This window comes from Limnobacter sp. MED105 (assembly GCF_000170915.1).
Lineage (GTDB): Bacteria > Pseudomonadota > Gammaproteobacteria > Burkholderiales > Burkholderiaceae_B > Limnobacter.
In genome coordinates this window covers 1-57,671 of record NZ_ABCT01000002.1, presented here as the reverse complement: position 1 = coordinate 57,671, position 57,671 = coordinate 1, and the positions used below count along the sequence as shown (strand labels likewise).

The 57,671-nt window shown below is 53.3% G+C and carries 52 protein-coding genes and 4 tRNA genes (1 of these 56 running past the window's edge); 37 read left to right on the top strand and 19 right to left on the bottom strand.

What is annotated here, in order from left to right; genetic code table 11:
* Nucleotides 1-2,137, top strand: partial view of a response regulator gene (locus LMED105_RS16080; protein WP_008248090.1) — the 3' portion only. It extends 944 nt beyond the left edge of the window; the window shows 2,137 of its 3,081 coding nt (coding positions 945-3,081); its start codon lies beyond the left edge, outside the window; its stop codon occupies nt 2,135-2,137.
* Between the two features lie 10 nt (nt 2,138-2,147).
* Here LMED105_RS16080 and LMED105_RS03125 read toward each other — a convergent pair whose 3' ends face one another.
* Nucleotides 2,148-3,020, bottom strand: a complete 873-nt coding sequence (locus LMED105_RS03125; RefSeq protein ID WP_008248089.1) for a MerR family transcriptional regulator — start codon at nt 3,018-3,020, stop codon at nt 2,148-2,150.
* Nucleotides 3,021-3,081: 61 nt separating this feature from the next.
* Here LMED105_RS03125 and LMED105_RS03120 point away from each other — a divergent pair, with 61 nt between their 5' ends.
* Both LMED105_RS03120 and LMED105_RS03115 read left to right on the top strand, forming a co-directional pair.
* A complete protein-coding gene (locus LMED105_RS03120) occupies nt 3,082-4,170 on the top strand; it encodes a phospholipase A (protein ID WP_198006785.1) in 1,089 nt (362 codons plus the stop codon).
* Nucleotides 4,167-5,036 (top strand): hypothetical protein, encoded by an 870-nt coding sequence (locus LMED105_RS03115; protein ID WP_008248087.1) that lies wholly within the window; start codon nt 4,167-4,169, stop codon nt 5,034-5,036. Before LMED105_RS03120 ends, LMED105_RS03115 begins: the two co-directional genes overlap by 4 nt.
* Here the strand turns inward: LMED105_RS03115 and LMED105_RS03110 are convergent.
* The 7 genes from LMED105_RS03110 to LMED105_RS03080 form a co-directional block, all read right to left on the bottom strand.
* Nucleotides 5,033-6,937, bottom strand: a complete 1,905-nt coding sequence (locus LMED105_RS03110; RefSeq protein WP_008248086.1) for an ATP-binding cassette domain-containing protein — start codon at nt 6,935-6,937, stop codon at nt 5,033-5,035. The genes LMED105_RS03115 and LMED105_RS03110 overlap by 4 nt on opposite strands.
* Nucleotides 6,938-6,954: 17 nt before the next feature.
* On the bottom strand, nt 6,955-7,800 hold the full coding sequence (locus LMED105_RS16075) for an NUDIX domain-containing protein (protein WP_008248085.1): 846 nt from the start codon (nt 7,798-7,800) through the stop codon (nt 6,955-6,957).
* A gap of 10 nt (nt 7,801-7,810) precedes the next feature.
* On the bottom strand, nt 7,811-8,935 hold the full coding sequence (rodA, locus tag LMED105_RS03100) for a rod shape-determining protein RodA (protein ID WP_008248084.1): 1,125 nt from the start codon (nt 8,933-8,935) through the stop codon (nt 7,811-7,813).
* A complete protein-coding gene (mrdA, locus tag LMED105_RS03095) occupies nt 8,932-10,866 on the bottom strand; it encodes a penicillin-binding protein 2 (RefSeq protein ID WP_008248083.1) in 1,935 nt (644 codons plus the stop codon). The genes rodA and mrdA overlap by 4 nt, the downstream gene beginning before the upstream one ends.
* Nucleotides 10,863-11,387 (bottom strand): rod shape-determining protein MreD, encoded by a 525-nt coding sequence (gene mreD / locus LMED105_RS03090; protein ID WP_008248082.1) that lies wholly within the window; start codon nt 11,385-11,387, stop codon nt 10,863-10,865. Before mreD ends, mrdA begins: the two co-directional genes overlap by 4 nt.
* Entirely contained in the window at nt 11,377-12,372 is a 996-nt protein-coding gene (gene mreC, locus LMED105_RS03085; protein WP_008248081.1) for a rod shape-determining protein MreC, read from the bottom strand. The genes mreD and mreC overlap by 11 nt, the downstream gene beginning before the upstream one ends.
* A gap of 64 nt (nt 12,373-12,436) precedes the next feature.
* Nucleotides 12,437-13,480 (bottom strand): rod shape-determining protein, encoded by a 1,044-nt coding sequence (locus LMED105_RS03080; protein WP_008248080.1) that lies wholly within the window; start codon nt 13,478-13,480, stop codon nt 12,437-12,439.
* Between the two features lie 233 nt (nt 13,481-13,713).
* Here LMED105_RS03080 and gatC point away from each other — a divergent pair, with 233 nt between their 5' ends.
* From gatC to gatB, 3 genes are all read left to right on the top strand, one after another.
* Nucleotides 13,714-14,013 carry an Asp-tRNA(Asn)/Glu-tRNA(Gln) amidotransferase subunit GatC gene (gatC, locus tag LMED105_RS03075; protein ID WP_008248079.1) on the top strand — a complete coding sequence of 100 codons (300 nt, stop codon included), beginning with the start codon at nt 13,714-13,716 and terminating at the stop codon, nt 14,011-14,013.
* Nucleotides 14,014-14,076: 63 nt separating this feature from the next.
* Complete coding sequence (gene gatA / locus LMED105_RS03070; protein WP_008248078.1) at nt 14,077-15,573, top strand: Asp-tRNA(Asn)/Glu-tRNA(Gln) amidotransferase subunit GatA; 1,497 nt, start codon at nt 14,077-14,079, stop codon at nt 15,571-15,573.
* A 12-nt stretch (nt 15,574-15,585) separates the two neighbouring features.
* Complete coding sequence (gene gatB / locus LMED105_RS03065) at nt 15,586-17,025, top strand: Asp-tRNA(Asn)/Glu-tRNA(Gln) amidotransferase subunit GatB (RefSeq protein ID WP_008248077.1); 1,440 nt, start codon at nt 15,586-15,588, stop codon at nt 17,023-17,025.
* Nucleotides 17,026-17,084: 59 nt separating this feature from the next.
* Here gatB and LMED105_RS03060 read toward each other — a convergent pair whose 3' ends face one another.
* Nucleotides 17,085-17,867, bottom strand: coding sequence for an exodeoxyribonuclease III (locus LMED105_RS03060; RefSeq protein WP_008248076.1), 783 nt, complete (start codon nt 17,865-17,867; stop codon nt 17,085-17,087).
* Nucleotides 17,868-17,891: 24 nt separating this feature from the next.
* On the opposite strand from LMED105_RS03060, the gene pyrE reads away from it, so the two are divergent.
* A complete protein-coding gene (gene pyrE, locus LMED105_RS03055) occupies nt 17,892-18,596 on the top strand; it encodes an orotate phosphoribosyltransferase (protein WP_008248074.1) in 705 nt (234 codons plus the stop codon).
* 65 nt (nt 18,597-18,661) lie between these two features.
* On the opposite strand, the gene LMED105_RS03050 is transcribed toward pyrE, so the two are convergent.
* The 5 genes from LMED105_RS03050 to LMED105_RS03030 are packed head-to-tail and all read right to left on the bottom strand — an operon-like array spanning nt 18,662 to nt 22,322.
* Complete coding sequence (locus LMED105_RS03050) at nt 18,662-18,946, bottom strand: YbeD family protein (RefSeq protein WP_008248072.1); 285 nt, start codon at nt 18,944-18,946, stop codon at nt 18,662-18,664.
* Nucleotides 18,947-18,949: 3 nt separating this feature from the next.
* Nucleotides 18,950-20,143, bottom strand: a complete 1,194-nt coding sequence (locus LMED105_RS03045; RefSeq protein WP_008248070.1) for a D-alanyl-D-alanine carboxypeptidase family protein — start codon at nt 20,141-20,143, stop codon at nt 18,950-18,952.
* A gap of 46 nt (nt 20,144-20,189) precedes the next feature.
* The gene (locus LMED105_RS03040; RefSeq protein ID WP_008248068.1) at nt 20,190-20,828 is read right to left on the bottom strand and encodes an alpha/beta hydrolase; all 639 of its coding nucleotides are present in this window, start codon (nt 20,826-20,828) and stop codon (nt 20,190-20,192) included.
* Nucleotides 20,825-21,136 carry a ferredoxin gene (locus LMED105_RS03035; RefSeq protein WP_008248065.1) on the bottom strand — a complete coding sequence of 104 codons (312 nt, stop codon included), beginning with the start codon at nt 21,134-21,136 and terminating at the stop codon, nt 20,825-20,827. The genes LMED105_RS03040 and LMED105_RS03035 overlap by 4 nt, the downstream gene beginning before the upstream one ends.
* 40 nt (nt 21,137-21,176) lie before the next feature.
* Entirely contained in the window at nt 21,177-22,322 is a 1,146-nt protein-coding gene (locus tag LMED105_RS03030) for a VanZ family protein (protein ID WP_083797078.1), read from the bottom strand.
* Nucleotides 22,323-22,368: 46 nt separating this feature from the next.
* On the opposite strand from LMED105_RS03030, the gene LMED105_RS03025 reads away from it, so the two are divergent.
* From LMED105_RS03025 to LMED105_RS03015, 3 genes are read left to right on the top strand one after another with little or no spacing between them, the layout of a single operon-like run.
* Entirely contained in the window at nt 22,369-23,163 is a 795-nt protein-coding gene (locus LMED105_RS03025) for a biotin--[acetyl-CoA-carboxylase] ligase (protein ID WP_008248062.1), read from the top strand.
* Nucleotides 23,160-23,978, top strand: coding sequence for a type III pantothenate kinase (locus LMED105_RS03020; protein WP_008248061.1), 819 nt, complete (start codon nt 23,160-23,162; stop codon nt 23,976-23,978). Before LMED105_RS03025 ends, LMED105_RS03020 begins: the two co-directional genes overlap by 4 nt.
* Nucleotides 23,975-24,706 carry a hypothetical protein gene (locus LMED105_RS03015; RefSeq protein ID WP_008248059.1) on the top strand — a complete coding sequence of 244 codons (732 nt, stop codon included), beginning with the start codon at nt 23,975-23,977 and terminating at the stop codon, nt 24,704-24,706. Before LMED105_RS03020 ends, LMED105_RS03015 begins: the two co-directional genes overlap by 4 nt.
* A 1-nt stretch (nt 24,707) precedes the next feature.
* Here LMED105_RS03015 and LMED105_RS03010 read toward each other — a convergent pair whose 3' ends face one another.
* Nucleotides 24,708-25,805, bottom strand: a complete 1,098-nt coding sequence (locus tag LMED105_RS03010; protein ID WP_008248057.1) for a class I SAM-dependent methyltransferase — start codon at nt 25,803-25,805, stop codon at nt 24,708-24,710.
* Between the two features lie 122 nt (nt 25,806-25,927).
* On the opposite strand from LMED105_RS03010, the gene LMED105_RS03005 reads away from it, so the two are divergent.
* Genes LMED105_RS03005 through ttcA form a run of 3 tightly spaced genes read left to right on the top strand, consistent with a single transcriptional unit; the run spans nt 25,928 to nt 27,969 of the window.
* The gene (locus tag LMED105_RS03005) at nt 25,928-26,692 is read left to right on the top strand and encodes an SDR family oxidoreductase (RefSeq protein ID WP_008248055.1); all 765 of its coding nucleotides are present in this window, start codon (nt 25,928-25,930) and stop codon (nt 26,690-26,692) included.
* Nucleotides 26,689-27,081, top strand: coding sequence for a dihydroneopterin aldolase (locus LMED105_RS03000; protein ID WP_008248053.1), 393 nt, complete (start codon nt 26,689-26,691; stop codon nt 27,079-27,081). Before LMED105_RS03005 ends, LMED105_RS03000 begins: the two co-directional genes overlap by 4 nt.
* 15 nt (nt 27,082-27,096) lie before the next feature.
* Nucleotides 27,097-27,969: a tRNA 2-thiocytidine(32) synthetase TtcA gene (gene ttcA / locus LMED105_RS02995; protein ID WP_008248047.1), complete on the top strand. Its 873-nt coding sequence runs from the start codon at nt 27,097-27,099 to the stop codon at nt 27,967-27,969.
* A gap of 47 nt (nt 27,970-28,016) precedes the next feature.
* Here ttcA and ilvA read toward each other — a convergent pair whose 3' ends face one another.
* Complete coding sequence (ilvA, locus tag LMED105_RS02990; RefSeq protein WP_008248045.1) at nt 28,017-29,537, bottom strand: threonine ammonia-lyase, biosynthetic; 1,521 nt, start codon at nt 29,535-29,537, stop codon at nt 28,017-28,019.
* A 174-nt stretch (nt 29,538-29,711) separates the two neighbouring features.
* On the opposite strand from ilvA, the gene LMED105_RS02985 reads away from it, so the two are divergent.
* The 10 genes from LMED105_RS02985 (at nt 29,712) to glmS (ending at nt 40,104) form a co-directional block, all read left to right on the top strand.
* Nucleotides 29,712-30,290 (top strand): SPOR domain-containing protein, encoded by a 579-nt coding sequence (locus LMED105_RS02985; RefSeq protein WP_040512258.1) that lies wholly within the window; start codon nt 29,712-29,714, stop codon nt 30,288-30,290.
* A gap of 4 nt (nt 30,291-30,294) precedes the next feature.
* Entirely contained in the window at nt 30,295-30,936 is a 642-nt protein-coding gene (locus tag LMED105_RS02980) for a thiol:disulfide interchange protein DsbA/DsbL (RefSeq protein ID WP_008248039.1), read from the top strand.
* 15 nt (nt 30,937-30,951) lie between these two features.
* Nucleotides 30,952-31,950, top strand: coding sequence for a septal ring lytic transglycosylase RlpA family protein (locus tag LMED105_RS02975; protein WP_008248038.1), 999 nt, complete (start codon nt 30,952-30,954; stop codon nt 31,948-31,950).
* A gap of 57 nt (nt 31,951-32,007) precedes the next feature.
* Nucleotides 32,008-32,571 carry an ATP-dependent protease subunit HslV gene (hslV, locus tag LMED105_RS02970; protein ID WP_008248037.1) on the top strand — a complete coding sequence of 188 codons (564 nt, stop codon included), beginning with the start codon at nt 32,008-32,010 and terminating at the stop codon, nt 32,569-32,571.
* Between the two features lie 4 nt (nt 32,572-32,575).
* Nucleotides 32,576-33,907, top strand: coding sequence for an ATP-dependent protease ATPase subunit HslU (hslU, locus tag LMED105_RS02965; RefSeq protein ID WP_008248036.1), 1,332 nt, complete (start codon nt 32,576-32,578; stop codon nt 33,905-33,907).
* 87 nt (nt 33,908-33,994) lie between these two features.
* Complete coding sequence (gene argB, locus LMED105_RS02960) at nt 33,995-34,882, top strand: acetylglutamate kinase (RefSeq protein ID WP_008248035.1); 888 nt, start codon at nt 33,995-33,997, stop codon at nt 34,880-34,882.
* Nucleotides 34,883-34,938: 56 nt separating this feature from the next.
* Nucleotides 34,939-35,592 carry a PhaM family polyhydroxyalkanoate granule multifunctional regulatory protein gene (locus tag LMED105_RS02955; RefSeq protein ID WP_008248034.1) on the top strand — a complete coding sequence of 218 codons (654 nt, stop codon included), beginning with the start codon at nt 34,939-34,941 and terminating at the stop codon, nt 35,590-35,592.
* Nucleotides 35,593-36,864 (top strand): FIST N-terminal domain-containing protein, encoded by a 1,272-nt coding sequence (locus LMED105_RS02950; RefSeq protein ID WP_008248032.1) that lies wholly within the window; start codon nt 35,593-35,595, stop codon nt 36,862-36,864.
* Between the two features lie 14 nt (nt 36,865-36,878).
* Nucleotides 36,879-38,246 (top strand): bifunctional UDP-N-acetylglucosamine diphosphorylase/glucosamine-1-phosphate N-acetyltransferase GlmU, encoded by a 1,368-nt coding sequence (gene glmU / locus LMED105_RS02945; protein ID WP_008248030.1) that lies wholly within the window; start codon nt 36,879-36,881, stop codon nt 38,244-38,246.
* Between the two features lie 16 nt (nt 38,247-38,262).
* Complete coding sequence (glmS, locus tag LMED105_RS02940; protein ID WP_008248028.1) at nt 38,263-40,104, top strand: glutamine--fructose-6-phosphate transaminase (isomerizing); 1,842 nt, start codon at nt 38,263-38,265, stop codon at nt 40,102-40,104.
* On the opposite strand, the gene LMED105_RS02935 is transcribed toward glmS, so the two are convergent.
* Complete coding sequence (locus tag LMED105_RS02935) at nt 40,091-40,912, bottom strand: SDR family NAD(P)-dependent oxidoreductase (RefSeq protein WP_156799512.1); 822 nt, start codon at nt 40,910-40,912, stop codon at nt 40,091-40,093. The genes glmS and LMED105_RS02935 overlap by 14 nt on opposite strands.
* Before the next feature lie 20 nt (nt 40,913-40,932).
* Nucleotides 40,933-41,829: an alpha/beta fold hydrolase gene (locus LMED105_RS02930; RefSeq protein ID WP_156799511.1), complete on the bottom strand. Its 897-nt coding sequence runs from the start codon at nt 41,827-41,829 to the stop codon at nt 40,933-40,935.
* A gap of 108 nt (nt 41,830-41,937) precedes the next feature.
* Here LMED105_RS02930 and LMED105_RS02925 point away from each other — a divergent pair, with 108 nt between their 5' ends.
* Complete coding sequence (locus LMED105_RS02925) at nt 41,938-42,960, top strand: AraC family transcriptional regulator (RefSeq protein ID WP_008248022.1); 1,023 nt, start codon at nt 41,938-41,940, stop codon at nt 42,958-42,960.
* Here the strand turns inward: LMED105_RS02925 and LMED105_RS02920 are convergent.
* Nucleotides 42,910-44,133, bottom strand: coding sequence for an MFS transporter (locus tag LMED105_RS02920; protein ID WP_050771130.1), 1,224 nt, complete (start codon nt 44,131-44,133; stop codon nt 42,910-42,912). The genes LMED105_RS02925 and LMED105_RS02920 overlap by 51 nt on opposite strands.
* A gap of 50 nt (nt 44,134-44,183) precedes the next feature.
* Between LMED105_RS02920 and LMED105_RS02915 the strand changes: the two genes are divergently transcribed.
* The 13 genes from LMED105_RS02915 to rpoC all read left to right on the top strand — a co-directional run.
* A tRNA-Tyr gene (locus LMED105_RS02915) sits at nt 44,184-44,269 on the top strand.
* Nucleotides 44,270-44,322: 53 nt separating this feature from the next.
* Nucleotides 44,323-44,396, top strand: a tRNA-Gly gene (locus LMED105_RS02910).
* Nucleotides 44,397-44,413: 17 nt separating this feature from the next.
* Nucleotides 44,414-44,488: transfer RNA gene (locus LMED105_RS02905), tRNA-Thr, on the top strand.
* Between the two features lie 48 nt (nt 44,489-44,536).
* Entirely contained in the window at nt 44,537-45,730 is a 1,194-nt protein-coding gene (gene tuf, locus LMED105_RS02900) for an elongation factor Tu (protein ID WP_008248018.1), read from the top strand.
* Between the two features lie 14 nt (nt 45,731-45,744).
* Nucleotides 45,745-45,820: transfer RNA gene (locus LMED105_RS02895), tRNA-Trp, on the top strand.
* Nucleotides 45,821-45,877: 57 nt separating this feature from the next.
* Nucleotides 45,878-46,261 carry a preprotein translocase subunit SecE gene (gene secE / locus LMED105_RS02890; protein ID WP_040512271.1) on the top strand — a complete coding sequence of 128 codons (384 nt, stop codon included), beginning with the start codon at nt 45,878-45,880 and terminating at the stop codon, nt 46,259-46,261.
* Nucleotides 46,261-46,794: a transcription termination/antitermination protein NusG gene (gene nusG, locus LMED105_RS02885; RefSeq protein WP_008248014.1), complete on the top strand. Its 534-nt coding sequence runs from the start codon at nt 46,261-46,263 to the stop codon at nt 46,792-46,794. Before secE ends, nusG begins: the two co-directional genes overlap by 1 nt.
* Nucleotides 46,795-46,909: 115 nt before the next feature.
* Nucleotides 46,910-47,341 carry a 50S ribosomal protein L11 gene (rplK, locus tag LMED105_RS02880; protein WP_008248012.1) on the top strand — a complete coding sequence of 144 codons (432 nt, stop codon included), beginning with the start codon at nt 46,910-46,912 and terminating at the stop codon, nt 47,339-47,341.
* On the top strand, nt 47,342-48,040 hold the full coding sequence (gene rplA / locus LMED105_RS02875) for a 50S ribosomal protein L1 (protein WP_008248010.1): 699 nt from the start codon (nt 47,342-47,344) through the stop codon (nt 48,038-48,040).
* 207 nt (nt 48,041-48,247) lie between these two features.
* A complete protein-coding gene (gene rplJ, locus LMED105_RS02870; protein WP_008248008.1) occupies nt 48,248-48,778 on the top strand; it encodes a 50S ribosomal protein L10 in 531 nt (176 codons plus the stop codon).
* Nucleotides 48,779-48,825: 47 nt separating this feature from the next.
* The gene (rplL, locus tag LMED105_RS02865) at nt 48,826-49,203 is read left to right on the top strand and encodes a 50S ribosomal protein L7/L12 (protein WP_008248006.1); all 378 of its coding nucleotides are present in this window, start codon (nt 48,826-48,828) and stop codon (nt 49,201-49,203) included.
* Between the two features lie 138 nt (nt 49,204-49,341).
* Nucleotides 49,342-53,451 carry a DNA-directed RNA polymerase subunit beta gene (rpoB, locus tag LMED105_RS02860; RefSeq protein ID WP_008248005.1) on the top strand — a complete coding sequence of 1,370 codons (4,110 nt, stop codon included), beginning with the start codon at nt 49,342-49,344 and terminating at the stop codon, nt 53,449-53,451.
* Nucleotides 53,452-53,474: 23 nt separating this feature from the next.
* Nucleotides 53,475-57,671: DNA-directed RNA polymerase subunit beta' (rpoC, locus tag LMED105_RS02855; RefSeq protein ID WP_008248004.1), on the top strand; the 4,197-nt coding region annotated here is incomplete at its 3' end.

Below are 57,671 nucleotides of genomic sequence, written 5' to 3'. Positions count from 1 at the left end.
CCCTGTCGGATTGTTTGACTTTGATGACTTCGAAGACATTGAGCTGACGCTGGGTGATGACGACTCCCTGATTCTGTATTCCGATGGTGTGACCGAAGTGTTGTCTGCCAGCTCCGAGGCGTTTGGTGAAGAACGCCTGCTTGAGTTTGTCAATCAGCAAAGCACTCAGGGCCGCTGGTCCGATTTGCCCGAACGTATTCAAATGCGTGTTCAGCATTGGGGTGGCTCGGTCATTGCGCAAAAAGGTTTCGAGGATGATGTATCTATCCTGATGCTCGCCCCACGCCCTGGTGTTCTGGATCAATGCGATGTGGTGGATACCGATCGGCAGGTGCCCGAACTGGTGTTTCGACTTCAGGAAATTCAGGAACGTCGGCCTGCATCGCGGCCGGAACAGGTGGGAAAATCGATTGTCATCGTCGACGATTCTCGCAGCTTTTTGAGAATTTTCGAGGCCATGTTGCACAGTTGGGGTTACACCGTGCATTCCGCCAAGAATGGCCATGAAGCGCTGGCTCTGATTGAAAAACACCAGCCCGACTTTGTGCTGACCGATTGGGACATGCCTGGCATGAGCGGCATTGAATTGTGTGAGCAAGTGCGCGCCCAAAAGCAAAATGCCTACACTTACATCATCATGATCACGGGCTACGCCAGTCGCGACGACCTTTTGAACAGCTTGCGTGTGGGCGCAGACGACTTCATGACCAAGCCAGTCAACCCTGGCGAGTTGAAAGTGCGCCTGAAAACTGCCGAGCGAATTGCAGATTTGCACATGGGGCTCGAGCGCAGGCACACTGAACTTAGCCAGCTGTATGAAGCCTTGCAACGCGACATGCGTGAGGTGTCCCGCATCCAGCGGGCCTTGTTGCCCAAAAGCAAACAAGATCCCTGGCCGTTCGCGATTCAAACCATTTATCAGCCGCAAGGCTATGTATGCGGCAAACAAATGGGCTTGCTTGAAACCCAAGCCAACGAGCATGGTTTTTTCATGTTGAACATGGCCGGCCAGGACACGGCCACAGCCTTGCAAACCATGGCATTGGCTCGGTGGTTCTCAATGGCGCGGGCCACACGAGTGCTGTTTCCCGTGGAAGAAACCAGTTCAAAAATTCGGCGTTATCTGGCCAGCCCCGAGCAGGTATTGGCCCAACTCTCAAGCATTTCGCCGTCTCTGAAAGACGAGCCACCACAATTTGATTTGTTGTACGGTTTGATCAATCTGGACCAAGGCACCCTGCTGGTCGCGGGCATTGGCGAGTGGGCGATGGTCATGGCGCAGCCCGGCTTGGCCCCTGCGTTTTTGGGTACACAGGGCGAACCAGCGCAAGCTTCCGGGGCGGGGCACGTTATTTACCAAGGTGTGATCGTGCCTGGCAGTCGTCTTTATTTTTATCCGCGCGAGTGTGCCAAAACCTTGGGCGTACCCAACGCACAAGTTTGGCAACAATCTGTATTGCTCGATGACACACAGGGGCATGTTCTAACCCGCGAGTTTTCGCGCCTACTCGATTCTGGACGGAAAGAAGAGAGCATCCAGGGCGACCTTTCATTGCTGGGTATTCAGTGGCGTGAAAGTTTTGAAGTCCAGCGCATCACCTTGCAGTCTGCGCGTGTCTCTGAATTGGTCGATGAGTTCGTGCAAGTCGGCCTGGCTCTGCAAGACGAGTTTTCATCGCACGAGCAAGCATTCAAGCTGGGTGAGTTTCTGAATTACACCGCATTTACTGCCGTGGCGGATACCGTCAATATTGGTGTATTAAGCCGAGCCGTGCGGGCCTTTGTCGAAGAACTGGCCTACACCGAGGAGGTTTGTTACAACACGGATCTGGTGGTGTCGGAGGCCTTGACCAACGTCATGTTGCATGGTTTTAAAGACAAACGCCCCGATCCTGCACAGCTCACTGTGCTTGCGTTTCAGCACGGAGTGGGTGTGTTGATTGAAGATCATGGCAGTTGCATTCCCGCCCGTGTGCTTGACACGATGCACCATGAGCACTCATTTCAAGACGATCTGAGTTTGGGCGACTTGCCCGAAGGTGGCATGGGTCTGGCCTTCATGCGCATGGTGTCACAACGCTTCGTGTACCAGGCCAAACAGAATCAGCACGGCAATCGCTTGCTTTTGTTGCTGTAAACCTGCAGGTTTATTTCTTGTCTTCGCCTGTGGCGGGGGTGTCCGGTTGTATCCAGCCAGTGGGTTGAAGCGCAGGATTGTTGGGCATTTCTTCAGCCATTTTATCGATCAAACCCACAATTCGTTCATCCACAAACTTGCTGGCAGACTTTTGCAGAGCCCGTGACACTTCCGATTCAATGGCGGTCATGGCCAGGGGGCGAATCTTCCAGATCAGTTGCGCAAGCCTGGGCAATTCTTCTTTGGGTGGCAGGTTGTCGCCGTATTGATCCAGTTCTTTTACAAACAGCGAAACCGCTTGGTCGCAAAAACTTTCAAGGTGCCCACGCAGCGATGCAATCAAATCCAGCAGGTCGAGCAAGGGCAAACCTGCACTGGCCATTTCAGCACCGGCATGCAAAATTTTCGGGCTTGGCGCACGGTAACGCAAACCATCGGGTTCCAGCAAACCCAACTCAATTGTTTTGGCCAAGGCGCCACGGCTAAGGCTGGTACCAAACATGGTGGCCAAATGCACGGGGTTGTAGTTCTTCGGAATTTCGTCTGTCCACGGGCTGGTAATCGCATGCGTTAAACCCAGCAGCTGGCGTAGGTCGTAACCCTTGTCAATGGCGTCCAGCATTTCCTGAATGTTGCTCAGGGTGTAACCGCGCCCCAACATTTGCCCAATAAGCTTGAGCCGTGACAAGTGGTCTTCGTTGTAAAAACCCACGCGCCCACGTTTCTCGGGCGGGGCCAACAAACCCCGGTCTTGATAGGCACGCACATTGCGCACTGTCGTATTGGCGGTGCGCGCCAGTTCGTCAATGGTGAACTCGCGACCCTGCCCACTGGTGGAAGTGTCTTTGTTTGCCGACGATTTTTTGAAGCGGAATGAAACCATTTAAGAATTGTAACCAAATGTGAGAGTATCTAGCCAACCAAGCTTGATGCAGTACGCGATTATGAATAAAACCCTACTTGTAGCGCTGGGCCTTTTCGGCTTGGGCGGCTGGGCCAACGCCCAGGACATTCAAAATAAAACCCTGGATGAAGAAGCACTCCGGGCTTGCCTTTTTCTTGAGGACGACCAACTTCGCCTGCGTTGCTTTGATGATGCCACAGGCAGAAGCCTGGTGGTCAAAGATGGTTCCGCTCCTGAAGCAGCTGCAGCCATTGATGGCGGGCTGTTGTTGTACAAACGCAGCGAAGACACCACCCTGAGCTGGCTGGATCGCCGTTGGGAGCTTGCCCCTTCAGCCAAACGGGGTACCTTCTCCATTCGCCCTTACCAGCCGGTTTACCTGTTGCCGGTGTATCACAACAAATCACCGAACATTCGCCCCACCAGCCCGAACCCCGCCAACACAGTGCAGCCGGGAGACGCACCCGAGAATCTGGACCGCAACGAGTTGAAGTTCCAGCTTAGCCTGAAAACCAAAGTGATGGAAAACATGTTTGGTGACAATGGCGACTTGTGGTTCGGCTACACGCAATCCAGTCGTTGGCAGGTCATGAATCAGGACATCTCCCGCCCATTCCGGGAAACCAACTACGAACCAGAACTGATTTTCACCTGGCGTTCCAGCTGGAGCGAGTTCAGGGAAGCCACGGGTTGGGAGCCACGCTTGCTGGGCTTGAGTCTGAACCATCAGTCCAACGGACGGGCTTTGCCGCTGTCGCGATCCTGGAATCGCTTGATCGGCATGGTCGGGTTTGAGCGCGAGAACACCATGGTTCAATTTCGGCCCTGGTTACGCATTGCCGAAGATGCCGCTGAAGATGACAACCCTGACATCAGCGACTTCATGGGTCGTGGCGACATGCTGCTGGTCCACAAGCACAATGGCCATGAATATTCGCTACTGACCCGGCATAATTTTCGAGGTGGCGATGAGTCTCGGGGGGCGGTTCAGTTCGACTGGGCTTTCCCCCTGACCAGTAATTTGCGTGGCCATTTGCAATACTTCACTGGCTATGGCGAAAGCCTGATTGATTACAATTACAAATCCGATTATTTGGGTGTGGGTTTGTCATTGGTGGGGTGGTATTGAAAGTGTGGTTAAAGTGTGCCTTTGTTGCCGGCCTGTTGTTTGCTGGGGTGGCACAGGCCAATGAGCCTGTTGTTTTTGTGCTGGCCGCCTCCGACAAAGTGGTCGTTTCCAATCCAAAAGGTCAGCAATACAGCGCCCTTCCCACCCAGCGCCTGTTGCATGGTCATACAGTTGCAGTGCCCAAGGGGCAACGTTTTTCAGTGCTGGTGTTGAACACCGGCAACCGCCGGGTGTACAACGGCCCTGCCCAACTCAAGGTGATTGCCGACACTGTTCGCGTGCTCAGTGGGCCTGCTGTAAAAGTGTTTCCAGTCGAACAAGCGCATCTGGATTTGATTGATCAATGGATCAACCTGTATGCCCGCCCGCGCGGTGTGTTGCCGGTTAAAGGTGAGAAAGCTGACGCGACCGAAGACAAGTCCCTTCGTGTTTTGCGACCCATTGACGGATCGCTGCTATTGACCCGTAACCCGGAATTTGTATTTCAGGGCGACTTGCCTCGGGAAGGCAACTTGATGTTATTTGATTCAAAAGGCAAGCGATTTTGGGTGGAGCCTCTGGAGAGCGAGTATGTGAGCTTGCCGCCTGCTGCCAAATTCGAGTGGGGTCAAAGTTTCACTTGGGAAGTACGGCGCTTGACCGGTGGCCGCGTGGTCAGTGGCAGTTTTCACATTGCCAGTGAAGAAACTGCACGCAGCCTGCTGGAGGCACGGGTGCCAGACACAGCGGGCACCATGCCCGAGGCGAAGTTGTTTTACGGCATGCGCCTGCAACTGGCCAAAGCCTTCAAGGAAGCCAATGAGGTGTGGGAATCTTTGGGCATGGAATTGACCACGCAAGGTCAACCCAGCCGAATTCGTCCTTAGCCGTCCAGTTCTTCCCAACGGGCATACGCTGCGAGCAGTTCATTTTCCAGTTCAACCATGCGGGCTTGAGCTTGAGTGACCACGCTGGCTTCTTGTTGATAAAAATTGGGGTCGCCAATTTTTGCCACCAGTGCTTCCTGTTCTGTTTCCAGTTTCTCGATCAGGGCGGGCAGCATTTCCAGCTCGCGTTGTTCTTTGTAGCCCAGTTTTTTGGTTTTCTTTGCAGGTGTCGCGGGCGCGGCCACTGCGGGGGCTGCAGGTTCAGCCTTCACCTCAAAACGTTCTTTGCCCACATGGGCCCATGGGTCAGTGGTGCGCTGGCGCAACCAGTCGTCATAACCCCCCACGTAATCGCCGACCACACCATTGCCCTCAAACACCAGGCAGCGGGTCACGATCTGGTTCAAAAACTCCCGGTCGTGACTCACCAAAATCAGCGTTCCCTGGTAAGCCATCAGTTTTTCTTCCAGCAATTCCAGCGTTTCAATGTCCAGGTCGTTGGTCGGTTCGTCCAGCACCATCACGTTCGACGGCGTTGAAAACAACTGCGCCAAAATCAGCCTGGCGCGCTCACCACCCGACAAACTGCGCACGGGTTGGCGGGCACGGTCGGGCGTGAACAAAAAGTCTTGCAAATAGCCGATCACGTGCTTGGCCTGACCGTCAATCGTGATGAATTCCTTGCCAGCACCAATAATTTCAACTGCAGTGTCTTCTTCATTGAAGTGGCTGCGCAACTGGTCGAAGTAGGCAATTTCCAGTTTTGTGCCCAACTTGATGTGGCCTGAATCGGGTGGCAACTGCCCCAGTAGTACTTTCAGTGCCGTGGTTTTGCCTATGCCGTTGGGGCCCAGAAAACCGATTTTCTCACCACGCAAAATGGTGTTGGTGAAGTTGCGCAAAATTGGCAAGTCACCCAGCTGCTTATTGATGTCGGTTAATTCAGCGACCACTTTGCCGCTGCGCTCCGCTTCCTGCACCTGCACTTTTGCAGTACCCACTACATTGCGGCGGTCAGAAAACTGCTTGCGCATTTCCATCAGGGCGCGCACGCGGCCTTCGTTGCGGGTGCGTCGCGCCTCAATACCACGGCGAATCCACACTTCTTCTTCAGCCAGTTTCTTGTCAAAAAGCGCATGGGCCTTTTCCTGCGCGTGCATGAATTCAGCTTTGCCCTTCAAGAAACCTTCGTAACCGCCCGACCAGCTTTTTAGCATGCCGCGGTCCAGGTCGCACACCCTTGTGGCCAGCTTGCGCATGAATGAACGGTCGTGGCTGACAAAAATGACCGCACCTTTGAATTGGCGAATCTGCTCTTCCAGCAATTCAATGCTGGGAATGTCCAGGTGGTTGGTTGGTTCATCCAGCAACAGCACATCGGGATTGCTGACCATGGCCTTGGCCAGCATCACCTTGCGCTTCATTCCGCCCGACAACTTGGCAAAGGGCAAATCCGCAGGCAACTTCATGCGGCTCAGCATTTGATCCACTTCACTTTCCAGGTGCCAGCCGTGGTGTTCGCCCAATTCATGTTGGGCTTCTTCAAGCACTTTGGCTTGTGCGGGTGTCAAAGAATCATGATCCAGCGGGCCCAGTGTGCGGCTAACGCTGATGTGCTTGCCCAAAGCGCCAAAGCCTTGCGCTACTACATCAAAAATGGTGTCGTCGTGTTCTTGGGGTACGGCCTGCTCAAGGCAAGTCATGCGCAAACCGTCCTGCTTGATCACCAGGCCATCTTCAGGCGTGGTTTCACCAGTCAGAATGCGAAACAGTGTACTTTTCCCGGTGCCGTTGCGGCCTACCAGGGCAACGCGCTCACGTTCTTCAATTGAAAAATCAACCTGATCCAGCAGCACCGTCGTACCAATCCGGTACGTGGCGGCTTTTAAACCCAACAACATGTTTATTCCTTTCGTGTTTATTTGGCGGTGGCCAGGCCCAGTGCACAGCACAGGGCTGCATCGGGGGTGAATTGCCAGGCGTTGATGGCTTCAACGCAGGCATTGGGCGTCATTAACTGGAATGCGCCAACCTCGCCATCGCGGTTTTTGGGGCGTCGCCCCGGCTTTAATTGGCCATGAAACAAAATGACTGTTTCGTGATGCCAGCCACCATACAGCAAGGGGCGGCTTAACACCAGTTCATGCGGGGGTAAAGGTTCAATCCAGGCAAAATCGTCTGAATTCAGCCCGGCTTCCTCGTCCAGTTCACGCCACAGTGTGCTGTCGACACTTTCGGCGCTGGCAATGCCGCCTGCTGCCAGGTTGTCCAGCATGCCGGGGTTTTCATGCTTGCCCATGGAGCGCACACCCGTCCAAACACAGCCTTTGTGGTTTTTCACGTGAACATGCACGGCGCGGCTGCGAAACCCCAGCGTTTTGAACAGGGCCCGCTCTGCGGTGGCCAATACTTCACCCTGTGAATTCATCACCAGCTGCTCTTCATGCCGCCAGCCAGGCACCAGGCCCAAGGCCTGTAGCATGTTGCCAGCAGTGGCCAGCTTGGCACTCAGTACCTGCGGCCCAGTGGTGTGGGTGCACTCAATTCCGTGGTGGGTACCCGTGCAGGTCAGGCCCGCTGCATTGAATACATTCTCGAGGGTTTGTTGGTGTTGCTTGTCCCAATAGCCCAAGTGCTCGCCATTGAGCAGCCACGGGGTAAATTGGTGGGCGGGTGCGCTGGTATTGTCGCGCCAGCGGTTGATGAACGGTTGGAACTGCACTGGCAAGGCGTTTTGCAACCAGGCTTTGCTTGCGTTAATCATGGCAAGGCCTTCAGGTTTGAATCAATTTTTTGGTGTTTTGAATGCTCATCAAAATACCGGCACCCATGCCCAAAGTCACCATTGCGGTACCCCCGTAACTCATCAGGGGCAGGGGCACGCCTACCACGGGTAAAATACCACTGACCATGCCAATATTGACAAACGCATACGTGAAGAAAATCAAGGCCATGGCACCAGCCATTAGACGAGAAAACAGAGTGGGGGCATTGCCTGCAATGACCAGGCCTCGCACAATCAGGCAGGTGTAAAGCGTCAATAGCACCAGGCAGCCGAGCAGGCCAAACTCCTCAGCAAGCACCGCAAAAATAAAGTCGGTGGTGCGTTCGGGAATAAACTCAAGGTGTGTTTGGGTGCCCTGCAAAAAACCTTTGCCGGTAAATCCACCCGAGCCCACGGCCACTGTGGATTGAATAATATGAAAACCCTTGCCAAGTGGGTCTTGTGTGGGGTCTAGCAAGGTGAGCACCCGCTGGCGCTGATAGTCGTGCATCAGTGTCCAGAATAGGGGTAGGCTGGCCAGAAACAATCCAGTGAGCCAGGCCAGCACTTTCCATGACAAACCTGCAAAGAAAATGACAAAGAAGCCTGAGCCCAGCACCAGCAAGGCAGTGCCCAGGTCAGGTTGTTTCAAAATCAAAACACCGGGTATGGCCAGAATAATGGATGCCACGGCGAATTCTCGCCAGCCGGATACATTCTCCCGCTGCTGGAAAAACCAGGCCAGCATCAGTGGCATGGCAATCTTCATGATCTCAGAGGGTTGAATCCGGACAAAGCCGAGATTCAGCCAACGTTGCGCGCCTTTTGATATGTCACCAAACAATTCAACAGCAACCAGTAAAACGACACCCACCACGTAAAGCGGCACGGCGATTCGCATCAAAAACTGGGGTTTCAGGTTGGCGGTTACCCACATCACCAAAAATGCAATCAACAAGTTGCGCGAATGATCGATAAATCGACCTTCGAAATCAAATGCAGCGCTGTACTGGGTGATCAGGGCGAACAAGACAAGCGACAGCAAAATGGTGCTGAGCACCGGGTCAAACACAGTCAGGAATGGTTTGATGCGTGGCCAAATGGGCTCGCGTTGAATGGCGCGGGTTCGGTTCACGGCCGGGACTCCCTGCTGGACGTTGGGTTGGCAGTTTGCTCAGGCACCTGGGGGGTGGGCAATGCAATTGAGGGGTCGTTCTCCGCTTCAATTTGCCAGTAGGTGTCTAGCACTTTCTTAATGGCTGGCGCGGCCGACTGACTGCCAAATCCACCATTCTCTACGATTGCAGCCAAGGCAATGCGTGGTTGCTCCATGGGCGAAAAGGCAATAAACCAACCGTGGTCGCGCAGCCGTTCTGCCGAGGCCGCTCGGTCTTTGTAGGTTTCGCCTTGTTTTAGTCCAAACACCTGCGCAGTTCCTGTTTTGCCCGCCACTTCATAGCTTACGTCCTTGAAAACACCCCGGGCCGTGCCTTCGAGTACGGCTCCCCGCATACCCAGCTTGACTGAATCAACATGGCGTTGTTGCAAGTTTAGCTGTTTAAAAGCTTCCAATGGTTTTTCGGTCACCTGGCCGCTGACCGGGTTCTGGAAGGCCCGAACCAGCCGGGGTGTCGCATTCATGCCGCCACTGGCCAGCACCGCTGTGGCATGGGCCAATTGCAATGGGGTGTAATTGTTGTAGCCTTGCCCAATGGCCACTGAAATGGTTTCGCCCGAGTACCAACGCTGTGCTTCGGCTTTTTTGAATGCACCCGCTTTCCATTCCCGAGAGGGCAGCACGCCTGTGCGCTCGCCGTCCAGGTCGATGCCAGTGCGCGATCCAAAACCAAAGCGCCCCATGAACTCCGAAATAATGTCGATGCCCATCTCGCTGCCCAGCATGTAGTAGTAGGTGTTGCAAGACTCGGCAATCGACTTGTACATGTCCACCATGCCGTGCCCACCAATTTTGTCATCCATGAACCGGCGTGAACCAAAATCAAAGTAGCCGGGGTCGCGCAGCGTGCTTGATGCGGTGCGAAAGCCTCGTTCCAGTGCGGCCAGGGCCATAAAGGGCTTGAATGTAGAGCCAGGCGGGTAGGTGCCCGCCAAAGGGCGATTCAGAAGAGGGCGGTCAATGCTTTCATTCAGCAGCTTCCAGTTTTCGGAATCAATGCCTTCCACGAACAGATTGGGGTCAAAGCTTGGCGCACTCACCATGGCTAGAATGTCGCCGTTGCGGGGGTCGATTGCCACCAAAGCGCCTCGTTTGCCATCCAGCGCTTTCTCGGCCGCCTCTTGCAGGCGAATATCGATAGACAACATCAGGTTTTCACCTGGCACTGCGGGTGAGCGCGACAGAACACGCACCGCACGGCCACCCGCCGAGGTTTCTACTTCTTCAAAACCGGTACGCCCATGGAGTTGGGTTTCATAGCGCTTTTCCAGGCCGTCTTTGCCAATATAGGCGGTGCCTCGATAGTTGTTGGTTTGGTCCAGTTCTTCGATCCGTTCCTGGTCTCGTGCTGAAATTCGACCGATGTAGCCCAGCAGGTGCGCTGCATGGGGGCCGTAGGGGTACTGGCGAAACAGGCGTGCACGAATTTCCACGCCGGGGAAGCGGAAGCTTTGTACCGCGAAACGCGCCACTTCTTCATCGGTGAGGCGTGTGCGAATCGGAATCGACTCGAATCGTTTTGATTCAGCCCGCAGTTTTTTGAATCGTCTGCGATCCAGTGCTGAAATTTCAACAATCTTGCCCAGCTCATCGATCATTTCGTTGAGATTGTCGATTTTCGAGGGCGTAATTTCGAGCGTGTAAGCAGAGTAATTGTTGGCAAGCACCACACCATTGCGATCCAGAATCAGCCCGCGGTTTGGAACCAGCGGAACAATGGTAATTCGATTGTCTTCGGCTTTGGATTGATATTTGTCGTAGCTGATCACCTGCAACCACAGCAAGCGCGCCACCAACACGAGGAACAACAGCACCACAAAGAGCCCGGCCAGAAACAACCGAAACCGGAACTGTTTGATGGCTTGTTCTGGGTGATTAAACTCGGTCATATCGGACGGTCGTTGTCACGGTTTTCTGGAAGTTTTTGTGGCGCGAGCAGCAAGAACTGTGTGAGCGGCCACAAAGCGGCTGTCAGCACGCTTTCCGAAAATATCCAGGCACCGGGAAATGTGCCGCCGAACATGACCCGAATAGCAACTGTGATCGCTTGCGCGGCCAGCAGCAAGGGAAAAATGTGGGCCGCTTGCATCATTGGAGAAAACCACATCACCCGGCGATGAATGGTGATTGCGAAGTAGGAAAGCAGGGTGTAAGCCAGTGCATGCTCACCGAACACGCTGGCCGAATGCACATCCACTGCTGCGCCGAAGCACCAGGCCACGCCAATACCAATTCGTCGTGGCTGCCGAATATTCCAGAACACCAGTACCAATGCCAAAAGATCGGGTGTGACCCAATTTCGGTCGATGGGTATGAATTTGAACAGCAGGGCTGCCAGCAAGGAGAATGCAATGAACCAGGGGTTCACCGGGCGCAAAATTTCGGAGTTGCCAAATGGATTAATTGCCACTGCCAGCCTCCGTTGTGTTTGGGGGGGTAGGTGTGGTGGCTGGCGCTACGTTCGCAGCAGGCGGGCTTGTTGTCGGTATTGTTGTTGTGGGGGCGGTGCCACTGGGCGTTGGTGCGCTCGCGCCAGGTTGAGCGTCCGTAACAATCTTCTCGCGAAAGGTGTCAAGCACCAGCACAAAACGGTGGCGTTCTACGCCAGCAATGGGTTCACAAAAAATGCTGGCAAAGGCATAACGCGAATTGCGTTCTACCCGAATGACTCTGGCCACCGGAATGCCGCGGGGGTACACCCCGTCCAGTCCGGATGTCACCAAAAGATCGTTGTTTTCAATGTCGGCATTCGCCGCCATGAAGCGGAGTTCGATCAATCCACCGTCCAGCCCGCCATAGGCCACACTGCGGATACCGTTGCGCAGATTTTCAACTGGAATAATCTGTTCTTTGTCAGTGATCAGGCTGACTTCGGCTCGGCTTGGAAATGCGCGGGTAACCTGGCCCAGCAGGCCCAGTTCATCAATCACCGGCATGCCTTCTTTCACACCCTGAATCAAACCTTTCCCAATAATTATTTTGCGGGAGAATGGGTCGCGCGCGTCGCTGACGATTTCGCTGAGAATGGAGCGTTTTACTTTCAGGGTGTTGCCCACATTCATTAGCTTGCGCAGCTTCTCGTTTTCCTGGCGCAGGGTTTCCAGCTCATGCAGGCGTTGCTTGTCCTGCAGTTGCTCGAGAATCAGGGTTTTGTTTTCAGATTGAAGGGTGTCAAGTGAAGACGCATAATCAACGCCAGCCTGGCTCCATTCGATGGGCAGGCTGGCTATTTTTTGCAGGGGGTAAAGCACGGTACCCACTGCTTTGCGCACCACTTCCATGGCAGCAAATCGTGAATCGAGAAACAACAAACCCACCGAGAGCGCGACAAAAAAGGCCAGCCGCACGCGTGCGGATGGGCCTTGTTTGAACAACGGTGGTGGTGTGTACTCCATAGGCTTTTAGCCGGTTCAATGCAGGGCTATTTAACAAGCCGGAGTTCGAACCGTTTTACGTTACTTACTCACTGGTGAAAATGGTGCCCAATTTGTCCATGCGTTCCAGAGCCAGGCCACAACCGCGAACCACGCAAGTCAGTGGGTCTTCAGCCACATGCACTGGCAGGCCGGTTTCTTCCATCAGCAGGCGGTCTAGGTCGCGCAACAAGGCGCCACCACCGGTCAGCATCATGCCGCGTTCTGCAATGTCAGCACCCAGCTCGGGGGGTGTTTGTTCAAGTGCAGATTTAACTGCGGACACAATCGCATTCAGTGGTTCGGTCAGAGCTTCCAGAATTTCATTCGATGAAATCGTGAAGCGGCGAGGAATGCCCTCGGACAAGTTGCGGCCAGTCACTTCCATGTCTTTCACTTCAGAGCCGGGGAATGCTGAACCAATTTGTTTCTTGATCGCTTCGGCAGTGGGTTCGCCGATCATCATGCCGTAGTTGCGGCGAATGTAACTGATAATGGCCTCGTCAAACTTGTCGCCACCCACACGCACGCTGCCGGCGTACACCATACCGCCCAGGGAAATAATGCCCACCTCGGTGGTGCCGCCTCCAATGTCGACGACCATGGAGCCTGATGCCTCAGACACCGGCAAGCCAGCACCGATTGCAGCCGCCATGGGTTCTTCAATCAGGTAAACCTGGGACGCTCCTGCACCCAATGCGCTTTCACGAATGGCGCGGCGTTCAACTTGCGTAGACCCGCAGGGCACGCAAATGATTATTCTGGGGCTGGGTGAAAACAGACGGCTTTCGTGAACCATCTTGATAAATTGCTTGAGCATTTGCTCAGTCACGGTGAAGTCGGCGATCACGCCGTCTTTCATGGGGCGAATGGCCTCGATGTTACCTGGTACTTTGCCCAACATTTGTTTGGCTTCCAGGCCAACCGCGGTGATGGTTTTTTTACCGTTGGGGCCGCCTTCCTGACGAATGGCAACCACAGAGGGCTCGTCGAGAACGATGCCTTTGGTGCGGGCGTAAATTAGCGTGTTGGCCGTGCCCAAATCAATGGCCAAATCGTTTGATAAGTAGCTGCGTAGAAACCCAAACATGGTGATGTTCTAACCTGTGTTGTGTAGTTGGAGAGCTGCCAAGCCCGCGAAGCTCAAAGTTGTCTAGAAGTTGTCCGGTTCGCCACTATTTATGGGACTTCACTTGTCAAGTGGCGTAGCTACCGATGATAACCTATAAAATAAGCAGACTTTGAACAACACAGACTTTCACCAAGCGGCTTTTGCATCATTTAGAAGCGATGCTCAGGCCTGCTGGTCGGCGGAGAAAATTTATGTCCCTTGATTCCGGACAAATTGCAAAAATTGCGGCCTTGTCGCGCTTGAAAGTGGCGCCTGAGCAAGCCCAGGCCCTTGAGCAACAATTGAACAACATCATGCAACTGGCCGATCGTTTGAGCAGTGAAAACACCGAAGGCGTAGAGCCCTTGGCGCATCCCATCTCACTGATTCAGCCCATCGCATTGCGTTTGCGCGAAGATGCCGTAACTGAAGCTGACAACCGCGCCGCCAATATGGCCAACGCGCCAGCGGCCGAGAAAGGTTTGTTTTTGGTGCCCAAGGTAATTGAGTAGTTGTTCATTGAAAAGTTGTACCCCCTAATTTTGCAAATCTGACATTGGAATGTGGTTTTAAGCATGTCTTCCAAACTTCAAAGTATTTCCACGCTTCGCACCTTGCTTGACGAGAGAAAGGCGAGTGCCACTGAACTGGCCCAAGAAGCCCTGCGCGAAGCGGGCCAGCAATCCAGGTTGAACGCATTCGTGGATGTTCGCGATGACCTCACCCTTGAACAAGCCAAGGCCGCGGATGCGCGTTTGGCTGCAGGTGAAACGGGTGCCTTGCTGGGTATTCCCACTGCACACAAAGATATTTTCGTGACCAAGGGCTGGACCAGCACAGCAGGCTCGAAAATGCTGGCGGGTTACCAAAGCCCCTTTGACGCGGAGGTGGTGTCGCGCTTGAATGCCGCAGGCACGGTGAGCATCGGCAAACTGAACTGCGATGAATTCGCCATGGGCTCATCGAATGAAAAAAGTGCCTATGGTCCTTGCCTGAACCCTTGGGACACTCTGGCTGTGCCCGGTGGTTCGTCTGGCGGTTCAGCTGTGGCGGTGGCTGCAGGTGTAGTGCCATTCTCAACAGGTACCGACACCGGTGGCTCAATTCGCCAGCCTGCGTCACTGTGTGGCATCACCGGCATCAAGCCCACCTATGGCAGTTGCAGTCGCTTCGGCATGATTGCTTACGCAAGCAGCCTGGACCAGGCCGGCCCCATGGCCCACAGTGCCCGCGATTGCGCTTTGGTGCTCAACGCCATGGTGGGTTTCGACGCGAAAGACAGCACCAGCGTGCAGCGCCCCGCAGTTTCTCAAGGCGTGAATGAAGACTTCACCGTTGGCTTTGGAAAGCCCCTTCGCACCGGTGATGCTGCAAAGCCGCTGGCAGGCGTGCGCGTAGGTTTGCCCACAGAGTTTTTTGGTGAGGGTTTAGCCCCCGATGTGCGTGCCCCAATCGATGCGGCATTAAAGCAGCTCGAATCCATGGGCGCCACACTGGTGACCATCAGCTTGCCTCGCACTGAATTGTCCATTCCAGCTTATTACGTGATTGCGCCTGCCGAAGCCAGTTCAAACCTGTCTCGTTTTGATGGGGTGCGATATGGTCACCGCGCGGCCGACTACACCGATCTGAAATCCATGTACGAGAATTCTCGCAGTGAAGGCTTCGGTCTTGAAGTACAGCGCCGCATCATGGTGGGTGCCTATGTGCTGTCACATGGTTATTACGATGCGTATTACCTGCAGGCCCAGAAAATTCGCCGCTTGATCGCTCAAGATTTTCAGGCTGCTTTCCAGCAGTGCGATTTCATTGCTGGCCCAGTAAGCCCAACGGTGGCTTGGAATCTGGGCGAGAAATCTGCCGATCCGGTGCAGATGTACCTTGCCGATATTTACACGCTGAGCACAAGTTTGGCTGGCTTGCCCGGCATGAGCGTGCCAGTGGGCTTTGGCGATAAAAATCGCCCCGTGGGCATGCAGCTGATTGGCAACTATTTCAAGGAAGGGGAATTGCTGGCCTTGGCTGACCATTACCAAACCGCCACCGATTGGCACCTTCGTACTCCATCTTAAAAGGATCGCACCATGCAATGGGAAATTGTGGTGGGTCTTGAAACCCACACCCAGTTAACAACTGAATCGAAAATTTTCTCCGGCGCCAGCACTGCATTTGGAGCCGAGCCCAATGCCCAAGCCTGTGCTGTGGATTTGGCACTGCCTGGTGTGTTGCCCGTGATGAACAAAGCGGCAGTTCAGCGCGCCATTCAGTTTGGTCTCGCGGTGGGCGCCAAGGTGGCCGAGCATTCCGTGTTCGCCCGCAAAAACTATTTCTATCCCGATTTGCCCAAGGGCTATCAAATCAGTCAGTTTGAAATTCCAGTGGTGCAGGGCGGTACGGTCAGCTTTTTGCTGGGCGACCAAATGAAAACAGTGCGCCTTGTTCGTGCGCATCTTGAAGAAGACGCGGGCAAAAGCCTGCACGAAGATTTCGCCGGCCAATCCGGGATCGACTTGAACCGCGCAGGCACGCCCTTGCTTGAAATTGTGACTGAACCTGACATGCGTTCGGCCGAAGAAGCAGTTGCCTACGCCAAAACCTTGCACACACTGGTTACGTGGCTTGGTATTTGCGATGGCAATATGCAGGAAGGCAGCTTCCGCTGCGACGCCAACGTGTCGGTTCGCCCAAAAGGCGAAAGCAAGCTGGGCACCCGTTGTGAAATCAAAAACCTGAACAGCTTCAAGTTTTTGCAAGCCGCCATTCTGTATGAAGCGCAGCGCCAAATCGAAATCATCGAAGATGGTGGTGTGATCAAGCAGGAAACCCGACTTTACGATCCTGATCGTAACGAAACCCGGTCCATGCGCAGCAAGGAAGATTCGGAAGACTACCGTTATTTCCCAGATCCAGACCTGCCTCCCTTGGTGATTTCGCCGGAATGGGTAGAGCAAGTTCGTGCCGAAATGCCCGAATTACCAGGCCAAAAGCAGGCGCGTTACACCGCTGACTTGGGTTTGAGTGAATACGATGCGGTTACGCTTACAGGCAGCCGCGCCATGACCAATTTTTTCGAGGCAGCGCTGGTTGCCGCAGGCAATGACAAAGCCAAGCCCTTGGCCAACTGGTTGCTGGGCGAGTTCTCAGCCAATTTGAATCGCGACGACAAAACACCAGCCGAGTCGCCGATTACACCGGTGTTGATGGCGGCTTTGGTGAAGCGCGTGGTGGACGGCACTTTGAACAACAAAACTGCGAAAGTGGTGTTTGCCGCCTTGTGGGAAGGCAAATATAGCGACGTGGATGCATGTATCAAAGGCGAGGGTTTGGAACAAATTTCCGACTCGGGTGCTGTTGAAAAAATGATCGATGATGTGTTGGCAGCGCACCCGGGCCCGGTTGCAGAATACAAGGCTGGTAAGGAGGCGTCATTTAACTTCCTGGTGGGTCAGATCATGCGGGCAGCGCGTGGTAAGGCCAACCCGGCGCAGGTGAATGAGATTCTGAAAGCGAAGTTGAGTGACTGAGTTTTCAGTCAACTCGGCAGTGGGTTTGCCTGAATCATCAGTCCTATTGATCGGTCTAGTTACAACGGGTGGTCGTAATCCGCAATCAACGGCGCATGGTCTGAAAACTTCTGGCCCTTGTACACGCTCACTTCCCGAATCGAATCGCGCAGCGCGGGGCTGACCATCTGGTAATCAATTCGCCACCCCACATTCTTGGCATACGCCTGCCCTCGGTTGCTCCACCAGGTGTAGCAGCCGTCGGTTTCTTCGGGATACAACACGCGGTAAGCGTCGATCCAGCCGCGCTTGTTGATCACGTCACCGATCCAGGCACGTTCCTCTGGCGTAAAACCACTGTTTTTCAGATTGCCTTTCCAGTTTTTCAGATCAATTTCCTGGTGGGCAATATTCCAGTCACCACACAGAACAACAGGTTTCTTCTTGCTTTCAAATTCGTCGAAAATTTCAGCAAAATGCTCTAAAAACCTGAATTTTGCCTCTTGCCTCTCTTCTGAGCTGCTGCCGGACGGAAAGTAGATCGACGAAACAATCATGTTCTCGAATTCTGCTGTGACCATGCGTCCTTCTGCATCGAATTCGGCGTTATTCAGGCCATAAATCACGTCAATTGGTTCTACTTTGCAGTAAAGTCCCACGCCGCTGTAACCTTTTTTCTCCGCAGCCTGAAAGTAGCCTTTGTACGCACCGGGTTGCAAATGCTCGGGACCAAGATCAGCCAAGTGGGCCTTAATCTCTTGCACGCACACCACGTCGGCCTGGCTTTGGTTCATCCAGTCGAAAAACCCTTTTGTGTGGGCAGAACGAATTCCATTCAGATTTGCTGAGATAATGCGGGTCATTGTGTGCAGTCAGTTTTTTAGGGATTGATCGTGGTCGATTCAAATCAAAATTTGCAGGTTCTTTCCGACCAGTTTTTGCAGTTTGCGGTCGAAAAGCAGGTGTTGCGCTTTGGCGAATTCAAAACCAAGGCGGGAAGAATGTCGCCGTATTTTTTCAATGCGGGTTTGTTCAACACGGGTTCTTCGTTGCAAAAGCTAAGTGAATTTTACGCACAAACCTTGCTCGAACAAACCGCTGAGCGGGGAATTCAGTTCGACATGTTGTTTGGCCCTGCCTACAAAGGCATTCCTTTGGTGGCGGGTACCACCATGGAAATGGCCCGCCGTGGTCGCGACGTACCTTATGCCTTCAATCGCAAGGAAGCCAAAGACCATGGTGAAGGTGGCTCCCTTGTGGGTGCACCGCTGGAAGGTCGGGTTGTTATTGTCGATGACGTTATTTCGGCAGGAACATCGGTGCGCGAGTCGGTTGAGATCATTCGTGCCAATGGCGCCGAACCTGCGGCGGTCTTGATCGCTCTGGATCGTATGGAGAAAGGCATGCGTGACGGGCAAGACACCCAGCATTCCGCCGTTCAGGAAGTGGAACAACTGTATGGGATCCCGGTGTTGGCCATTGCCAATCTGCAAGACCTGTTGCGCTACTTGCTTACCCGCCAGGCGGCCAATGTTCGCCTTGCCGGCTGGTACGAGAAAGTGAAGGAATATCGCAGCCGTTACGGCGTGTAAGGCCACACACAAAAAAAGCCGCACCATTGAATAACCGGTGCGGCTTTTTTACAAATCAAATCAACTTACAAAACGACTGAAACCAATTCATGCCCGGACAGAGCGCGGTAAATATTGTCCAGTTCGTCTTGGTTGTTCACATAAACATTACAGGTTAGGCTCAAGTAGTTGCCTTTGCTGCTGGGGCGCATGTCCACGCCTGCCACATCAAATCCTGGGCTCATGCTGAGCAACAAATCACAAATGACTTGAGAAAACTCCGGCACATTCTTTCCCATCACCTTGATGGGGAAATGTGTCGGAAATTCAATCAAGCTTTTTTTGTCGTCACCGGGTGTTGCTGTGTTCATTGTTTACTCTTCAAACCACAATTTGGCGGAGTCCACCATGCGGCCAAACAAGCCAGCCTCTTCAACCGTAGACAAGGCCAGCAATGGAACTGTACCAATCGTTTCGCCGTTTAGCGTCAGCTTCAACTTTCCCAGTTCGGTTCCAGCTGGAATTGGGGCGATCAGGGTGCCTTTTTTCTCAACTGTGGCTTTCAATTGTTTGGCCATGCCGCGTGGCACGTTGATCAACAGGTCTTTGTTCACGCCCAGCTTCACTTCCTTGGCTTGTCCTTTGTAAACTTCGCTGGTGCTGATGGCTTGTTTGGCTGAATACAGCTTCACTGTTTCGAACATCTGATAGCCATAATTCATCAACTTCAGGCTTTCCTGGGTGCGCGCCTGGTCTGATGTGGTGCCCAGCACCACCGACAGCAGGCGACGATCCACCCCGTTGGGCAATGTGCGATTGGCCGAGCTGACCAAGCAATAGCCAGCTGATTCAGTGTGGCCGGTTTTCATACCGTCTACGGATGGGTCAATCCACAGCAGGCGGTTTCGGTTCGGTTGGCGAATGCCGTTGTACGTGTATTCCTTGGTGGAATACATTTTCTTGTAGTACTCGGGGAAGTCGGTGATGATTCGCTTGGCCAGAATGCCCAAATCTCGCGCTGTGGTGTAGTGCTGTGGGTCGGGCAAACCCGTGGAGTTTTTGAAATTCGTGTCAGTCAAGCCCAGTCGCTTGGCTTGCTGGTTCATCAGCGTTGCAAAATTGTTTTCATCACCAGCCAGCAGTTCTGCAATCGCACGGCTTGCATCGTTGCCTGATTGCACAATGACACCATATAGCAGCTCTTCAACTGTCACAGGCTTGTTTGGCTCGATAAACATGCGCGAGCCTTCGGCCTTCCAGGCATAGGGTGACACTGGTACTTGCTGATCCATGCGAATTTGTTTGCTTTCAAGTGCAGCAAAAGCCATGTAGGCGGTCATCAGTTTGGTCAGTGATGCGGGGTCGAGGCGTTCGCGGCTGTTGAATTCGGCCAGAGTCTGACCAGTGGTCAGATCGAGCAGCATGTAGCCTTTTGCACCGATTTCCGGTGGAGGTGGCATCACACTGGATTGGGCAGCCGCCTGCGTGGCAACTCCGATACCTAGACCCAGAACCAACGAGAGTTGACCCACATGGCGTTTGAATCGGGAAATTCCTGAATTAAACAAGTAAAAAGCTCCTGTACTAGAAATGGGTGAGGAAACTGGATAGCGTTCAGCTTGGGTAATAACGCACAACCAGCTCTTTGAGTTGAGGCAGTTTGCCGTGAAAAAAATGTTCCACTCCTGGCATGACCATCACCGGCAGGTTTTGTTCACCGGCCCAGCGTAAAACATCTACAAGCGGCACTGTGTCATCGACTTCACCATGAATTACCAGTGTGTTGTCTGGCACTGCAGCTACTTTAAAGCGGCTTGTGGCGGTGCCCACCAGCACCAATTTGCCAATATTCGTTCCGGTCTCGCGCAATCGTTGCGCGCCGTGGCTGGTCACGAAGGCACCGAACGAAAAGCCAGCCATTGCAATCGGCTCGTTCTGTAGTTCAGCCGGTAGCAGTGTGGTGCGTGCCAATTCTGTCAACTGAACCAGGTCGTCTGCCTCGCCTTGTCCGTTGTCGTGCAATCCAGCACTTTGGCCCACACCCCTGAAGTTAAAACGCAGGGTTGTGTAACCCATTTGAAGAAATGCACGGGCCAGTGTTTGTACGACTTTGTTGTCTTTGGTGCCGCCGAATAAGGGGTGGGGGTGTGCAATCACTGCCAGCCCGCGTAGCGGGGTCGCAGGTTCGTCGATCGACACCTCGATCGGGCCGGCCTGGCCAGTCCACAATTCGTGTCGGGTTTTCGGGTTCATGGCAATCGAAGGCGTTCCACAACCTCGCCGCCCACCAAATGAGAGTCAATGATTTCGTCGACGTCTGAAATGTCCACATAGGTGTACCAAACGCCTTCCGGGTACACCACCATCACGGGGCCTTCATCACAGCGATCAAGGCAGCCAGCCTTGTTCATCCGGATTTTTCCCTGCCCATTCAGGCCCAGTTTCTTGATGCGTTCCTTGGCATGCGCGTGCGCAGCAGAGGCATGGCAATCTGCACAGCAGCTCTCGTTGTTGGGACGTTGATTGGTACAAAAGAAAACATGTTTCTCGAAGTAGCTCATGGCTGGGTGAATCCACTTGAATGCTCAGGGTATGGCCCTATTATCGCCGAAAACGTCGCTCGGGCAGGCTCAAAAAGGTCAAAACAGTCAGTGCCAGAATTGGCCACAATTCACTGACCCAACGCCCTGCCTCTTGCAGGCTTCGAAAAATTGCCAGAATACCGCTGCCGGGGTTGCCCAGATCAGGGTCGTATACGCCAGGCAACAACAAAGTAATCAACCAACCGCCCAGCAGATGCAACAGCCCAATGCGGGCCATGTGGTGGGGCAGTACTTGCATCATTGAAATGGTCAGTGCCACTACAAACGCAATCAGCACGCCCAGGCTGTTGGCTTCAAACCACCGCTGACCCAAGTAAGTCCAGGCCGACATTGGTGCCAACACCAGATAGTCAAGCAGCCGAATCAGCAGGGTCAATGCAATCAGCACAATCAGCAGGCGTGTCCGTGGCGAGCCTGCCTGGGTCTGTGCAAGCCCAATCATCCAGGCGCACATTAAAAAACAATAGTTAATGAATGTCGGCGCGATGGTTTCAATTTTCAGTAAAACTTCCAGCGGTATTCCAAATGGTGTGCTGTGCTGCAATGGGCCCGGTATTTCCAGCAGGTTCCCCAGCCAAAGCCCGGTGCTGAAAGTGGGATTCTGTGGCGGCAAAATGCTCAGAAACCACAGGCTGAGCAAGCCCATGCCTATCCACGCGCGCTGAATTAGCCAATGCTCGATTCTGCGGTTCAGCAGTGGCGCTATCCGGTGGTGTGCGGTCACATAAATGCCTGCCAACACACCCAAGACACCTCCAATCGTGTTGGTGGCCAGGTCCATTTTGGAGGGCACGCGGCTTGGCAAAAATGTTTGCATCGATTCAAGCGCGAGCGAGACAAGCGCGCACACCAGCACTACCAGTATTTTGTCAAAAGTACGCGGCTGCCTGTTTAGGCCCAGCAGCATCAGGAAGCCCAGCGGAATGTAGCCCCCAATATTGATAAACACATCGGTCCACAATACTTTTTGATGCACCGGAATCCATGGGCCAAATAAAAACTCAAAGGGCCCAATCCCAATGTGGCGCCAATCGCTGTAGGGAAAAAGGCTGAGGTGGATCACCACGCACGCATACAGGCTGGCAAACATCAGAATCCCCGTGTAGGGGGTTCGTTTCAGTAAGCTGGAATGGATTGGTGGCATGGGGTTGGAGCTACTCCTTGGTTTTGTGTCCCGTTCGGAGGTTAAGATGAGCAAAATTTCGCAACAAGCCCGAAGTGACCTTCATTCGATGTTAACCCAAGCCGATGTGCACTGGATCGAACTCGATTCAGTCGACTCAACAAATGATTACCTGGCCCGCGCTTACCAGCAGGGGCGGATATCGGGCCCTGCTGCCGTGGTGGCGCACATGCAAACTGCTGGCAGGGGGCGAGCTGGGCGGCAATGGCTGGCGCAGCCCGGGGCAGGTTTATGCCTGTCCCTGGGTTTGCCCTTGGCCGGTCAGCAAATGCCTTATTTGCCCTTGTGTGTGGGCGTCGCCGTGGCGCAGGTGCTGGAGCAGTGGAGGGTGCCTGTACAGTTGAAGTGGCCCAATGACTTACTGGCGGATCAGCGGAAACTGGGCGGGGTGTTGTGCGAGTCCTTTCAAACTGGGCAGGGTGCCGTCACGGTGGTGGGTGTGGGGCTGAATATTCATGCGATCGATGTTCCCGAGGCTCTGTCCGGCCGAGGTGCTGCAAGTTTGTCGAATTATTTGTCAACTCCCGATTTGCCCTCTCCGCGTGAGGTTGCCGAGGCGGTAGTGTCCTCGGTTCTGGCTCGAATTGATGCCGCCCGGGTTCAGGGCATCGATGCAATATTTACCGAATTCACTCAACGGGATGCGTGGTTGCACAGCCAAGTGCAAGTCGAGGATCAGGGCGCGGTGTGTTTTGCGGGGGAGGCCATGGGCATTGACCGTCAAGGTTCTTATTTGGTTAACACTGACCAGGGCTTGCGTGCCGTTCATGCCGGTGACTTGTCATTGAGGGCAAGGCCGTGAGCAAACCTGGCAGCTTGATGTGCATCGATGCGGGAAACACTTTGGTGAAGTGGTGTTTGCACGTTGGTGCGAATGTGCGGTTTGAGCAGCCCTCGGCTTTTTTTAGTCGCGCTACGGCAGACTTCAAGCCTTTTTCTGATGCATTCGGCCCAGTGCAAGAACACTTGGCGCCCAGTTTGAATTCGGCGAGTGCCGTGCAGGCGGTGTTGCTGAGTAATGTATTGGGTCCCGATTTTGAACAGGCTGTGCGCGCAATGTGCGAAGGCGCTGGCGTACCCCTGCATGTGCTGGCTGTGAACAGGCATGCTGCGGTTCAGTCGGCTTATGAGAACCCGGCTGCCCTGGGTAAAGACCGCTGGTCGGCATGCATGGCGTTAACCGAGGTGAGTCAGGCCATGGTCAATTTGCTGGTTAGTTTTGGCACAGCCACCACGCTGGATGTAGTGATCAAGAGTACCCATTGGCAGCACTTGGGTGGGTTTATCGTACCGGGGGTTGAAACCATGTTGCACAGCCTGCATTTCAACACGGCTGAATTGCCCAAGGTGCAATTGGGGGGCTTCAGTGAAAAAGCTTGGCCTGTCAGCACGCAGCAGGCCATTGGTCAAGGTGTAGGGCGTATGCAAAAAGCCATGGTTGATTCTGTTGCTGCCCAGTTACAGGATGAACACGGCGTGCCCCCGGCCATCTGGTTGACAGGTGGCTTTGCACCAGCCATGAAAGTCCATTTGCCCAACTCCTCGCTACTTGAACATGCGGTATTCAAAGGCTTGGTGCTTGATTATCGTTTGGCAAAAAAGGGCACTGAAGCATGAATGGTTGGCGGTTTTTGCTTGCACTGTTGCTGCTTGGCAATTTGGCTTTGTTGGGGTTAGGTATTTTTACAAACAACAATGCGCAAAAAGTGATTGACTCTCCTGGCTTGCGCGCTGAGTGGGTTGGTGTAGAACGCCCTTGGGATCAGCCTGTGGAAGTGATTCGTGCGCCGGCGCCAGTCGCCCCTAAAATTGATTTGAAGCAAGGGCAGGCCCAGCTCGATACTGCCATTGAAAACGCGAGCAAACAGGTGTTCGAGAATCCAAAAAGCAATCAGGAATGTTTGTTGTGGGGCCCCTTGTTGCAAAGCGAGTCTGCACGCGTCCAAGAGGCATTGTTGAATTGGGGCGGCGAGACGGATCGGCTCGAGCGCCAAGTACCTGTAGGCTATGTGGTTTACCTGCCTCAAGATATCGTCAACAGTGGTGTGGGTATTGATCAACTGTCGGGCAAGGGTATTACTGACATGTTCTACATCACCACGCCCGGGCCGTTGCAAGGGACGATTTCATTGGGCTTGTTTCGAGATCTGGAAAGGGCAAATGCCCAAAAGGCAGACCTGGCGAGGCGTGGTGTTGAGGGAGTCCAGATTCGGGAGCGGCTGGGTCCAGTGCGCGTGTTTTTTGAGCTCCGCGGTAATGCTCCGCAAATCGAAACCGTGCGCTCTGTGTTTGAGTTGAACAGAAAGGGCGAGCTAAAGTCTTGTGAGTCGTCAGCAGGCGCCTGACTCAAAGGTCTCCGCTTCGGTCCTTGTCCAAAAACACCTGGGCCAACCGCGTTCCTTCGGCGTTCACTCCTTTGCTCCAGCAAATGACCTTGAATGCCTCGCCCATGTCGGCTTCATTGAGCAGGGTATTCAAATTCTGGCGCATCAATGCGCCACGAGTCGGGTGCGTGAATTCAGGTTGTTTTTGCGCCAATTCAAGAATCCCGTGTGCCAATAAAAACTCGCCTTGGTGCGAGTACCCTTCAAGATCGCCGCCGCAGTCAGTCATTGCGTCATAGATCGCGCTGAAGTTGACATGGGCAGTCAGATCCTGCTCCCCAACCTTCACCAAGAAATCATCATGTGCCGTGTGGCGGCTTGTCGCGCGCAAAGTGCCCTTGTTGCGTGTCGGGTGGTAGTACAGGGCCTCATGAAAACCATAATCAATCATCAGCGCCAGACCGTTCAAGCGCTCTGTGATTGTTTTGACCCATGCAGTGCTTTGCTCTGCAATTTCCGATTCGTAGTCCTCAGGCCATGGCCCGTGCGCGGCCTGTAAATTCGAAATAGTGGTGGCGAACACCGGGTCGGCAGGCTTCCATACCCAACGCAGTTCACCGTTCAGGTGTTGTACCCATGCTTCTTGCGGGTTGTCTTTCTGCCATTTGAATCGACGAACCGGAGTGGCGTCCAGCACCTCATTGCCCAAAACTACCCCACCGAGCTCTGTGGGCAATTGTCCCAGCCACCGTACTTTTTGTTCCACTTGCGGGCCATGCAGTGCTTTTAACTTGGCCAATTGCACAGGCTTCAATCCGGCCGACACATCCACAATGTTGTATTGGGTAATTAAATCGCCAGCCGTTTGAAGAATGTCACAAGCCAGTTGCCCGGTTCCAGCTCCAAATTCATACACCACGCCGTTGCACCGTGGCAGCACCTCCCGCAGGGCCTTGCCCAGTGTTTGTCCAAACAGCGGGCTCAATTCCGGGGCGGTAATAAAATCGCCTTGACGACCAAAAATCTGCTCGCCTCTGGCGTAGTAGCCATGTTGGGGGTCATACAGCGCAAATCGCATGAACTCGTCAAAGCGAGTGGCTTGATTAAAATTCGACAGCATGAGGCGGGTCTGGTTTAGAATAGCGGGTTCTTCTTATAAAAATCAAAGCCTTGAAGTAAACCCTTGTTTGCTTGATGGTAGTTTGCTACTGATTTTTTCAGATTCTAACCGATGGCGCACGAATGACACATGCCAATCCACAATATGCCCTGGTAACCGGGGGAGCCAAGCGACTGGGCAAAGCCATCTCGCTTGAACTGGCGCGCGCCGGTTGGTCTATTGTGCTGCATTGCCGTTCATCACTGGCAGAGGCTCGTGACACCGCGGCTCAAATTGAAGCGCTGGGCGTGCACTGCGTGGTGGTTCAGGCCGATCTTGAAAAGCCCGGCGAAGTTGAAACGCTGTTTGACGCCGCTGAAAAAGCGGGCCCAATTCGGTGTGTTGTCAACAACGCCTCGTTGTTTGAATTTGACTCTGGCGAAACTTTTCAGCCCGAGCTATTTCACCGACACATGGCTTCCAACCTTGCTGCACCCATTCAGTTGGCCAAGCGTTTGTATCAGCATGTGCCCGACAATGAGCAGGCGGTGGTGGTGAATTTGCTGGATCAGAAACTAAAGAACCTGAATCCTGACTTTCTCAGCTACACGCTGACCAAAGCCGGGCTTGAAACAGCCACAACCATGCTGGCCATGGAATTGGCCCCGAAAGTGCGTGTGGTGGGTGTGGCCCCCGGTCTTACCTTGATTTCACACCTGCAAACTGATGCGCAATTCGAGAGTACCCACCGAATTTCGCCCTTGAACAAATCTTCCGAGCCCCAGGACATCGCCAACACGGTGCTGTTTCTGGTGCAAAGCCGCGCAATTACTGGCACCACCATTCTTGTGGACGGTGGGCAGCATTTGGTGCCCATGGCGCGCGATTTCAGCATGATGACACCATGACAGACTGGTTTTTTGATCCCCGCCTTGCCGACTGCCGGCGCGTATTCATACGCGATTTCGACGTGTCTGCCGCCATTGGCGTATTTCCCCAGGAATTGGGTCGCACGCAGGCCGTGCGCATCAATATCGACTTCTGGGTGAAATGCGCGTCCACACCATCCGAGCGCGATTTGCTGGTCGATGTGGTCGATTACGACTTTGTTCGCCCTGGTATTCATGGCCTGATTCAATCCGGCCACATCGGTTTGCTTGAAACCTTGGTCGACAAAACCCTGGCGCTGGTGCTTGAGCATCCCAAGGTGGTGGCCGCCCGTGTCCGCGCTGAAAAATCCGAGGTTTACCCCGACTGCGAATCCGCAGGCGTCGAGGTATTCCGCTTCAAATCCTAGAAAGCCGTTTTAATCATGCAAACCATCACGATTTTTCCCAACAAGGCCGAACAAAAAGAAGCCTTCGAATTCAACAAGCTCGAAAAACGTCTCACCAAACAAGTGGGTCAGGCCATAGCCGACTTCAATATGATTGAAGAAGGTGACAAGGTCATGGTGTGTGTATCAGGTGGCAAAGACAGCTATGGTTTGCTCGATATTTTGTTGCTGCTGCGTCAACGTGCGCCCATCAACTTTGATATCGTCGCCGTGAACCTCGATCAGAAACAGCCAGGCTTTCCCGAAGAAGTTTTGCCCAATTATTTGCGCAGCATCAATGTGTCATTCCACATTGAGGAACAAGACACCTATTCAATTGTGAAACGCGTCATTCCTGAGGGCAAAACTACCTGTTCCCTGTGCTCGCGTTTGCGTCGCGGTATTTTGTACCGCGTGGCGTCTGAACTTGGTGCTACCAAAGTGGCTTTGGGTCATCACAAGGACGATATCTTGCAAACCTTGTTGCTGAACCTGTTTTACGGCGGTCGCATGAAAGGCATGCCGCCCAAACTGGTCAGCGACAACGGAGAGCACACCATCATTCGCCCCTTGGCCTATTGCCGAGAAAGCGATTTGGCGCGATACGCTGAGGAAAAGAGCTTCCCGATTATTCCGTGCAACCTGTGCGGCAGTCAGGAAAACCTGAAGCGAAAGGAAATGGCTGCGTTGCTCAAGCAGTGGGAAAAACACAACCCGCGCTGGATCGCCAATCTTTTCACCTCCTTGTCCACTGTCGTGCCCTCGCACCTCATGGATCGCAAGCTGTTTCCGTTTGAAACCATTCGCCCCGGCGCTGTGCTTGAAGACGGGGCCGGCGACAAGGCGTTTGATGCAGATGACGAGTGCTAAGCTAAGCAAGCACCTTCATCGCAACTACTTCGCACTGGCGCTCGGTTTTACTTCAAAAACAGTTTGTACGCCGGGTTCTCGGTTTCATTCACCGCCGGGTAGCCAAGTTGTTTCACAAACTTGTCGAATTCAGCGTGGTCAGCAGGTGGAACCTGAATACCCACCAAAATACGGCCATAGTCAGCGCCATGGTTTCTGTAGTGAAACAGACTGATGTTCCAGCCCGGGTTCAATGCGGTTAAAAATTTTGTCAGTGCGCCGGGGCGTTCCGGAAATTCAAAGCGGTACACCAATTCATGGTCAGCCAGGTTTGACCGCCCGCCCACCATGTGGCGCAAATGCAGCTTCGCCATTTCATCGTCAGTCAGGTTCAGTGCATCAAAACCCGATGCAATAAAGCGTTGCTGCAATTCATCGGCCTGTGCCCGGTTTCCAATCTGAATGCCCACGAAAATATTGGCTTTCGTGGAGTCTGACATTCTGTAGTTGAACTCAGTCACATTGGTGGGGCCCAGCAAGTCGCAAAACTTCCGGAAGCTGCCGCGTTCTTCCGGCACAGTGATCGCAAAAATCGCCTCGCGTTGCTCGCCGACCTCTGCGCGTTCTGCCACAAAGCGAAGGCGATCGAAATTCATGTTGGCGCCACAAGAAATCGCGATCAGTGTTTGATTCTGCAGGCCCATCTCGGCGGCATATTGTTTCAAGCCAGCCACTGCCAGCGCACCTGCCGGTTCCAGAATGCTGCGCGTGTCCTGAAACACGTCTTTAATGGCAGCGCAGGCCTCGTCGGTGGTCACGCGCACAATGCCGTCGACATACTTTTCGCACAGTCGGAACGTTTCTTCTCCCACCAGTTTCACTGCGGTTCCATCGGAAAACAAACCCACTTCCGCCAGCGTGACGCGTTTGTGCTGTTCCATGCTCTGCGCCATCGCGTCAGAGTCCACGGTTTGTACACCAATAATCTTGATGTCCGGGCGCAACTGTTTCACATAAGCGCCTACGCCGGCAGCCAGGCCACCGCCGCCTATTGCAATAAAAATGGCGTGTATCGGGCCTTGGTGCTGGCGCAAAATTTCCATGCCCACAGTGCCCTGGCCCGCAATTACATCAGGGTCATCAAAGGGGTGCACAAAGGTCAGGCTTTTGGCTTGAGCCAGCTCTGCGGCATGCCCGGCAGCGTCGCTGTAGCTCTCACCAAACAGCACCACATTCACCCAGTCGCCACCAAAACGTTTCACGGCATCAATTTTCAGCGCTGGCGTGGTGGTAGGCATCACAATGGTGGCCAGGCATTTCATTTTGGCCGCAGAAAGCGCAACGCCCTGGGCATGGTTGCCAGCGGAGGCAGCAATCACGCCACGTTCCAGTTGTATCGGGCTAAGGTGGGCCATCTTGTTGTAGGCACCACGCAGCTTGAAACTGAACACCTCTTGCATGTCTTCACGTTTGAGCAGCACCTCATTGGCAGTGCGAACGGACAGGGAGTGGGCGCGTTCCAATGGCGTTTCAATGGCCACGTCGTAAACCTTGGCAGTCAGTATGCGTTTTAGATAGTCAAGACCCACAAAGCACCTATTTATTGCAGATTTTTAAGCAAATTTCGAGCTTTTGCCCATGAAGGCTACACTTTACAGCATGAGGGCAATCCCAAAAGCCGGCTTGCGCGTTTGGGTCGCATCTGCAGGTCGCCTTCGGGCATAATTTAGGCTCAGTTTCTCAAGGACAGGTTCAAACCCCCAATGGCATCTACAAAATCATCAAAATCCAAAGCGAAACCTCAAGTTAGAAAATCTCTTGGCAATACCATTCCCGCTTTTGTGTTCGGTATGGTGTTCGGGCTTTTGATTGCGTTGGGTGTTGCTTTGTTTGTGAGCAAGTCCCAACTGCCATTCTCCGGTGCTGAAACCCAGGGTGCGGTGCCCAATGTGTCGCCCGGTCCAGGCAATAGCCCGCCTGATCCTAACAGCGCTATTTACGGCAAAGCCAATGTCAACCAAGGCAATGTGGTCACCATCGATCCTTTTCAGCAAGGTACGGAACCTCAGGCCGGTGACGCCACTCAAACTGATCAAATTGAACCTGTGGCCCAAACCATTTACTTTCTGCAATTGGGCAGTTTTCGCAATCGTGAAGACGCTGAACAATTGCGGGCTCAACTCGCGTTTGTGGGCACTGAATCCGAAATTGCCGTGGGCGAGGTCAACGGCAATGTTGTAAACCGCGTTCGTGTGGGGCCATTTGGCAGTGCGAACGAAGCCTACCAGGCCCGAATCCCCCTGACGAAAGGCGGATTCGAGGCAACTGTGGTTAAGGAGTAAAAAAATGAAGCGTCGTGAATTGATTCAAAGTGCCGTGGCCCTGGGCCTGGCGAGTGCTTTCGGTGGTGTATCCCCAGCCTTTGCCCAAGATGCCGGCGCGTTCCGAAAAGTCCGTCGGGAAGTTCCCCGCTCTACTCCGGGCAAAATCGATGTGGTCGAATTTTTCTGGTACGGCTGCATTCACTGCTACAACTTTGAGCCCAAGGTCAATGCTTGGTACAAAAAGCTGCCCAGTGACGTCGTATTCACGAAAATCCCGATCGCTTACCAAAGCCAGCGTGTCAACTTCCAGGGGCATCAGCGCCTGTACTACACACTCGAAGCCATGGGTAAGCTCGACATGGCACACAGCAAAGTGTTCGAAGCCATGCACAAAGACAAAAAGCAGTTGGCCAACGACGAACAAATTTTCGATTTTGCCGAATCGATTGGTTTGAAACGCGAGGAATTCGCCAATGTATTCAAGTCATTTGGCGTCAACGCAAAATGTGCCCAAGCCAAAACGATTTTCGAAGCGTACGGTGCCGACGGTGTTCCAACGTTGGGGATTGATGGAAAATTCTTCACCTCCGCATCCATCGCGGGTTCCGAAGACAATGCAATTCGTGTTGCCGAAGCCTTGATTCGACGACAGCGTCAAGCCTAAACTGCTGGGGGAACAATGAAGGAGGCCTCTATGCACAGTGGTGTGATCCGGTTTATTGCGTATGCGTCACTGTCATTGATTCTTGCCGCTTGCTCCAGTGTTCCTCTGGACAAACCCGTTTCGCCGCCGCCGGCAAAAACGGTGGCCAAGCCATCCGCACCGCCCCCTGTCAAACATGAAAACTGGGAGCCGGCACCTCAGGGCGGTGGTTACTACCTGGACGATGGCCCGGGCGATTTGCGTCCAGCCAATCTGGATAACTTACCATCGGCCACCCCACAGCTTGAACCCATTGCAATCCGCAACACCCGGCCCTACACCGTGATGGGGCAAAGTTTTACACCACAAACATCACTTGAAGAGCCCTACAGTCAGAAAGGGCGGGCCAGTTGGTATGGCAAGAAGTTCCATGGCGCGAAAACCGCCAATGGTGAAATTTACGACATGCACCAAATGACAGCTGCGCACCCAACCTTGCCTTTGCCCAGTTATGCCAAAGTCACCAATCTGGCCAACGGCAAGTCAGTCATTGTTCGCGTTAACGACCGTGGGCCTTTTTTGCGTGGTCGAATTATTGATCTCAGCTACGCGGCTGCCTATCAGCTCGATTACATCAAGCAGGGCAGCGCTGAGGTGCTGGTCGAGAAAATGACACCAGATGCAATCGCTCAGTACCATGCTGAAAAAAATGGCGCCGTGGTGGGCAAGAATGGTGTGCAGGTAGAACAGGTTGCGCTTAACAACGCCTCCACACTCGTGCCTGTCCATCGAACACCCTTGTATCTTCAAATTGGTGCTTTCGGCAACAAAAACAATGCGGAGGCCTTGGTGTCGCAAGTGTCCTCCAATCACGAGGCGTTTGGCAAAGTCAGCCAGATCCTTTCTGAATCGGGGGTTCACCGCGTTTTGGTGGGCCCATTCAGCAGTATTGATCAAGCCAACGAGGCCGCAATCGAACTTAGCGCCTTTGTACAGGTTCAGCCGGTTATCAAACAAGACTTGATCCTGCCCTGATTGCCCCCATATCGGGACATCGGCGCACCAAGCGCAACCCCCAATTAAAGGAAAGGCATGGAGCAATATCACGGCACCACCATATTGTCAGTACGCAGAGGAAAGCACGTCGCGCTGGGTGGCGATGGGCAAGTAACACTCGGGCATATCGTGGTCAAAGGTTCGGCCCGCAAAGTCCGGCGTCTTCATCACAACAAAATTCTGGCGGGTTTCGCCGGCGGTACGGCTGACGCGTTCACGCTGTTTGAGCATTTTGAAGCTCAACTAGAGAAGCATCAGGGGCATTTGTTGCGTGCCGCAGTCGAGCTTGCCAAAGAATGGCGCACTGACCGTATGCTTCGCAGGCTTGAGGCCATGCTGGCGGTTGCCGACGAAAATCATTCCCTGATTATCACCGGTAACGGCGACGTACTCGAGCCCGAACAAGGGCTGGTTGCGATCGGCAGCGGGGGCGCCTATGCGCATTCTGCTGCGAAAGCCTTGCTGGAAAACACCGAGCTGTTGCCTGAAGAAATTGTCAAGAAATCCCTGACCATTGCGGGCGAACTCTGTATTTACACCAATCAACATCACACCATTGAAGTGTTGGGTGCTCCCGAAGCATCTGGCAGCAAAGGTTAACAACATGACTCAACTTACACCTTCAAATATTGTTGAAGAACTCAACAAGAACATCGTTGGCCAAGATGCCGCCAAGCGAGCTGTCGCGGTTGCACTTCGCAACCGCTGGCGTCGCATGCAGGTGCCCATGCCCCTGCGTCAGGAAATTACACCCAAAAATATTCTGATGATCGGCCCAACCGGCGTGGGTAAAACAGAAATCGCACGTCGCCTGGCCAAGTTGGCCAACGCGCCTTTCATCAAGATTGAAGCCACCAAATTCACTGAAGTGGGTTATGTGGGGCGCGATGTAGACACCATCATTCGTGACCTGATTGAAATAGCCTTGAAACAGGTTCGGGAAGAGGCGCAGCTTGGCGTGGTCGAAGAAGCCAAGTCTGCTGCGTTTGATCGGGTGCTGGATGCGCTGCTGCCCCCTGCGCGCGATTTCGGTTTCACCGAGAAAGCCCCTGAGCCCGATGAGAACCGCACCCGAATTCGTTTTCGAGAAAAGTTGTTCGCTGGCGAACTTGACGACAAGGAAATCGAGATTGAGGTGGCTGCAGCGTCACCTTCGCTAGATGTTGTCGGCCCGCCCGGCATGGAAGAACTCACCGGGCAATTACAGTCCATGTTTCAGAATATTTCTGGCGGCAAGAAAAAGCTGCGGAAAATGAAAGTTGCCGAGGCGCTCAAGGCGATTCAGGATGAAGAGGCCGCCAAGCGCGTGAATGAGGAAGAAGTGCGAGCCAAGGCAATAGCCAGGGTAGAACAGGACGGAATCGTATTTCTCGATGAAATCGACAAGATTGCGACCAAGGCCGATGGGCGAGGCACCGATGTTTCACGCCAGGGCGTTCAGCGCGATTTGCTGCCGCTGGTGGAGGGCACCACGGTCAACACCAAGTACGGCATGATTAAGACAGATCACATCCTCTTTGTGGCCAGTGGCGCCTTCCACTTGTCGCGTCCTTCCGATCTCATTCCTGAGCTGCAGGGGCGCTTCCCGATTCGGGTTGAGCTGGAGTCATTGACCGTTGATGATTTCAAACGAATCCTGACAAGCACCGATGCTTGTCTTACCGAGCAGTACAAAGCCCTGTTGGCGACGGATGGCGTCGAGCTCGAGTTCACCGACGAAGGCGTTCGCAGGTTGGCCGAAATCGCATTCACCGTGAACGAGAAAACCGAGAATATCGGAGCGCGTCGCTTGTACACCGTCATGGAGCGTCTTCTCGAAGAGGTGGCATTCGAGGCCGATGGTCAACCCAGACCAGTGAAAATCACAGCCGAGTTTGTCGACTCCCGTCTCGGCGAGGCGGCCAAATCTGAGGATCTTGCCCAATTCATTCTCTAGAATCCGTCGATCGGCATTCTCGCCACCGTTGTCCGGGTAGATTCGCTTTAAAATGCATTTTGTGCCCTGTTTCTACCCGGACAACTCATGACCACAGACAATCTAACCTCCGCAATCAAAGCCAAAGTTCTGTCCGAGGCCTTGCCCTACATCCGCCGCTTTCATGGCAAAACAGTGGTGGTCAAGTACGGCGGCAACGCGATGACTGATGTCAATCTGCAAAAATCCTTCGCTCACGATGTCGTCTTGCTCAAGCTGGTGGGTATCAATCCCATTGTAGTGCATGGGGGTGGTCCCCAAATTGATGAAGCCTTGCGCCGCATTGGCAAACAAGGCACCTTCATTCAAGGCATGCGTGTTACCGACGAAGAAACCATGGAAGTGGTGGAGTGGGTTTTGGGTGGTCAGGTACAGCAAGACATCGTCATGATGATTAACGAGCATGGCGGCAAGGCAGTGGGCCTGACGGGCAAGGACGGTGGGCTGATTCAGGCTCGCAAAATGAAGCTGGCGGACAAAAGCGAACCAGGCAAGTTCCACGACATTGGCTTCGTGGGCGAAATCGCATCCATCGACCCTGCCATTGTGAAGGCCTTGCAAGACGACGCCTTTATTCCTGTCATCTCACCGATTGGCTTTGGTGAAGACGGCATGGCCTACAACATCAATGCCGACCTCGTGGCCGGTAAAATTGCCGAAATCCTGAAGGCTGAAAAACTCATCATGATGACGAATACCCCAGGGGTTTTGGACAAAGATGGTAAGTTGCTCACAGGCCTGACCGCCAAACGAATTGATGAATTGTTCGAAGATGGCACCATTTCGGGCGGAATGCTGCCCAAGTTGTCTTCTGCGATTGAGGCAGCGAAAAGCGGAGTAAACTCAGTTCACGTGGTAGATGGCCGTGTTCCTCACTGCCTTCTGCTTGAAATTCTGACAGACCAGGGCGTGGGCACCATGATTCGCAGTCACTGAGTTCCCGTTTACTGAGCTGCTCAGCAGGGCAATCCGCGTCAAACGCAGGGGGAAGCATGTCGAACAAAAGAATACCCAATTTGTCGGTCACCGATGGATTTGATTTTGTAAAAAAAATCTGGGGAAGTTTGCCTATCCCCAGCGTGATGAATCCAACCACCGATCTCGATGAGCTCGACAAGCGCATCTCCGATCTTAAAGCTGTTGAACAGTGGTTGAATGTCAACCTCAGTATGCTTCGGGCCACCATCCAGGGGCTGGAAGTGCAGCGCGGCACCATCGCCACCATAAAGTCCTTCAGTTCGAATCTTGGTCTGGGTGGTGACCGGGCCAGCGATGTTAATCAAGCCGTGAACGAGGAAATCATCCGAAATGCCATGCAGGCTGCGGTGGCTCCGCCACCCGTACCTCGTGTAGAGCCGGTTGCGCCCAAAATTCCCGATCCTGAGCCAGCCGCTACCACACCAAGCGATGCAGCGGCCCAGGAGTCCTCAAAGGCCATTGTTTCAAATGCCACTGCCTGGTGGGGTCTGCTTCAAGACCAATTCAACAAAGTGGTTGCCACCGCAGCCATGACAGGTTCTGGGGCTGATGTTAGCCCCGATGATGCTGAACCATCCAAAAAACCAGTTAAACCCAAAGCCAAGCGCGCGGCTACGCCTCGCAAGAAAACTTCAAGCAGCACCCGCCCCGCGCGCACAAGGACCTAGATGTTTCGTTTTGGCCACGCCACACACCCCAACTGGAGAGAAGCACTTGAACTCGTGTTGGTGCAACTCGAAGGCCAAATGCAACTGGAGCAGTTCGCAAGCGACATTTCCCGGCCACAAAAGCTGGGTTTGATTTACGCCACAGAAGCCTTCGCCGAGAGCATGCCGCAAATTCTTCATGGGTTGCGCCAGAGAACGGGTATCAAAGAATGGGTTGGCGGGTTGGCGCCCGGTGTGTGCAGCAGTGGTGTTGAGTATTACCAAGAGCCGGCACTGGCCGTCATGTTGATGGAGTTCCCTGCCGATTCTGCGCGCGTTTTTTCAGGCAAATTGCCATTGCCCAAGCCAGGTACAGTTACCGCTTCGGGGCGGGACGCCATGCACTCCGCGCTAATCCACATCGATCCGCTGACTGAGGACATTGACGATCTGCTTGATGATCTGTCGCTCAAAGTCAGTACTCGCCAAATTTTTGGTGGTCTGGTCTGCGCTGGTACAGCCAATACCCACATTGCGCTTGAACCTCTTTCCGGTGGTGTGTCAGGTGTGGTGTTTGCCAGTGGTTTACCCATCGAGGTACGCATGACTCAGGGCGTTCAAGTGGTGGGCGTCGAGCATGAAATTACTGGGCTTCGAGGTAATTTTGTCGAAGAACTTGATGGTTTGCCCGCGCTAGATGTGTTGCTCGCAGATTTGGGTCTACAGCCCGATTCGGACGAAGGCGATCCCGCAAGCCAGGCCGCCGAGGTGTTGGCCAAACGTTTTGCACATGGCCTGTTTGTGGGGTTAACAGACCGGGCACTTGCCGAATCTATTGCGTTAAAAGGTTATACGGCTGGCCGCTCCGAGGCGCATCAGTTGAAAGTACGTCCTGTGGTCGGCATGGATCCGAACAAAAAATCCTTGGCGGTAGCTGAAGACTTCAAGTTAGGTGATCGCCTGTCTTTCTGCACCCGCGATGAGAATTCCGCTCGGGTCGACTTGACGCGAATGTGCGCTGAACTGCGCGAAGATCTGGACGCACCTGCACCCAAACTCAATGAACTTCAGGCTGCCGGTTTTTCTGGAATCCATTCTCAGCGCAAACCTCGTGGCGCAGTGTACATTGCTTGCAATGGGCGGGGTGCCGCATTGTTCGGACTGCAGGGCGTCGAGCAGCAAATTGTCCGAGAACAATTGGGGGACATTCCTCTTATAGGTTTCTCAGCAAACGGTGAAATTTTCCGTGGAGCCCTGTACGGTTACACCGGTGTCCTGGCCTTATTTTTTTAAATTTGATTATTGACATGAATATTTTGATACTCGCAGCAGGCAAGGGCACTCGCATGAAGTCTGCCCTGCCCAAGGTGCTGCATCCTGTGGGCGGTCAATCAATGCTGGGCCGTGTGGTGGGTACAGCTTTGCAGTTTGAAAACCCGCATGTAGTGGTGGTGGTCGGGCACGGTGCCCAGGCGGTTCAGCATCATTTGTCTTCCCAGCCTGGTATTCGGTTTGCCGCTCAGTCAGAGCAACTGGGCACGGGTCATGCGGTTCAGTGTGCAAGCTCGGCCTTGGCTGATCATCCGGTCACCCTGATTCTGTATGGCGACGTCCCTCTCATTCAATTTGAATCTTTGCAACCCTTGGTTCAAGCCGCGCTGGCTGGTCAAATGGGATTGATGACCCTGAACATGTCCAATCCGCATGGTTACGGCCGCATACTTCGCGATACCGAAGGTGCCGTGGTTGGCATAGTCGAACAAAAAGACGCGACTCCCTCGCAGCTCACTATTACCGAAGTCAACACCGGCATTCTTGCTTGCCCCACCGCGCAGTTAAAAAACTGGGTAGGCAAACTGAGTAACAACAACGCGCAAGGTGAGTATTACCTCACCGACATCATCGCGATGGCATATGAAGATGGGCTGCTGGTGCGCACCTGTCAGCCCACGCACAGTTGGGAAGTGTCGGGCGTCAATTCCCGAGTTCAACAGGCCGAGCTTGAGCGTATCTGGCAACTTCATCAGGCTGAAAAATTAATGATCGAAGGTGTGCAGCTGCTCGATCCCGCCCGAATCGATGTGCGTGGCACGCTGCACTGTGGCGCAGATGTGTCCATCGATGTGGGCTGTGTTTTTCAAGGTGAGGTCACCTTGGGTGACGGAGTGTCCATCGGCCCTTACTGTGTGCTTAACAACGTCACTATTGCCGCTGGTACCCGCATCGAAGCTTATTCCCATCTAACTGCCGCCACTGTGGGCGAAAAGGCCGTCATCGGCCCCTATGCGCGTTTGCGCCCCGGTGCAAAATTGGGCAATGAAGTGCACATTGGCAATTTTGTTGAAGTTAAAAACGCCAGCATTGCAAATCAATCCAAAGCCAATCACCTGGCCTACATTGGTGACGCGCAAATTGGTGAGCGGGTGAATGTGGGAGCAGGCACCATTACCTGTAATTATGATGGTGCCAACAAGCACCTCACCATCATTGAGGACGATGTTTTCATCGGCTCAGACACCCAATTGGTAGCGCCCGTGACCGTGAAGAAGGGCGCCACACTTGGTGCGGGAACAACTCTCACCAAAGACGCGCCAGAGAACGCACTCACCGTCTCGCGTGCCAAACAAATTACGATCACGGGCTGGAAACGCCCGGTCAAATCAACCAAAAAATAAAGGAATACCTCACACCATGTGCGGAATCGTCGGCGTACTCTCCAAAACCAACAGCGTGCCAGTGTTGATCGATGGCCTGAAGAAACTCGAATACCGCGGATACGACTCGGCAGGACTGGCCATTCAGTCTGATACCGACCAATCGATCCACCGTGCGCGCAGCGTGGGGCGTGTGGTTGAACTTGACTCCAGCACCAAAACCCTCAGTGCACGCATGGGCATCGCTCACACGCGCTGGGCCACTCATGGCGTGCCCAGTGAGCGCAATGCACACCCTCACATTAGTGAAGGGCAGGGCGTCTCAGTGAGCGTGGTGCATAACGGCATCATTGAAAATCACGAAGAAATCCGAAAAGCGCTCACCGCGGAAGGCTATGTTTTTCAATCCGACACCGATACAGAAGTCATTGCACACCTCACCCACAAGCATTTGGTTCAGGGTCTTGAGTTGCGAGCTGCCGTTCAGGCCACAGTGAAAAAGCTGGAAGGTGCTTTTGCCATCGCAGTGATTTGCAACACGGCGGCGCTTACCTTGCTGGCGTCCAAGAAAGGTGCGCCGCTTTTGGTGGGCCACGGCGAGGGGGAATACTTTTTGGCCTCCGATGCTTCCGCACTGGTGGCCTACACAAAACAAATTACCTATCTTGAAGAAAACGATGTCGTCGAACTTCAAACTACCGGGGTTTCATTTTTTGACGGCGAGGGCCTTCAGGTTGATCGGCCCATTATTGAAAGTCAGCTGTCAGCCGATGCGGTTGAACTGGGCCCTTACGCCCACTACATGCAAAAGGAAATTTACGAACAACCTGGTGCTATTGCTGCCACGCTGGAAATGGTCAGCAATGCGTCGGCGGTCAAACCTGAATTGTTTGGTGCGGAAGCGGGCAATATTCTTCCCGGCATTCAGCAAGTGCTTATTCTGGCATGTGGCACTAGCTACCACGCCGCATCCGTGGCGCGCTATTGGCTTGAGTCGATTGCAGCGCTCCCCACCAATGTCGAAATTGCAAGTGAGTATCGCTATCGCACCAGCGTCAGCCTGCCAAACACACTGGTCATCACTATTTCACAATCCGGCGAAACTGCCGATACCCTGGCTGCACTTGAGCACGCCAAGTCACAGGGCATGGTCAATGCGCTGTCCATATGCAACGTGCCAGAGTCCGCACTCATACGTGCAAGTAACCTGAAATTTTTAACGCGTGCAGGTCCCGAAATCGGGGTGGCTTCAACCAAGGCATTTACAACGCAACTGGCTGCGCTTTTCACTTTCACGCTGGTCATGGCCAAGTTACGCGGAAAACTCACAGTTGAACAAGAAAAAACCTTGCTCACGCAACTGCGTCATCTTCCCTCGGCCATGCAGAATATTCTGGCGCTCGAGCCGGAAATCAAGGAACTGGCCCTCAGTTTTGCCGAGAAGCGCCACGCCTTGTTTTTAGGGCGAGGCGTACATTACCCCATTGCTATGGAAGGTGCATTGAAACTCAAGGAAATCAGCTACATCCACGCTGAAGCCTATGCGGCTGGGGAGTTAAAGCACGGTCCCTTGGCGCTTGTGGATGCGGACATGCCAGTGGTTGCCGTCGCACCCAAAGACACCTTAATTGAAAAGTTGAAGTCGAATTTGCAGGAAGTCCGTGCGCGGGGTGGCGAGCTGTATATTTTCGCAGATCGTGACACCAAGATCGAAAAAGCCGATGGTGTGCACGTTATCAACTTGCTTGATCACGCCGGGCACTTGTCTCCCATCTTGCACACCTTGCCTTTGCAGTTGTTGTCTTATCACGTGGCTTTGGTCAAGGGTACGGATGTGGACAAACCCCGTAACCTTGCCAAGTCGGTCACCGTCGAGTAAGCGATTCTGCCTCTTCAGCCTTGAATTTTTTCAGGGCCTGCTCTGAGCCCTGCAGTCGCCCCAGTCCCTCAGCCACCCGGTGAAACAAGCCGGGTGCCAGGATCAAAGGTGCAATGGTTTTGGGCGCAATAATTTTACGCTGACGCTTCTCGATGCCACGGAACATCGCATCGATTACTTGTTCAGGTTCCACCGCAGCAAAGGCGCCCTTGTGCCCTCCCCACAGCACACCGGCATTCACTTCCTTGATCATTGCAGTGTTGGTGAAGGTGGGGTGTACACAACCCACATCAATCCCGTCCAGCGCGAGCTCCTGCCGGGCCACATCTGCCAACGCCTCAACTGCCGCCTTGGAGGCTGCATAGTGACCCATCAGTGGCGTATGAATTGCTGCTGCCAATGAGGAAATAACTTGTAGGTAACCTTTTGTTTCGCGCAGGTAAGGAATACCAGCGCGAATAGTATTGAATGCACCGTGTACATTCACCTGCATCACTGCGTCAAAGTCAGCCGGATTCATATGCTCGATTGAGCCCATTTTCAGAATTCCCGCATTCACAACTACCACGTCAATTTTGCCAAAGCGCTCTTTGCATTCCGCCATGGCAAGTTCAAGGTCTGCGGGCTTACACACATTGGCCTGACAGCCGGCAATACGTTCTCTGCCCAGTGTTTCAACTTGCTCAAACACCGCCTCTGCGTTCAAGTCCACAATAAAAGCGTTCCCGCCTTTTCCGAGCACTTTTGCTGCCAATCCAGCACCAAGGCCCCTTGCGCCGCCAGTAATGAATACCACTTTATTTTTCATAATCAATTCCAGAATTGAGATCAAAGATTTTCAATGAAAGAGATGCAATCTCCGGCGAAACGTTCGGGTGTCTCCTCCATCGGAATGTGACCCACCCCTCGATACACCTTCAGTTCCGAATTTGGAATATCCCGGTTGAATCGGCCCGCCATTTCAATGCTCACCCATCGGTCATCCCCGCCCCATACAATCAACGTCTTGCACTGAATTTCAGGCAAACGTTCCGAACCCAGTTCTCCATCGGTAAATACACCGACCATCTGTCCCACTGCGCTTCGATTTGGTTTGTGCATAAACAACTCGAGGTACCTGTCCAGCACTTCTTTCTTTAATTTGCGTTTGTCACCATACACATCACGCACCGCCATTCGCAGTAAAAATGCCGGTACTGCATGTCGAGTCATCCAGGCAATCGGTTTAATCGTAAACAGCGTGATGTAAATCGGCAGCGGTTGCTGATACCCCACCGCATCAGAAATGATCAAGCCACGCACGCGCTCTGGATGCCTTTGCGCCTGATCCCAGCTCAAGAATCCTCCAAATGAATTGCCGATCATCACACATTTTTTAATCTGCAATTCGTCCAGAACGGCATCTACAAACTGCTGATAAAAAGCAACGTCCATTTTTCGAACTTGCCCTTGTTCGTCGAGTGCCGGCCCCGTCAAACCAAATGGTGGCAAATCGAACCGAATGATCCGGAATTGCTTGCTCATCTGCGCACAAACATCACTCCATGTATGCAGGCTGGCAGCAAAGCCGTGAATCATGACTACATCGGGTCCGCTGCCCTCGATGCTCACGTGCACTTTCAGACCCATGCACTCCAGAAACATCGATGTTGGCAGCGCATGTTTCTCGATCAGCGTATTCCTGTCCGGGCCTGCCCATCCAAACTCATTCAATAATCCACTCAATCGATGTCTCCCAGGGTTTTATTCATGACAGTGTAGAAGCCCCACGCCGCGCCCGAACTTGATTACAATCAATGGTGGTTGATATTTCCGGACAAATCCAGCACTCCTATGCCAGCTCGTCGAACTGTTGTCAGCGTGAAAATCCTCTGTGAACTGGGCATAAGGCTCGGCTCAACCCGCAGCGCGCTGCTCACGGGCTCCTCGATCTTGCCGGCCCAGCTTGATGACCCTCATCTCGAAATTGATCCTGATCAAGAACTGCAGGTGATTCACAACCTGGTGCGCCTGCATGGCAAAGTACCCGGGCTTGGGCTGATGGCTGGTTCCGAGTATCACCTCACCACCTACGGAATTTGGGGTTATGCACTCATCACCAGCCCCACCTTCCGGCAAGCCGTCGAGCTGGGCTTGAGGTATCTCGACCTTACATTTGCTTTCTCCAAAGTTGAATTGGCCTTGGGCAACGGGTTGGCGTCCATGATCTTGTCTGTCGATCATTTGCCCCCGGCAGTGCGTTCGTTCGTGGCTGAGCGCGATTGTTCTGCCATTCAGGTTTTGCAGCGAGAATTGTTTGGCGTCAGTTTGCCGTTGCGCGTTGTTGAATTTGCCTTCGCACCCAATGCACCCATGGCTCAATACGAAGCCATGTTCGGCTGCATTCCGCAGTTCAATGCCTCCGTCAACAGGGCCACATTTGATGAACAGTGGCTTAACTTGCCTCTGCCCAAAGCCAACGAGCACAGCGCCCGTTTTTGTGAAACCCAACTTGAAAATTTGCTGTCACGCCGCATGCAGCGGGGCGGCGTGTCGGCTTGGTTGCGCAATAAATTGTTGGCTGACCTGTCCTCGTCTCCAAGCCTTGCGCAAATTGCCACGGATCACTTCATGACCGAGCGCACTTTGCGCAGGCGCCTCACCGATGAAGGCACCAGTTATCGCGACCTCCTGGCGGAGGTCCGTCAGACCATGGCCGAAGAACTGCTCAGTTCCACCGGGCTCAGCGTGTCCGAGGTTTCGGCCCGGTTGGGCTATTCATCGCCCTCGGCTTTTATCCACGCCTTTCAGAAATGGCACAACTGCTCACCTCGCCAGTTTCTGGATGCTCGATCGAAGCAGATAGAGCGCCACTAGCCCGGGAATTGCTGCTGCAGTCGAAAACACAAAAAAGTCGCTCCATCCGTAAGCTGCCACCACATACCCTGCAGGCGCGGCCAGGTAAACACGCCCCATGGCCGCCAGCGAGGACAGCAGAGCGTATTGGGTGGCTGAGAACTCCTTGCTGCACAGGCTGGTCAACAAACCCACAAACGCAGCTGTGCCCATGCCACCGCACAGGTTTTCAACAAACACCGCACCGCCCATTGCCCAAATGCTTGGCTCCATCACAGACAGCACCCAAAATGACAAATTGGACACCGCTTGAAAAATACCAAATAGCATCAGCGATCCATACAGCCCCATCCGTGTCATCAGGGCGCCTCCCAAAAATGCACCCAGCAATGTCGCGATCAGGCTCACTGTCTTATTCACGGCGCCAACTTCAGTCAGGGTAAAGCCCAGTCCCTTGAGTAGAAATGCGGTGGTCAAAGATCCCGCAAACGCATCTCCCACCTTGTAAAGCACAATCAGCACCAAAATCCAGATTGCCGCTTCCTTGCTCAAGAAGTTGCGCGTTGATTCTTTAACAATGTCAAACAGCTTCCGTTTTGCTTCACGCCTGGCGAGGTCCTCGGGGGTGTCAGCTGTGGGGCTCAAGGCTGTTATCACCGCACAGGCGGCAATTAACCCAGCCATCAGCAGGTAGGTACCGGTCCAGCCCAAATACTCGCCGGCCAGTATCAGTGCCAGTCCGCCGGAAACCAGCATGGCCACTCGATAGCCAGTCACATAGTAGGCCGCCCCGAGGCCGCGTTCAGTAGCGGGTAGCAAGTCGGTGCGGTAAGCATCTATGGCCATGTCCTGGGTGGATGAGCAAAAGGCGATTGCCACCGCAACTGCAGCCACTGTCCAGGCAGAATGCGCATCAACAAATGCCATGGCCGCAATCAATCCGGCACAGGCCAATTGCATGAGTGCAATCCAGCCACGCCTTTGGTCAAAAAAGCCAGGTTTCAAATAATCAAGAAAGGGTGACCACAAAAACTTGTAGGTGTAAGGAAATCCCACCACCGCGTACAAACCAATGGTTTTGATGTCTACATTTTCAACCGCAAGCCACGCCTGCAGGGTGCTTCCTGTCAAAGCAAGGGGCAGTCCGCTCGAAAAACCAAGAATTAATATACAAATAAGACGGAAAGGGGGCATGAGGTGTTGACGTTATTTAAAAAAGCATCCATAATCCGGGGTTCTCTTTTGGAGAGATGCCCGAGTGGCTAAAGGGGGCAGACTGTAAATCTGTTGGCTTACGCCTACGTTGGTTCGAATCCAACTCTCTCCACCAAGAATTCAAGCAGTTTAACCGAGTGCGCCTCTGAAAAGGGGTGTACAAGGTGTGCGGGTGTAGCTCAATGGTAGAGCTGAAGCCTTCCAAGCTTAAGACGAGGGTTCGATTCCCTTCACCCGCTCCAAGCTTTAATAGAAAGTTGCTCATGTGGCTCAGTGGTAGAGCACTCCCTTGGTAAGGGAGAGGTCGGCAGTTCGATCCTGCCCATGAGCACCAAACCGTTATAACCGCACTCCTTCGTTGGGTGCCCGCACCGAGGTCGTCATGGCAAAAGAAAAGTTTGAGCGTAAGAAGCCACACGTAAACGTTGGAACGATTGGTCACGTGGACCATGGCAAGACAACATTGACAGCGGCGATCACAACAGTATTGGCGCGTCTGAGCGGCCATGGTGAAGCCAAAGGCTACGACCAGATCGATGCGGCGCCAGAAGAGAAGGCTCGCGGTATTACGATTAATACGGCCCACGTGGAGTACGAGACAGCAACACGTCACTACGCGCACGTAGATTGCCCAGGCCACGCCGACTATGTAAAGAACATGATTACCGGTGCGGCGCAGATGGACGGCGCAATTCTGGTGTGTTCTGCAGCCGACGGCCCCATGCCACAGACCCGTGAGCACATTTTGTTGGCCCGCCAGGTTGGCGTGCCTTACATCATCGTGTTTCTGAACAAGTGCGACATGGTGGACGACGAAGAGTTGTTGGAATTGGTTGAAATGGAAGTGCGTGAGCTACTTTCCAAGTACGACTTTCCTGGCGATGACGTGCCAATCGTAAAGGGATCAGCCAAGCTGGCCTTGGAAGGTGATACTGGTGATTTGGGCGAAGGCGCAATCAAGCGTTTGGCCGAAGCATTGGATACCTACATTCCAACGCCTGAGCGTGCAGTGGATGGCACATTCTTGATGCCAATCGAAGACGTATTCTCCATCTCTGGTCGCGGCACGGTAGTAACAGGCCGTATCGAGCGCGGCATTGTGAAAGTTGGTGAAGAAATCGAAATCGTGGGTATCAAAGACACAGTCAAGACTATTTGTACTGGCGTGGAAATGTTCCGCAAGCTGCTGGACCAAGGTCAGGCTGGTGACAACGTGGGTGTTTTGTTGCGTGGTACCAAGCGTGAAGACGTGGAGCGCGGTCAGGTATTGGCCAAGCCAGGTTCGATCAAGCCACACACAGGCTTCAGTGCGGAAATTTACGTACTGAGCAAAGATGAAGGTGGTCGTCACACGCCATTCTTCAATAACTACCGTCCTCAGTTTTACTTCCGTACAACCGACGTGACAGGCTCAATCAGCTTGCCCGCGGACAAGGAAATGGTACTGCCAGGCGACAACGTGTCAATCAGTGTTGAGTTGATTGCCCCGATCGCGATGGAAGAGGGTCTGCGTTTCGCGATTCGCGAAGGTGGCCGTACGGTAGGTGCAGGCGTAGTTGCCAAAATCACCAAGTAACATTCGAGTTTTTTAGGGCAATAGCTCAATTGGCAGAGCGTCGGTCTCCAAAACCGAAGGTTGTGGGTTCGATTCCCTCTTGCCCTGCCAAATTTGGTAGGACTGTCGCCGCTGAATCGCTTCAGCGGCGGCTTACATTTTGAGAATATGGCACAAAACGACATTCAAACAGTATCTACAGGGCAGGACAAGCTGATGCTTGTGCTGGCGGTTGCATTCGCAATCGGCGGCGCGGTGGCTTATCAAGTTTTGTCGGCAGAAGATTTCTTCATTCGCCTTGGCGTTGTCTTGTTAGGTGTTGTGTTGGCGGTTGGTAGTTTTCTGCTCTCGCAAACCGGCAAGCGGTTTGTGGGTTTCGCCAAGGATTCCGTGAACGAAGCCAAACGCGTTGTTTGGCCAACCCGCAAAGAAGGTATGCAAATGACCGGTGTGGTCTTTGTGTTCGTCTTGATCATGTCGATTTATCTTCTTCTGGTGGATAAAACGCTTGAGTGGGTGTTCTACGATCTGATTTTAGGGTGGACAATATAATGTCAAAACGCTGGTACGTGGTGCACGCCTACTCAGGACTTGAGAAGAGTGTGCAGCGAGCACTGCAGGAGCGCATTGACCGTTCCGAGTTTTCGGACTTGTTTGGCCAAATCCTTGTTCCCTCTGAAGAAGTGGTTGAAATCAAGGGTGGTCAAAAATCAATTTCTGAGCGTCGTTTCTTTCCTGGTTATGTTCTCGTCGAAATGGAAATGACAGACGATTCATGGCATTTGGTCAAGAACACGCCGAAAGTCACTGGTTTTGTGGGCGGCACAGGCAATCGCCCTACACCGATTTCCCAAAAGGAAGTCGATAAAATCATGCAGCAAATGCAAGAGGGCGCTGAGAAGCCGCGTCCGAAAGTGTTGTATGAAGTGGGTGAAATGGTTCGTGTCAAAGAAGGCCCATTTGCAGACTTTAATGGCAATGTCGAAGAAATTAATTACGAAAAAAGCAAGCTTCGTGTGTCGGTTACCATTTTTGGTCGAGCCACGCCCGTTGAGCTGGATTTCCATCAGGTCGAAAAAGTTTGATCTGAGGCTGTCATGTTTTCCCGCCGCCTGTATTTGATTGCTGACAGGGTGAACGGTAATTCAAGCAATGAGAGGAGCGGCCTCTGGCTGCGTTTGAACTCACGGAGAAATTTCAATGGCCAAGAAAATCATTGGCTTTATCAAGCTGCAAGTACCAGCTGGTAAGGCAAACCCATCCCCACCCATCGGCCCAGCACTGGGTCAGCGTGGTCTGAACATCATGGAATTCTGTAAGGCGTTTAACGCTCAGACTCAAGGCCTCGAGCCAGGTCTGCCGATTCCTGTGGTGATCACCGCTTTCGCAGACAAGTCTTTCACGTTCATCATGAAGACGCCTCCTGCGACCGTGTTGATCAAGAAGGCCGCAAAGATCACCAAGGGCTCCCCACGTCCGCATTTGGACAAAGTGGGTAAAATCACTCTTGAGCAAGCTCAGGAAATCGCAAAAACAAAAATGCCCGACCTGACGGCTGCTGACATGGATGCTGCTGTACGCACCATCGCTGGCTCAGCTCGCAGCATGGGTATCGTGGTGGAGGGTCTGTAAATGGCTAAGTTGTCCAAACGCACACAAGCATTGCGCGCGAAAATTGACCGCAATGCTGTATACCCAGTAGAGCAGGCTCTGGGCCTGATCAAGGAAACCGCAACTGCCAAGTTTGACGAGTCTGTTGATGCCGCTATTCAGCTGGGCGTTGATGCACGTAAATCTGACCAGGTTGTTCGTGGTTCAGTTGTTTTGCCAGCAGGCACTGGCAAGACAGTTCGCGTGGCTGTATTTGCCCAGGGCGCCAAGGCTGAAGAAGCCAAAGCCGCCGGTGCAGACATCGTTGGCATGGACGACCTGGCTGCTGAAGTCAAGGCCGGTAACATGAACTTTGACGTGGTCATCGCCTCACCAGACACAATGCGCATCGTAGGTACCTTGGGTCAAATCTTGGGTCCACGTGGCTTGATGCCAAACCCGAAGGTTGGCACCGTGACTCCTGATGTAGCCACAGCGGTTAAAAACGCCAAGGCAGGTCAAGTGCAGTTCCGTACTGACAAGGCTGGCATTATTCATTGCACAATCGGTCGCGCCTCTTTCGATGTTGAAAAGCTGAAGTCCAACCTGACAGCCTTGCTGGACGCGTTGAACAAATCAAAGCCAGCATCGTCTAAGGGTGTGTACCTGAGAAAGATTGCCGTATCCAGCACCATGGGTGGTGGTGTACGTGTTGACCAAACCTCTGTGTTGGGTCAGTAAAGAACTTTGGGCTGTGTGAGCCGACTTGTCGGCGCTCACAGGTTGTCAAAGACCGTTGGAAATGCAGGAATCTTTGATTTCTGTATTTTAAAAAACCATCCAACCTAGATGGCGGTCCCGAGTAAAAGTAATGAATGTATGTTCAAAGCTTGATTTCGGTCGCCTGTTTTAAACAGTGCAATAAGCGCTTCTTTTTGGAGAAAGACCGTGGCATTGAATCGCCAAGAAAAAGCAGCAGTCATTGAAGAGATCACAGGTCAGTTGGCCAGTGCTCAAGCAGTGGTTGTTGCTGAATATCGTGGTCTGTCTGTAGAAAGTGTGACGCAGCTCCGCAAGGAAGCTCGTGCAGCAGGTGTTTATTTGCGTGTTCTGAAGAACACGTTGGCAAAGCGAGCCATTGCCGGTACAGCCTTTGAAGGTTTGTCCGACAAAATGGTTGGCCCGCTGATTTACGGTATCAGTCCCGATCCCGTTGCAGCAGCCAAAGTGTTGGTCAATTTCGCGAAGACAAACGACAAACTCATTCTTACAGCTGGTGCTTTGCCTGGCCAAGTGATGGGTGTTGATGGTGTGAAGGCCCTGGCCACCATGCCAAGTCGTGACGAGCTTCTGTCGAAATTGCTGGGCACGATGCAAGCACCTATCGCGACATTCGTACGTACGCTCAACGAAGTACCTACGAAATTTGTTCGCGGTGTTGCTGCCGTTCGTGATCAGAAAGAATCGCAAGCTGCTTAACTTTTTTCAAGATAGCCGAATCAAACTTTTAACTGGAGAATACTCAAATGGCAACTAAAGCCGAAATCCTCGACGCCATCGCTGGCATGACCGTACTCGAACTGTCCGAACTGATCAAAGAAATGGAAGAGAAGTTTGGCGTTTCTGCCGCTGCTGCTGCTGTTGCAGTTGCTGCTCCTGCTGCTGGTGGCGGTGCCGCTGCTGCTGAAGAGAAGACAGAATTCGACGTAATTCTGACTGCTGCTGGCGAAAGCAAAGTAAACGTAATTAAGGTAGTTCGTGCACTGACAGGTCTTGGCCTGAAAGAAGCGAAAGACCTGGTTGACGGCGCACCTAAAGCTGTTAAGGAAGGCGTTTCCAAAGCTGAAGCTGATGACGTTAAGAAGCAACTTGAAGAAGCTGGTGCAAAAGTCGACGTTAAGTAATGTCGGTTTTTGAAATGCCCGGGGGTTTTTGCCTCCGGGCTTTTTGCGCTTGAGAAAGCGATTACAAACTAGAGTGTGTTAAGCCATGTGTAGATCACATGCATATCGCTTAATCCGCTCGACATCAGGACAGAAAATATGTCTTACTCTGCCACCGAGAAAAAACGCATACGCAAAAGCTTTGCGAAACGGCCTCCAGTTTTGGATGTACCGTACCTTCTCACCACTCAACTTGACTCTTACACCGACTTTCTTCAACTGGGTCTTCCAGTTGAAAAGCGCGCGGAACAAGGTCTACAGGCAGCATTTCAGTCTGTATTTCCGATTGTTTCGCACAACGGTTACGCTCGCTTGGAGTTTGTGCAATACGCACTGGGCGAACCCGCTTTTGACGTCAAAGAATGTCAACAGCGTGGCCTGACCTTCTGCTCTCCGCTGCGTGCGCGCGTGCGCCTTGTACTTCTGGACCGTGAGGCCAGCAAGCCTACGGTGAAGGAGGTCAAGGAGCAGGAAGTGTACATGGGTGAATTGCCACTCATGACACAAAACGGTTCATTCGTAATCAATGGTACCGAGCGCGTTATCGTGTCTCAGCTGCACCGTTCACCTGGCGTGTTTTTTGAACACGACCGTGGCAAAACACACAGCTCTGGCAAATTGCTGTTCTCGGCTCGAATCATTCCGTACCGTGGTTCATGGCTCGACTTCGAATTTGATCCCAAAGACGTGCTGTACTTCCGTGTCGACCGTCGTCGCAAGATGCCCGTGACAATTCTGCTCAAAGCTATCGGCATGAATAACGAGCAAATTCTGTCTACCTTCTTTGAATTCGATCAGTTCGAAATCAAATCAGAAGGCGCATCGATGGATTTGGTGACCTCACGCCTGAAAGGTGAAGTTGCCAAATTTGACATCGTTGACAAGTCCGGCAAAGTGTTGGTCCAGAAGGACAAGCGTATCAACGCCAAGCACATTCGTGACATTGAAGCAGCAGGCTTAAAAAAGATTTCTGTGCCTGAAGACTTCCTGATTGGCCGCACCTTGGCCAAGAACATTGTCGACGCCAGCACTGGTGAAGTTGTGGCCTCTGCCAATGACGAAATCACCGAAGAAATCATGGGCAAGATCCGTGATGCGGGTGTGAAAGTGGTTGAAACCATTTTCACCAACGAACTTGACCACGGTGCTTACATTTCGCAAACGCTGCGCACCGACGAAACAGCAGATCAAACCGCGGCGCGCGTTGCGATTTATCGCATGATGCGTCCAGGCGAGCCGCCCACAGAAGAAGCGGTGGAAATGTTGTTCAATCGCTTGTTCTACAGCGAAGACTCCTACGATTTGTCCCGTGTGGGTCGTATGAAATTCAACCGCCGTGTTGGTCGTCCGGAAGTGGAAGGCGCCATGGTGCTGCAAGATGACGACATTCTCGCCGTGATCAAGATTCTGGTTGACTTGCGCAACGGCAATGGCGAGATCGATGACATCGATCACCTGGGTAACCGTCGCGTTCGCTGTGTAGGCGAATTGGCTGAAAACCAGTTCCGTGCGGGCTTGGTGCGTGTTGAGCGTGCTGTGAAAGAGCGCTTGGGTCAGGCTGAAGCCGAAAACCTGATGCCGCATGACCTGATCAATTCCAAGCCGATTTCTGCGGCGATCAAGGAATTCTTCGGTTCCTCCCAGCTGTCACAGTTCATGGACCAAACCAACCCACTTTCTGAAATCACGCACAAGCGTCGCGTATCAGCTTTGGGCCCAGGCGGTTTGACCCGTGAGCGCGCCGGCTTCGAGGTGCGTGACGTACACACCACCCACTATGGTCGTGTGTGCCCAATTGAAACTCCAGAAGGTCCGAACATTGGTCTGATCAACTCCATGGCGATGTTTGCTCGTTTGAACGAGTATGGCTTCCTGGAAACACCTTACCGCAAGGTTGAAGGTGGCGTTGTATCCGACGAAATCGTTTACTTGTCTGCAATTGAAGAAGGTCGTTTTGTGATCGCGCAGGCGAACGCGGAAATCGACGAGAAGAAGCGCTTGGTCGGCGATTTGGTCTCCTGCCGTGTGGCTGGTGAATTCGAGCTGATGGATCCTTCCGGCGTTGAATTGATGGACGTTGCTCCAGGCCAGATCGTGTCTGTTGCTGCCTCATTGATTCCGTTCCTGGAACACGACGATGCGAACCGAGCTCTGATGGGTGCGAACATGCAGCGTCAGGCTGTGCCTTGTCTGCGCCCTGAAAAACCGTTCGCCGGTACCGGTATTGAACGTACTGTTGCCGTCGACTCGGGCACGGTAATCGTGGCCGACCATGGCGGTGTCGTGGATTACGTGGATGCAAACCGTATCGTGATTCGCGTGAACGACAACGAAGTTGAATCTGGTTCGGTGGGTGTAGATATTTACAACCTCACCAAGTACACACGTTCCAACCAGAACACCAACATCAACCAGCGTCCTATCGTGAACAAGGGCGACATCATCGCCAAGGGCGACGTCATTGCAGATGGCGCTTCCACCGACCTGGGCGAATTGGCCTTGGGTCAGAACATGCTTGTCGCGTTCATGCCCTGGAACGGTTACAACTTCGAAGATTCGATCTTGATCTCAGAGCGCGTTGTTGCCGAAGACCGCTACACTTCGATTCACATCGAAGAACTGTCAGTGGTTGCGCGTGACACCAAACTGGGTTCCGAAGAAATTACTCGCGATATTTCCAACTTGTCTGAAGCCCAGCTGTCGCGTCTGGATGAGTCCGGTATCGTGTACATCGGTGCCGAGGTACAGGCAGGCGACGTCATGGTGGGCAAGGTTACGCCAAAAGGCGAAACCCAGCTCACCCCCGAAGAGAAATTGCTTCGTGCCATTTTCGGTGAAAAAGCATCCGACGTGAAAGATACCTCCCTGCGTGTGCCTTCCGGCATGACAGGTACTGTGATCGACGTTCAGGTGTTCACCCGTGAAGGCATCGTGCGAGACAAGCGTGCACAGTCCATCATTGATGATGAGCTGAAGCGCTATCGCCTGGACCTGAATGACCAGATGCGTATCGTTGAAGCTGATGCATTCAGCCGTATCGAGCGTTTCCTGGTTGGTAAAGTGGCCAATGGCGGTCCAGCCAAGCTGGCGAAAGGCACAAAGATCACGACTGAGTATTTGAAAGAAGTTGATCATCACCACTGGTTCGATATCCGTCTTGCGGAAGAAGAGGCTGCTGGCCAACTTGAAACACTGAAGAAGTCAATCGAAGACAAGCGTCATCAGTTTGATCTGGCTTTTGAAGAAAAGCGCAAGAAACTGACGCAGGGCGATGAATTGCCACCAGGCGTTCTGAAAATGGTCAAGGTGTACCTGGCAGTCAAGCGTCGCTTGCAGCCTGGTGACAAAATGGCCGGACGTCACGGTAACAAGGGTGTGGTTTCCAAGATCGTGCCTGTGGAAGACTTGCCACACATGGCAGATGGTCGTCCTGTCGACATCGTATTGAACCCCTTGGGTGTTCCTTCACGTATGAACGTGGGCCAGATTCTTGAAACCCACCTCGGTTGGGCCGCAAAGGGTATCGGTGATCGCATCAATGAAATGCTGCGTGAACAGAATGCCGTGGCGCGCTTGCGTGAATACCTGCACAAGGTATACAACGGCACAGGCACCACAGTTGATCTTGATTCCCTGACGGACATCGAAATTATCAACATGGGCAAAAACCTGACCAAGGGCATGCCTTTCGCTACACCGGTATTCGACGGTGCGAACGAAGAAGACATTCTTGAAATGCTGCGTCTGGCTTACCCGGACGAAGACCCACGCATGCAGGCTTTGGGCTTTAACGAGTCCAAAACCCAGGTGACCCTCTATGACGGGCGCACAGGTGACGCATTCGACCGCAAGGTCACTGTTGGCTACAAGCACGTGCTGAAGTTGCACCACTTGGTTGATGACAAAATGCACGCCCGTTCAACCGGACCATACTCTCTGGTTACGCAGCAGCCACTGGGCGGTAAAGCCCAGTTCGGTGGCCAGCGCTTCGGTGAGATGGAAGTGTGGGCTTTGGAAGCATATGGCGCATCGTACGTGCTGCAGGAAATGTTGACTGTAAAGTCAGATGACGTGAATGGTCGTACGAAGGTGTATGAGAATTTGGTCAAAGGTGATCACACGATCGATGCCGGTATGCCGGAATCTTTCAACGTACTCGTGAAAGAAATCCGCTCACTCGGTATTGATATTGATCTGGACCGTAATTGATCGGTCGCGACGGAGGTATTTAAATGAAAGCTTTATTAGATCTGTTTAAACAGGTCCAGCAAGACGAGCAGTTCGACGCAATCAAGATTGCGATCGCATCGCCCGACAAAATCCGTTCGTGGTCTTTCGGTGAAGTTAAAAAGCCAGAAACCATCAACTACCGCACCTTCAAGCCCGAGCGTGATGGTCTGTTTTGTGCCAAAATTTTTGGCCCAATCAAGGACTACGAATGCTTGTGCGGCAAGTACAAGCGTTTGAAGCATCGCGGTGTGATCTGCGAGAAGTGTGGCGTTGAAGTGACTTTGGCCAAAGTGCGTCGTGAGCGCATGGGCCACATCGATCTTGCGTCGCCTGTTGCGCACATCTGGTTTCTGAAATCCTTGCCATCCCGTTTGGGCATGGTGCTGGACATGACACTGCGTGACATCGAGCGTGTGTTGTACTTCGAAGGTTTCGTAGTTGTAGAGCCTGGCATGACCCCGCTCAAGCGCGCGCAACTGCTAACCGAAGAAGATTACCTCGCCAAGCAAGAAGAGTATGGTGACGATTTCGTTGCGTTCATGGGTGCTGAAGGCATCAAGGAATTGCTGAAGTCCATTGACATTGACCGCGAAGTGACCACACTGCGCGAGGAGTTGGGTACCACCAATTCTGAGGCCAAGATCAAGAAAATCGCCAAGCGCCTGAAAGTGCTCGAAGGTTTCCAGAAGTCTGGCATCAAGCCAGAGTGGATGATTCTGGAAGTGTTACCCGTGTTGCCGCCAGAATTGCGCCCATTGGTGCCGCTTGATGGTGGCCGCTTTGCGACCTCTGACCTGAATGATTTGTACCGTCGCGTCATTAACCGAAACAACCGCCTGAAGCGTCTGCTCGAGTTGAACGCGCCTGACATTATTGTGCGAAATGAAAAGCGCATGTTGCAGGAAGCTGTCGACTCATTGCTGGACAACGGTCGTCGCGGCAAGGCCATGACTGGCGCCAACAAGCGCCCATTGAAGTCTTTGGCCGACATGATCAAGGGCAAGGGTGGTCGTTTCCGTCAAAACTTGCTGGGCAAGCGTGTGGACTACTCGGGTCGTTCAGTGATCGTGGTGGGCCCACAGCTGAAATTGCACCAGTGCGGTTTGCCAAAGCTGATGGCGCTCGAATTGTTCAAGCCGTTCATTTTCAACCGTTTGGAAGTGATGGGCATCGCAACAACCATCAAGCAAGCCAAGAAATTCGTTGAAAACCAGGAACCCATCGTTTGGGACATTCTGGAAGAAGTGATTCGCGAGCATCCGGTCATGTTGAACCGCGCGCCAACTTTGCATCGCTTGGGTATTCAGGCTTTTGAGCCCGTGCTAATTGAAGGCAAGGCCATTCAATTGCACCCGCTGGTGTGTGCCGCGTTCAACGCCGACTTTGACGGTGACCAAATGGCGGTTCACGTGCCTTTGTCTCTGGAAGCCCAGATCGAAGCGCGTACCCTGATGCTTGCATCGAACAACGTGCTGTTCCCCGCCAACGGTGATCCGTCTATCGTTCCTTCACAAGACATCGTGTTGGGCCTGTACTACACCACCCGTGACAAAGTCAACGGCCGCAACGAAGGCATCATGTTTTCTGATGTCAGCGAAGCGAATCGTGCCTATGACAACAAAGAAGTCGAGTTGGCCACCCGTGTAACCGTTCGCATCACTGAATACGATGTGAACAAGGAAACTGGCGAAAAGACCTCCAAGCGCACGCGCTATGAAACAACTGTTGGTCGTGCCTTGTTGTCAGAAATCCTGCCACCGGGCTTGCCGTTCTCCTTCATTGACCGTCCTTTGAAGAAGAAAGAAATTTCCCGCCTGATCAACGCGTCTTTCCGTCGCTGTGGTTTACGTGAAACGGTGATTTTTGCAGACAAGCTGATGCAGTTCGGTTTCCGCATGGCCACTCGCGGCGGTATTTCCATCGCCATGGGCGACATGGTGGTTCCGGCTCAGAAGCAGGTCATCATCGCTGCCGCTGAAGCAGAAGTGAAGGAAATTCAATCCCAGTACACATCTGGCTTGGTAACACAGGGTGAACGTTACAACAAGGTTGTTGACATCTGGGGCCGTGCAGGCGACCAGGTTGGCAAGGCCATGATGGAACAGCTGGCTACCGAACCAGTCATCGACCGTAACGGTAACGAAGTTCGTCAGGAATCGTTCAACGCGATTTACATGATGGCTGACTCCGGCGCGCGTGGTTCAGCAGCGCAGATCCGCCAGCTGGCCGGTATGCGTGGCTTGATGGCCAAGCCAGACGGCTCGATCATCGAAACGCCGATCATTGCGAACTTCCGCGAAGGTCTGAACGTATTGCAGTACTTCATTTCAACGCACGGTGCACGTAAAGGCTTGGCCGACACGGCACTGAAAACAGCGAACTCCGGTTACCTGACGCGTCGCCTTGTTGATGTGACCCAAGACCTGGTCGTGGTAGAAGACGATTGTGGTACCTCTAACGGCGTGGCCATGAAGGCCCTGGTTGAAGGTGGTGAGGTGATTGAAGCCTTGCGCGATCGTATTTTGGGTCGCGTAGTGGTGTCTGATGTAGTCAACCCTGAAACTCAGGAAACCGTCTTCGAAGTTGGCAAGCTGCTCGACGAAGATGCGGTTGAACTGATCGACCATCTGGGGATCGATGAAGTGCGCGTACGTACGCCACTGTCTTGCGACACACGCTACGGCCTGTGTGCCAAGTGTTACGGTCGTGACCTCGGTCGCGGTTACTTGGTCAACAACGGTGAAGCTGTGGGTGTGATCGCTGCGCAGTCCATCGGTGAACCTGGTACACAGCTGACTATGCGTACGTTCCACATCGGTGGTGCGGCGTCTCGTGCAGCAGTGGTGTCCAGCATTGAAGCCAAGTCAAACGGCGTGATCCGTTTCACTGCCACTATGCGCTACGTCACCAATGGCAAGGGCGAGCAGATCGTAATTTCCCGTTCAGGCGAAGTGCTGATCACCGATGACTTCGGTCGTGAGCGCGAGCGTCACAAAGTGCCTTACGGTGCGACACTGGCCGTGCTGGATGGTAATCAGGTTAAAGCGGGCGCAATGCTGGCTACCTGGGATCCTTTGACACGTCCAATCGTGACCGAATACGCCGGCAAGATCCGCTTCGAGAATATCGAAGAGGGTGCAACTGTTGCCAAGCAGATCGACGATGTAACCGGTTTGTCCACTTTAGTGGTTATCGACGCAAAGCGTCGTACCGCCGGCAGCAAAGGCGAGCGTCCGCAGGTTAAATTGATCGATCCACAGGGCAATGAAGTGAAAATCGCCGGCTCTGATCATTCTGTGAACATCAGCTTCCCGGTTGGTGCACTGATCACAGTACGCGATAACCAGGACGTGTTTGTGGGTGAAGTTCTGGCGCGTATTCCTCAGGAAAGCCAGAAAACCCGTGACATCACTGGTGGTCTGCCACGTGTGGCTGAATTGTTTGAAGCCCGTTCACCCAAAGACGCAGGCATGTTGGCCGAAGTCACAGGTACGGTTTCTTTCGGTAAGGACACAAAAGGCAAACAGCGTCTGGTCATTACTGACCTCGACGGTGTGTCACATGAATTCTTGATCCCGAAAGACAAACACGTGCTGGTACACGACGGCCAGGTGGTTAACAAGGGCGAATCTATCGTGGACGGTCCAGCTGATCCGCATGACATTCTTCGCTTGTTGGGCATCGAAGCCCTCGCGCGCTACATCGTGGACGAAGTTCAGGATGTTTACCGTTTACAGGGCGTGAAGATTAACGACAAGCACATTGAAGTGATTGTTCGTCAAATGCTGCGTCGTGTAATCGTGGATGATCCGGGCGAAACCGGCTTCATCCCAGGCGAGCAGGTCGAGCGTTCTGAGTTGTTGGACGCAAACGACAAAATGCGCAGTGAAAACAAGCGCGAAGCAAGCTACCAAAACATCTTGCTGGGTATTACAAAGGCGTCGCTGTCCACCGATTCGTTCATCTCGGCTGCTTCCTTCCAGGAAACAACCCGTGTACTGACCGAAGCGGCCATTATGGGCAAACGCGATGAATTGCGCGGTTTGAAGGAAAACGTCATTGTGGGTCGTCTGATCCCAGCCGGTACCGGCATGGCGTTCCACAAGGCTCGCAAAGAAAAAGAAGGGCGCGAAGCAGAAGAACTGCGCCAAATGGAAGCCGAACATGACCCACGTGCGCAAGCCGAGGCGCTGTTCAAT

Excerpts from the sequence above, each read along its gene's own strand:
- LMED105_RS03125 (WP_008248089.1), bottom strand. The coding sequence starts at position 3,020 with ATGGTTTCATTCCGCTTCAAAAAATCGTCGGCAAACAAAGACACTTCC.
- LMED105_RS03120 (WP_198006785.1), top strand. The coding sequence starts at position 3,082 with ATGAATAAAACCCTACTTGTAGCGCTGGGCCTTTTCGGCTTGGGCGGC.
- LMED105_RS03110 (WP_008248086.1), bottom strand. The coding sequence starts at position 6,937 with ATGTTGTTGGGTTTAAAAGCCGCCACGTACCGGATTGGTACGACGGTG.
- LMED105_RS16075 (WP_008248085.1), bottom strand. The coding sequence starts at position 7,800 with ATGATTAACGCAAGCAAAGCCTGGTTGCAAAACGCCTTGCCAGTGCAG.
- mrdA (WP_008248083.1), bottom strand. The coding sequence starts at position 10,866 with ATGACCGAGTTTAATCACCCAGAACAAGCCATCAAACAGTTCCGGTTT.
- mreC (WP_008248081.1), bottom strand. The coding sequence starts at position 12,372 with ATGGAGTACACACCACCACCGTTGTTCAAACAAGGCCCATCCGCACGC.
- LMED105_RS03080 (WP_008248080.1), bottom strand. The coding sequence starts at position 13,480 with ATGTTTGGGTTTCTACGCAGCTACTTATCAAACGATTTGGCCATTGAT.
- gatC (WP_008248079.1), top strand. The coding sequence starts at position 13,714 with ATGTCCCTTGATTCCGGACAAATTGCAAAAATTGCGGCCTTGTCGCGC.
- gatA (WP_008248078.1), top strand. The coding sequence starts at position 14,077 with ATGTCTTCCAAACTTCAAAGTATTTCCACGCTTCGCACCTTGCTTGAC.
- gatB (WP_008248077.1), top strand. The coding sequence starts at position 15,586 with ATGCAATGGGAAATTGTGGTGGGTCTTGAAACCCACACCCAGTTAACA.
- LMED105_RS03060 (WP_008248076.1), bottom strand. The coding sequence starts at position 17,867 with ATGACCCGCATTATCTCAGCAAATCTGAATGGAATTCGTTCTGCCCAC.
- LMED105_RS03050 (WP_008248072.1), bottom strand. The coding sequence starts at position 18,946 with ATGAACACAGCAACACCCGGTGACGACAAAAAAAGCTTGATTGAATTT.
- LMED105_RS03040 (WP_008248068.1), bottom strand. The coding sequence starts at position 20,828 with ATGAACCCGAAAACCCGACACGAATTGTGGACTGGCCAGGCCGGCCCG.
- LMED105_RS03035 (WP_008248065.1), bottom strand. The coding sequence starts at position 21,136 with ATGAGCTACTTCGAGAAACATGTTTTCTTTTGTACCAATCAACGTCCC.
- LMED105_RS03030 (WP_083797078.1), bottom strand. The coding sequence starts at position 22,322 with ATGCCACCAATCCATTCCAGCTTACTGAAACGAACCCCCTACACGGGG.
- LMED105_RS03025 (WP_008248062.1), top strand. The coding sequence starts at position 22,369 with ATGAGCAAAATTTCGCAACAAGCCCGAAGTGACCTTCATTCGATGTTA.
- LMED105_RS03015 (WP_008248059.1), top strand. The coding sequence starts at position 23,975 with ATGAATGGTTGGCGGTTTTTGCTTGCACTGTTGCTGCTTGGCAATTTG.
- LMED105_RS03010 (WP_008248057.1), bottom strand. The coding sequence starts at position 25,805 with ATGCTGTCGAATTTTAATCAAGCCACTCGCTTTGACGAGTTCATGCGA.
- LMED105_RS03005 (WP_008248055.1), top strand. The coding sequence starts at position 25,928 with ATGACACATGCCAATCCACAATATGCCCTGGTAACCGGGGGAGCCAAG.
- LMED105_RS03000 (WP_008248053.1), top strand. The coding sequence starts at position 26,689 with ATGACAGACTGGTTTTTTGATCCCCGCCTTGCCGACTGCCGGCGCGTA.
- ttcA (WP_008248047.1), top strand. The coding sequence starts at position 27,097 with ATGCAAACCATCACGATTTTTCCCAACAAGGCCGAACAAAAAGAAGCC.
- LMED105_RS02985 (WP_040512258.1), top strand. The coding sequence starts at position 29,712 with ATGGCATCTACAAAATCATCAAAATCCAAAGCGAAACCTCAAGTTAGA.
- LMED105_RS02980 (WP_008248039.1), top strand. The coding sequence starts at position 30,295 with ATGAAGCGTCGTGAATTGATTCAAAGTGCCGTGGCCCTGGGCCTGGCG.
- LMED105_RS02975 (WP_008248038.1), top strand. The coding sequence starts at position 30,952 with ATGAAGGAGGCCTCTATGCACAGTGGTGTGATCCGGTTTATTGCGTAT.
- hslV (WP_008248037.1), top strand. The coding sequence starts at position 32,008 with ATGGAGCAATATCACGGCACCACCATATTGTCAGTACGCAGAGGAAAG.
- hslU (WP_008248036.1), top strand. The coding sequence starts at position 32,576 with ATGACTCAACTTACACCTTCAAATATTGTTGAAGAACTCAACAAGAAC.
- argB (WP_008248035.1), top strand. The coding sequence starts at position 33,995 with ATGACCACAGACAATCTAACCTCCGCAATCAAAGCCAAAGTTCTGTCC.
- LMED105_RS02955 (WP_008248034.1), top strand. The coding sequence starts at position 34,939 with ATGTCGAACAAAAGAATACCCAATTTGTCGGTCACCGATGGATTTGAT.
- LMED105_RS02950 (WP_008248032.1), top strand. The coding sequence starts at position 35,593 with ATGTTTCGTTTTGGCCACGCCACACACCCCAACTGGAGAGAAGCACTT.
- glmU (WP_008248030.1), top strand. The coding sequence starts at position 36,879 with ATGAATATTTTGATACTCGCAGCAGGCAAGGGCACTCGCATGAAGTCT.
- glmS (WP_008248028.1), top strand. The coding sequence starts at position 38,263 with ATGTGCGGAATCGTCGGCGTACTCTCCAAAACCAACAGCGTGCCAGTG.
- LMED105_RS02935 (WP_156799512.1), bottom strand. The coding sequence starts at position 40,912 with ATGAAAAATAAAGTGGTATTCATTACTGGCGGCGCAAGGGGCCTTGGT.
- LMED105_RS02925 (WP_008248022.1), top strand. The coding sequence starts at position 41,938 with ATGCCAGCTCGTCGAACTGTTGTCAGCGTGAAAATCCTCTGTGAACTG.
- LMED105_RS02920 (WP_050771130.1), bottom strand. The coding sequence starts at position 44,133 with ATGCCCCCTTTCCGTCTTATTTGTATATTAATTCTTGGTTTTTCGAGC.
- tuf (WP_008248018.1), top strand. The coding sequence starts at position 44,537 with ATGGCAAAAGAAAAGTTTGAGCGTAAGAAGCCACACGTAAACGTTGGA.
- secE (WP_040512271.1), top strand. The coding sequence starts at position 45,878 with ATGGCACAAAACGACATTCAAACAGTATCTACAGGGCAGGACAAGCTG.
- nusG (WP_008248014.1), top strand. The coding sequence starts at position 46,261 with ATGTCAAAACGCTGGTACGTGGTGCACGCCTACTCAGGACTTGAGAAG.
- rplK (WP_008248012.1), top strand. The coding sequence starts at position 46,910 with ATGGCCAAGAAAATCATTGGCTTTATCAAGCTGCAAGTACCAGCTGGT.
- rplA (WP_008248010.1), top strand. The coding sequence starts at position 47,342 with ATGGCTAAGTTGTCCAAACGCACACAAGCATTGCGCGCGAAAATTGAC.
- rplL (WP_008248006.1), top strand. The coding sequence starts at position 48,826 with ATGGCAACTAAAGCCGAAATCCTCGACGCCATCGCTGGCATGACCGTA.
- rpoB (WP_008248005.1), top strand. The coding sequence starts at position 49,342 with ATGTCTTACTCTGCCACCGAGAAAAAACGCATACGCAAAAGCTTTGCG.